The sequence below is a fragment of the Herbaspirillum sp. GW103 genome (assembly GCF_000261365.1).
Classification (GTDB): Bacteria; Pseudomonadota; Gammaproteobacteria; order Burkholderiales; family Burkholderiaceae_D; genus Herbaspirillum.
This window is the reverse complement of sequence record NZ_AJVC01000006.1, coordinates 1-57,671: the sequence shown is the minus strand read 5'-3', so window position 1 is coordinate 57,671 and position 57,671 is coordinate 1. Positions and strand designations below refer to the sequence as shown.

Below are 57,671 nucleotides of genomic sequence, written 5' to 3'. Positions count from 1 at the left end.
GCCTCGGGATATTTCATCGACTCCATGTTCCGCACCGATACCAACACGACCGCTACCCCCAACGCTGGCGCTGCACCTGCTGCACCGCTGGCCGCACCGACCCCCGCTGATGGCCGTGAACTGAGCTCGGCCCAGCGCATGGAAGTGGTCCGCGTGTTCGGCTATTCGCTGGCCAACCAGCAACTGGCGGACAACGACAAGCGCTACCTGGGCCAGCTGGTGGCACGCCATACCGGCCTGTCGCAAGCCGATGCCGACAAGCGCGTGGCCGATACCTTCGCCGCCTACCAGCGCAACCTGGAGCAGGCTGCCGCCAAGGGCAAGGAAGCCGCCGATGCCGCCCGCAAGGCGGCGGCCTATGCCTCGCTGTGGATGTTCCTGGCGCTCCTGTGCGGGGCCTTCGTCGCCAGCCTGCTGGCCACTTATGGCGGTCGCCTGCGTGACCGCAACGAACTCTACGGCGAACCGGTCCTGCATCACGAGCTCCATGCTCACCGCGTCGCCGAGCCCGAGCTGCGCTGAAGCGGCGCGACCGGAAACACATCCGCATCCCAACTTTCAAAGGAGACTGACATGGGCGCCATTCTGCTCTGGCTCTTGGGGATTCCCATCCCCATCATCCTGCTGCTGATCCTGTTGTTCTGAGGGTTTCGGCTCGCATGAAGGAAAATGACAAAGGGCGGCCTGCGGGCCGCCCTTTGTCGTAGGGTACTACGATTGCCGCTCAGGGCGGGTGAAGCTTTCCGTCAAATTCCCGACCCCGCCCCGACCCGCCTCACAGGCCGAAGATGCTGGCCGTATTGGCGCTGTTGTACATCACGTTCTGCAGCATCAGCGTATAGGTCACCGTACCCGGTCCGGCCCCGTCCAGATCGATCGTCAGGCGCGTGTCGTTGGCATTGGCACCGGCCGAGGCCGTCACGAATCTGGACAGGTTGGCCAGGGTAAGGGTCTGGTTGAAGACCTCGACCTTGTCCACGCCCAGCGTGAAATCGCCCACGGTCGCGGACAGGTTATCGTTGTGGCCGAAGGAGCCGACGATGATCTTGTCCTGACCGGCGCCGGTCTGCACGAAGGTCGCCGCACCGTAGCGGGTAGCGCCAAGGGCGATGTCGTCATTGCCGTTGACCAGCGTGAAACTGAGCCAGCTGCCCAGCACGCTGGTGCCCCCGCCCTGCTGCATGCCGGTCTGGCTGGAGATGCCGTCGGCGCTGCTGATGCCATCATCACCGCTGGCGTCCATGCGCAGTGGCACCTGGGCCGGTGCGGTCTTGTCCAGGGTGAACTTGAGTTCGCTGCCCAGTTCGCGGGTACTGCCCTGGGCAACCCCCGATTGGGCGGCGGTCCGCACGATGCGCGCCTTGAGCCAGACCTGGCCTTCGGTCAGGGGGAGCTTGCTCGAGACGTAGCCCACCTGGCCATTGCTGTCGGGTGCCGTGGCTTCATCAGCGAAGTTGTCGGCCACGCCCGGGGTGTTGTCGCGCACGGCCAGCAGGATCAGGCCCTTGTAGTCGGGTTGGTCCAGCACCAGCGAATAGCGGCCATTGATCACCGGCACCGGCTTGCCGATCACGTTGCCCTGGCTGTCGTAGGCGGTGATGGTGGCATTGTTGAGCGGACCCAGGACGGTGGCACCGGAGAGCGTGGTGCCCGCTTTGGGCACTGCGGCCGCACCCGACTGGCCGCCACCGCCGCCGCCACCACCACCACCGGCTGCCGCTGCCAGCAGGCCCAGGCCACCGGCGACCAACGGCCAGGAGAAGGACAGGCCGCCGCCGTTGTCGGCGGCTTGGGTGCTGCTGCCCTCGGTGAGGGAAGAGGATGGGATGGCCGATTTCTGCGCCACCTCGCTGGCCGCCAGCGGCTGCTTGAGCGCGCCATCACTGGCCAGGGTGGCCACGGGCTTGCCGTCGTCGACCTCCGCTCGGGCCTCGGCTTGTTCTTCGTCCTTGTCTTTGGCGGTGTCCTTGGCCTTGGCCTTGACCACGCGCTTGATGCCATAGCGCTTGACTTCACTGGCCGTGAGGGGAGCGGTGGCATCGTTGGGGACTTCGATGTGGTTCAGCTTCTCGAAGACATCGCCCAGGGCGACGTCGCCGTCGGCGAATTCCAGGACCAGCTGCGGTGAGTTCACGGCGGTCACGGCGCCACGGCTGATGATGATCTTGTGACCGTTCTCCATCACCAGGGCCAGGTCGTTGTCGATGGCGCGCACATCCTTGATATCGCGCTTGTTGATCGTGCGCAGCAGGGTGCTGGCTTCAGTCAGGTTCAATACGGTAACGCTCATGTTGTCTGCTCAGTCGTAGAAGGCGCACCGGATCGCATCATCCGGCACACATGTTGATCACGACTACGCCAACCGCAGGGCGCACGAGTCCAGGCCGCTCTCCGGGGAGGGCAGCGCGACGTTCATTGCGGTTGAGACAGGACTGTCCGGATCAAAGCTCTGCTCTCGGATCAGTGGGGCGAAGCCTGTCTCGGTGGTGGTAGGTGAAGGGGTTTCTGCAGGGGGCGGTCAGCCTTGTCTTGTTCTCTCGTGGCTCGACCGCATCCTCCTCGCATGACCTGTACTTCCGCCACGGCGTAGATTAACGGCGGAAACTATGCGGCTGCAGTTGGCAGAGAGCTATCGAAATAATTCGATATTTCCCGCCTAGAAGCAGTTGTTCTGGCAGCTTTCAAAAGCCTGACAAGGCCCGTGGAAATGCGGCAAAACAAAAGGGTAATCGTGCAGAAACGGGTAACCGGAAGGATGCCGATGATCGCTTCCGATGTCCTCGGCAAGAGTGACTGCGCAGCGGGAAAAATCCGTGCACTGCGAACGGGGATCTGCAGGATGAAAAGCCCTTCTCCTGTCCTGCGAAAAGGGGACGCCTGGCGTCCCCTTCGATGTCGGTTCGGGCCTGGGCCGTGGCGGGGATCAGTCTTCTTCGACCCAGTCCACCACCGCGCCCAGCGAGCGCAGGTTTTCCACGAACTTGGGATGAGCGCGCCGGATCGGCAGGGCGTTGCGGATTTCCGAGCGGCCCTCGATGCTGGCGGCCACCATGAACAGGGCAATGGCCACGCGGATGATGTAGGGGCTCTCCACCGAAGCCGGTGACAGCGGCAAGCCGCCGAAGGTGATCAGGCGATGCGGGTCGCCCAGGAACACGTGGGCACCGAACTTGGAGAGCTCGCTGCTCCAGCCCATGGCGCCATCGTAGATCTTGTTCCAGAACATGGTGTTGCCCTCGGCCTTGACCCCCAGTGCGATGAAGATGGGCAGCAGGTCCACCGGCAGATAGGGCCAGGGCGCGGCTTCCACCTTGGTCAGGATGTTGCTGGTGAAGGGTTTGACGACCTTCAGCGGCCCGTTCTGGCGCGTGTGCGACCAGCCGTTTTCATGCACCACTTCCACGCCGAACTTGGCGAAGGTACGGTCGATCAGCGGGAACTGTTGCGGGGCGCTGTTGCGCACGCGCACCTGGCCGCCGGTGATGGCGCCCATGGCCAGGAAGGTGGCGATCTCGTGGAAATCCTCATCGAAGCGGAACTCGCCACCGCCCAGCGGCTGGCCGCTGCCGCGCACGCTCACGCGCGAGGTGCCGATGCCATCGATCTGCACGCCCATCATCGCCATGAAACGGCAGAACTCCTGCACGTGCGGCTCGGAGGCGGCATTGGTGAGCACCGATTCCCCGTCGGCGGCAGCCGCGCAGAGCACGAAGTTCTCGGTGGTGGTGACCGAGGCATAGTCCAGCCAGTGATGATTGGCCTGCATGCGGCCGGCGCTGCGGATGATGAGCGAGTCGGGGCTGCTCTCCACCTGCGCCCCGAAGCGCTGGAACACCTCGACGTGCGGATCGATCTCGCGCACGCCCAGGGTGCAGCCCTTGACGTCGTTTTCCAGCCGCGCCACGCCGAAGCGCGCCAGCAAGGGCGGCACCAGCATGATGGAGGAGCGCATCTCCTCCGGCAGATGGTGCAGCTTGGGATCGAAACGGGTATCGCGGTGATGCAGCTCCAGCACGCCGCTGGCATAGTCCACCTGCACCTGGCTGCCGAGCACGCGGAAGATCTCCAGGATCTTCTTGACGTCGGTGATCTCGGGAATGCCGATCAGGCGCAGTGGCTGGTCGGTCAGGAGCGTGGCACAGAGAATGGGCAGGACGGCATTCTTGTTGGCGGAGGGGATGATGTCGCCGCGCAGCGGGCGGCCGCCGTGTACGATGAGATTGGACATGAGGAAATCGTTGATTCAGTCGGACGGAGAGCGCCGGGAGCAGCCTGCCCCGGCCAGCAATGGACAGATTATGCGCCGCCGGGTTGCAGCCGGGGAAGCAAATTGTGGCTGCGGGGGGACTTGTCAGTTTGTCATATTGTTCATTTGTCGTTATACACAGCTGAAGGGGGCTGCATCAAAAGCCAAGTTTCCGTATCATGACCGGTCTTGGATGAGCGCCCCGACTAAGGTTTTCGACGATGTTTTGCACGCAGCAGTCCCGTTCCGGTAATGATTTCCTCTTTTTTCAGCTGATTCTGCCTGGCCTGCGCCGCGCCGGCGTGCTGGTCCGTTTGCTCATGTGCAGCGTGCTGCTGCTGGCGCTGACGGCCTTGTCGGGCAAGATCAGCGAGGCCCAGGCCGCCGGTTCCACGGCCGGCAAGCATCGGCCTGCCAGTAGCGGCGCCAAGGGGCGCAAGCGCAGCGTACGCAAGAAGGCCGCCGCTCCCGCCAAGGCCCGCGTGCCGGCCCGCAGCCGCCGTCGCAGCCATGCAGCCGCTGCCGCTGTGGCGGGCACGGCGGCTGTTGCGGCCAAGGCTGCCACCCCGGCCATCACCACCAACACCAAGCCCGAGCTGTTGTCGCGCTGCGGCTTCACGGAAGCCTCGCGCCGCCACCTCTTCTCGCGCGGGGTGTATGTACTGGATGAACAGACCAATACGCCGCTCTTCGAGCGCAACGCCGATACGGTCGCGCCCATCGCCTCGGTAACCAAGCTGATGACGGCCATCGTCTGGCTGGACCAGAAGTCGCTGCCCATGGCCAATCGCCTGGAGGTGACCGAAGACGACCTGGACAACCTGAAGTTCACCCATTCGCGCCTGAACGTGGGGGCCAGCCTGTCGCGTGCGGACATGCTGCATATCGCGCTGATGTCCTCGGAGAACCGTGCGGCTGCGGCCATGAGCCGCGACTATCCCGGTGGCCGCCCGGCCTTCATCGCCGCCATGAACGCGCGCGCCCAGGCGATGGGCATGACCCATACCCATTTCGAGAATGCCACCGGCCTGTCACCGGAGAATGTCTCGACCCCGCGCGAGCTGGCTGAACTGGTCAAGGCGGCCAATCGCTACCAGCTCATTCGCAACGATTCACTGGACAAGCAGAAGATCATCAACATCGGTCGCGGGCAGTTGCAGTACATCAATTCCAACCGTCTGATCCGCTACGGCCAGGTCAATGCCACGGTACAGAAGACCGGCTTCATCAACGAGTCCGGCCACAACATGGTGCTGCGCCTGCTGGTGCACGACCGCCGCCCGGTGATTGTCACCATGCTGGGCAGCGGGACGGCCAATGGCTCGCGCCTGGATGGTGTGCGCATCGCCAAGTGGCTCAACTGTTCGCTGAACTGAGCTGCCACGCGGCCGGTACCACTTCGGTGGGCGCCTGGTACAGCACCACCCGGTTGCGGCCGTCCCGCTTGGCCTGGTAGAGCGCCTGGTCGGCCGCCTTGACCACTTCCTCGATGCTGCGATGGACGCCCCGCTCCAGGCAGGCCACGCCGATGCTGATGGTGAGCCGGCCGCAGGGGCTGCGCTCATGCGGGATCTTCTGCGCCTGCAGCGCGGCGATGATGGTCCTGGCCACGTGCAGGGCGCCCTCGGCATCGGCTTCATCGAGCAGCACCACGAATTCCTCCCCGCCATACCGTCCTGCCCGGTCGAAATGGCGCGAGACCGCGCTCCTGATGCAGCGGGCCACGGCCACCAGGGCATAGTCACCGGCCTTGTGGCCATAGGTATCGTTGTAGAGCTTGAAGAAATCCACATCCGCAAACAGCACCGCAAAGCGTGCGGCCTGGTTGCGCTGGCATTTGTGCCAGGCTTCCTGCAGGCCCTCGTCCAGGGCGCGGCGGTTCAACAGCGTCGTGAGCTTGTCGGTGCGGGCCTGTTCTTCCAGTTGCTGATCCAGCTTGCTGCGGCGAAAGAATTCCTCGCGCAGCAAGCTCATGAGATAGACGCTGGCGGTACTGAAGACGGCCAGCAGGAACAGCACCGCGTACAACATGCGCATCCACTCGCGGAACAGCGTCTGCTTGGTCTGGCCGATGAAGACTACCCAGCGCGTCTTCGGCACGCGCACGTAGGAGTACAGACGCTGTACGCCATCCTGCAGGGAACGCGTGAAATAGCTGCCTTCGGCGGGGGACGTCGAGGCCAGCAGTTTTTGCAGCTGCGGGGCATTCTCCAGCACGGAACCGATGAAGGCATCGTCATAGGGCACCCGCATGTAGGCCACACCGTCCACCGAGTAGAGCGACATGACCGCATGCTTTTCCAGCGACATGGCCTCGAACAGCTGCCGGAAGTAATCCAGGTAGAGCACCATGAAGACGATCCCGGCAAAACTGCCATCGGCATGCACCAGACGCTTGGACAGGACGATCACCTGGGCGCGCCGCTCCAGCCTGACGGACTGCGGTGGCGAGATATAGAGCGTAGTCGCCGCATCCTGGCGTGCCATGTCGAAGAAATCGCGTCCGGAAAAACTGCCGGGCATGATCTGTTCCAGTATCGGTGAACCGACCACCAGTGTCCCCTCGGCATTGACGATACCTTGGGCGACGATATAACCGGCTTCCACTTTTTCGCCCAGCAGGAATTCCAGCTGCTGCTGCACCGGCATGCTGTGCAGTTGGGCATGCCGGTAGCGCCAGGCCACGCTGTCCAGGTCCAGCGAGAGCAGTTCCATGTTGCGCGAGATCGAGCGCTGCGCGATACGTGCCACGTTGAGGGCATGGTTGATCGAGGTGCGCTCTACCTGCCTGTAACTCTGGTAGAGCACCACACTGGTGACGACCACTGCCATGAGCATCAGCGAGCCCACCAGCAGGGTCATGTTGCGTTTGAGGCGTTTGATTTTTTGTCTCCCCGTACCTTGTCATGACAAAGCGTTCCCTGGCGCAATATCGCACCGTGAAAATCGCTTGGCAATGAAAAGGAATCCGGGAAGAAGCTTATGACATCAGGCCATAAATCCGGGCCGAGGATTCGCCCCACAAGGCGTCCTGGTCAGCAGGCGAAAGGCGACGGGCGGCCCATTCCTGCACCACCGCCACCACCCGCGCATAGGAAGCGGCCAGCAGGCATACCGGCCAGTCCGAACCGAACATGAGGCGCTGCGGACCGAACAGCTCCAGCGCCGTATCGAGGCATTGCACGATGTGATCGAAGTCGCGTGTGCACAGGCCGCGCAGCCAGTCGGCTTCGGTCAGCAGGCCGGAGATCTTGCAGACCACGTGCGGCATGGCGGCCAGTTCGCGCAATTGCTGGCGCCAGCGTTCGTAGGCGGCGCGGCCCTTGCGGAATTCCTTCAGGGCCGGCTTGCCGAGATGATTCAGGACCACCCAGTGCTGGTCATGCAGCGCGCAGAGCTGGCGCAACTGCGGCAGGTGGCGCTCATGGGTGAGCACCTCCAGCACGTAGTCGCGCTCCTGCAACCAGCGCACGCCGTCATTGAATCGCGGGCAGGCCAGCAACTGTGCGGCGTCATCGTCCTCCTGCATGGGGTGACGCAGGCCCAGCATCTTCTGGCGACCCCACTGTTCCATGCGCTCGGCCAGTTGCGGCGCGGCGATGTCATCCCAGGCGATGACCCCGGCGATGCGCGCATCCCGCCGCGCCATCTCCAGCAGGAAGCCGGTTTCCTCGCGGCCCGGACGGGCCTGCACCGTGATGGACGCATGCAGGCCCTGCGCTTCCAGCAGGGGCTGGAACTGGTAGGGCAGGCGGTCTTGCGCCAGCAGGTCCATGCCGGTACCGATCCAGGGATAGTCCTCGGAACGGTAGCGCCAGAAGTGCTGGTGCGCGTCGATGCGCATCGGCCCCTTGATCCTTCTCACCGGGGCCGGTGGCATGCGCAACTCACGATGCAGGGTCAGCATGTCAGTGATTGTGTCGCGGCAGGGTTTGCGCCACGCCCTGGTACTTCAGGGCCAGTTCCATGCAGGCGCCGGTCTCGAGCTGGCCGACCGTGCTGCGATAGATTTCCTGCCAGGGTGTCTGGCTGGGCGGTACCGGCGGGATGCCTTCGCTCTTGCGGCGCGCCAGCTCTTGCTCGCTGATGAGCATGTTGCACTCTCCGGTATTGAGGTCGATGCGGACGCGGTCGCCATCGCGCAGGTAGGCCAGGCCACCGCCGACGGCGCTCTCGGGCGAGGCGTTGAGAATGGACGGACTGTCGGAGGTGCCCGACTGGCGGCCATCACCCAACGTGGGCAGGGTCGATACGCCACGCTTGATGAGCGCGTCCGGCGGCTGCATGTTGACCACCTCGGCCGAGCCGGGCCAGCCTACCGGACCGGCGCCACGGATGGCCAGCAGGGTGTTTTCGTCGATCTTTAACGCGGGATCGTTGATGCGGGCGTGATAGTCGTCCGAACCATCGAAGACCACGGCGCGGCATTCGAAGATGTTTTCCTGGCCGGGCGTGCTGAGATAGCGCTCGCGGAAGGCTTGCGAAATGACGCTGGTCTTCATGATGGCGAAGTCGAACAGGTTGCCCTTCAACACCAGGAAACCGGCGCGTTCGCGCAGCGGTGCGGAAAATGCGTAAATCATTTCCCTGTCCTGCGACTGACGGCCTTGCAGGTTTTCGGCCATGGTCTTGCCGGTGGCGGTGATACGATCGGCGCGCAGCTTGCCGGCCTGCTGCAGTTCCCACATGATGGCCGGCACCCCCCCGGCGCGGTGGAAGCGCTCACCCAGGTATTTGCCGGCCGGCTGCATGTTCAGCAGCAGCGGCACGTCGTAACCGTATTGCATCCAGTCCTCCGAATGCAGTTCCACGCCTGCATGGCGCGCCATGGCCATGATGTGCGGCTGGGCATTGGTGGAGCCGCCGATGGCGGCATTGACGACGATGGCATCGAGGAAGGCCTCGCGCGTGAGGATGGCCGATGGACGCAGGTCTTCGTAGGCCATGCCGACGATGCGGCGGCCGGTTTCATAGGCCATCTGGCCGCGCTCGCGATAGGGGGCGGGGATGGCCGAGCAGCCTGTCAGCGACATGCCCAGGGCTTCGGCCATGGCGTTCATGGTGGAGGCGGTGCCCATAGTGTTGCAGTGGCCGGAAGAGGGCGCGGAGGCAGCGGCGATCTCCAGGAATTTCTCGTTGTCGATGCTGCCGGCCGAGAGCAGCTTGCGGCCCTTCCAGATAGCCGAACCGGAACCGACCAGTTCGCCATCCATCCAGCCGTCCAGCATGGGGCCGCCGGAGAGCACGATGGCCGGGATATCGACGGTCGCTGCCGCCATGATCTGCGAGGGCGTGGTCTTGTCGCAGCCGGTGGTGAGCACCACGGCATCGATGGGATAGCCATGCAGGATTTCCACCAGGCCCAGGTAGGCCAGGTTGCGATCGATGGCGGCGGTGGGACGGCGGCAGTTCTCGAAGATGGGATGCAGCGGGAACTCCATGGGAATGCCCCCCGCATCGCGGATACCGTCGCGCACCCGCTTGGCCAGTTCCAGATGAATGCGGTTGCAGGGACTGATATCGCTGCCGCTCTGTGCGATACCGATGATGGGACGGCCCGAGCGCAGCTCCTCGGCGGTGATGCCGTAGTTCATGAAGCGCTCCAGGTAGAGCGCGGTCATGTCGATGTGGTCGGGATTGTCGAACCAGTCCTGGGAGCGGAAGCGACGGGGTGTGGCGTGTGGCTTGTTCATGGATTCCTCCGGGCCGAAAGGCGTGTGGATAAGTTACGCGCCCAGCCAGCCGGCATCGACGTAGTACTCGCGGCCGGTGCACTTGGCGCCGCTGTCGGAAGACAGGAACAGCGCGAGAGCAGCGACATCATGCGGATCGACACGGACAGGCAGGCATTGCGCAGCCAGGATTTTCGCCTCTTCTTCGGGGGTGTGCCACAGCAGGGTCTGACGCGGGGTGCGGATGGCGCCGGGGATGATGGCATTGACGCGTACGCCGTCACGGCCGAAGTCGCGTGCCATACCATGCGTCATGCCTTCGATGCCGGCCTTGGCGGTCATGTACAGGGTCAGGTCGGGCAGGCCCAGGTGCCAGGAGATGGAGCCGAAATTGAGGATCACGCCGCCCTTGCGTTCGCGCATGCCCGGCAGCACGGCCTGGGCGCAGAAGAACTGGTGGCGCAGGTTGACCGCCAGGCGTTCATCCCAGTAGCCGGGGGTGACGTCGACGGTCTTGTGGCGGTCATCGTTGGCGGCGTTGTTGATGAGGATATCGACCCCGCCCATGGCGGTCTCGATGTCGGTGAAGGTGGCGCGCAGCGCTTCCAGGTTCATCAGGTTGCAGGGGAAGAAGCGCGGTGCGACAGCGGCGTCCTTGAGCGAGGCCACCAGCGCTTGCGAGGGTTCGACGGCGATATCCAGGAAGCAGACCTGTGCACCCTGGCCGACGAAGGCTTCCACCAGTGCCGCCCCGATGCCGCTGCCGCCGCCGGTAATGACGACCCGCTTGCCGGCGAGGCTGCGATAGAGGGCGTGTTCGAAGACGGGGGGGATGGCTGCGGTCATGCTTGCTACTCCAGAGGATAGGATGGGCCGCAGAGACGGCCCGGAAACGATATAAATGATTTCGGTGTTGTGCCGGTCAGCGGCCAGAACGGGTACTCACATCGACCCACACTGCCAGCACCAGGATGCTGCCCTTGACGATCATCTGCCAGTAGGTGCCCACGTCCAGCATGGACATGCCGTTGTCGAGGCTGGCCATCACCAGCGCGCCGATCAGGGCACCATAGATGGTGCCGGAGCCGCCGCGCATGGAAGTTCCGCCGATGAAGCAGGCCGCAATCGCATCGAGTTCGCCCATGTTGCCCGCCGAGGGCGAACCGGCCGCCAGGCGCGCCGTATTGACCAGTCCGGCCAGTGCACACATCACGCCCATGATGCCGAATACCCACAGCTTGACCGCCTGCACGTTCACCCCGGAGAGACGGGTGGCTTCCATGTTGCTGCCCACCGAATAGATGCGGCGGCCAAAGACGGTCTGCGTGCTCACGTAGCTGAACAGTCCCAGCAGCCCCAGCAACAGCAGCACCGGTACGGGGATGCCATCGTAGCTGTTGAGCGTACGGATGAAAGCCAGCAGTACCGCGCCGATGACCAGCACCTTGAGGCCATCGCGCCAGAGCGCTGCCAGCGGCAGGCCGTGGCGGCTGCGGTTGACGCGGCTCATCCAGGTCAGGGCCAGCGCCAGCACGAACAGGGCGATGCCCAGCGCCATCCCGATCTGCGGCGGCAGGTAGCCCTGGCCCAGATAGACCATGTTGTCGGACACCGGGGCAATGGTCATGCCGCCGGTGACGCCCAGCAGGATGCCACGGAAGGCCAGCATGCCGCCCAGGCCGACGATGAAGGAGGGAATGCCCAGATAAGCGGTCATGTAGCCGTTCAACAGCCCCAGTCCCAGGCCGAAGCCCAGTGCCAGCACCAGGTTCAGCGCCAGCGGCAGGTGATGGCTCACGTCCAGCAGCGCGGCGATGCCGCCCAGCAGACCCAGGAGCGAACCCACAGACAGGTCGATTTCACCGGCGATGATGACCAGCACCATGCCGCAGGCCAGGATGCCGGTCACCGACATCTGGCGCAGCAGGTTGGAGAGATTGCGGGGCGTGAGGAAGCCGCCATCGGTCATGAAGCTGAAGAAGCCCCAGATGATGGTGATGGCGATCAACAGCGCAATGATCTTGTAGCGGCGAAATACCAGCTTGAGATTGGCCATGCCGCCGGCCCCGCCCATGGCGCCACCAGCGGCGCTGCTCAGATTGCTTGTAGTCATACCGAATTCACCTTGTGATTGTTTCAGACGGCCACCGCGCCTGGCGACGCCTGCGGGACAGCCTGGTTGATGGCGGCGGCCAGCACGGTTTCCTGGCTCAGCTTGTCGTTGACGAAGTCGCCGCGCAATTTGCCTTCGCCGATCACCAGCACGCGGTCCGACACGCCCAGCACCTCGGCCAGCTCGGAAGAAACCATGATGATGGCCAGTCCCAGCTTGGCCAGCTCGGAAATGAGCCGGTAGATCTCGGCCTTGGCGCCCACGTCCACCCCGCGTGTGGGTTCGTCCAGGATCAGCACCTTGGGCTGGGCCAGCAGCATCTTGGAGAGCACCGCCTTTTGCTGGTTGCCGCCCGAGAGGCCCGTGATGGGCAGGAAGGGGGTGGCGGTCTTGACGCGCAGACGGCTGATCTCGTCCTGGATGGTCTTGAGCTCGGCACTGCTGTCGATGCGGGTGCCGCGCGAGAAGCGGTTCAGGACCGTCAGGGTGATGTTCTGCCCCACATCCAGATCCGGCACGATGCCATGGTGCTTGCGATCTTCCGGCACCATGCACAGACCTTGACGGATCGACTTCAGGGGCGAGCCGGTATCGGCCGGCTTGCCTTCCAGCAGGACCTGCCCTTCGTAGCGTCCGCGATAGGCGCCAAAGATGGCCGATACCAGTTCGGTGCGACCGGCACCGACCAGCCCGGCAATGCCCAGGATCTCGCCCCGGCGCACCGAGAAGGAGACGTCATCGACGCGCTTGCGGCGCGGATTGTCGATGTCGTAGCAGGTGATGTTGCGCGCCTCCAGCACCACCTCACCGATGCTGTGATTGCGCTCGGGATACATGGCGGTGATTTCGCGGCCGACCATCTGCGTGATGATCTTGTCCACATCCATCTCCTGCATGGGCGTGGTGGCGATGTGCCTGCCATCGCGGATGACCGAGATGGTGTCGCAGATCTCGGCGACTTCGTCGAGCTTGTGGGAGATGTAGACGCAGGCCACGCCGCGCGCCTTCAGGTCCTTGATGATCTTCAACAGCACCGCGATTTCGGAGGCGGTCAGTGACGAAGAGGGTTCGTCCAGGATCAGCAGGCGCGCATCCTTGTTGAGCGCCTTGGCGATTTCCACCAGCTGCTGGTGACCACCGCCATATTGCGAGACCGGCAGGGTGACGTTGATGTCCGGCATGTTCAGTTCGCGCATCAGTTCTTCGGCGCGGCGATACATGGCGGGGTAGTTCATGCGGCCACCCGGCAGGGTGATCTCGTGGCCCATGAAGATGTTCTCGGCCACCGACAGTTCGGGCACCAGCATCAGTTCCTGGTGGATGATGACGATGCCGGCGGCTTCGGTGTCGCGCACCGAATGGGCCTTGAGCGGTTTGCCGTCCCACAGGATCTCGCCATCCCAGGTGCCATGGGGATAGACACCGGAGAGGATCTTCATCAGCGTCGACTTGCCCGCGCCGTTTTCACCGCACAGGCCCACGCATTCACCGGGCCGGATCTTGATATCGATGCCGTCCAGGGCACGCACACCGCCAAAGCTCTTGACGATGCCTTTCATTTCTAACAGATACTCGGACATGCCTGTTCTTTCCAGTAAGTCTCCGGGGTCTGCGCGCCGGGCGCGCAGACGGCGATGCCGGCTGCCTCGGGGGGAGCAGCCGGCATGCTTGACTCAGGGATCAGCGGCCGTCGATCTGGGCCTGGGTGTAGAAGCCGTCATCGACCAGGACCTTGACGTTTTCCTTGGTCAGCAGGATGGGTTTCAACAGCAGGCTGTCGACCTTCTTGAAGCCGTTGTCATACTGGGCGTTGTAGGTCGGTTTTTCGTTGCGGGCCAGTTGCACGGACAGCTTGGCTGCTTCGGTGGCGATCTGCTTCAGGGGCTTGTAGACGGTCATGGTCTGGGTGCCGGCCACCACGCGCTTGACCGCAGCCAGGTCGGCATCCTGACCCGAGACCGGTACCTTGCCGGCCAGCTTCTGTGCGGCCAGGGCCTGGATCGCACCACCGGCGGTGCCGTCGTTGGAGGCCACGATGGCGTCGATCTTGTTGTTGTTGGCCGTGAGCGCATTCTCGACGATGGACAGGGCTTCGGTCGGGCTCCATTCCTTGACCCATTGCTGGCCGACGATCTTGATGTCGCCCTTGTCGATGTAGGGCTTCAAGGCCTTCATCTGGCCTTCACGGAACATCTTGGCGTTGTTGTCGGTGGGCGAGCCGCCCAGGAGGAAGAAGTTGCCCTTGTTCTTGACCTTCAGGATGCCTTCGGCCTGCATTTCACCAACCTTCTCGTTGTCGAAGGAGATGTAGGCATCGACGTCGGCGTTGAGGATCAGGCGGTCATAGGAGAGCACCTTGATGCCGGCCTTCTTGGCTTCCTTGATGGTGTTGGTCAGCACCGTGGCGTTGAAGGGGACGATCACGATCACGTCCACGCCGCGCGAGATCAGGTTCTCGATCTGGGAGATCTGGCGTTGCTCGCTGGCATCGGCCGATTGCACGTAGACCTTGGCGCCCAGCTTCTCGGCGGCGGCGGTGAAGAAGTCGCGGTCGCGCGCCCAGCGCTCCACGCGCAGGTCATCGATGGAAAAACCGATCTTGGGGTTCTTGGCGTCGGCCATGGCGCTGCCGGCCACCATGGACAGGGTGGTTACGGTCATCAGCGCCAATACGGTCTTCTTCAGCATTGCCTTCATAGTCCAGTCTCCGATTTGAATTGAATTTGAATTGATTATGATTTTTGAAGCGACGTGTCCGGGTGGAACCGCTGGCCCGTTTTGGGGCAATCGCTTCCGGGGGCGCGTGGGGCCGAGCTTGTCAGGGTGGGGTCACGCCGCATGATGGTGCGAGGGGGATACTAGCCCCGGGCCAATCCCCTCTACAATTACGAAATTCACCAAACGGCTTAGTGATTCTTTTTGTTGCAGGAGCACATATCCGTCATTTCGACGATGGCTCGCTACAATTCGACGAACACAAGAACGGCGCGCCTGACGACGCCGACAAACAGGAGACACAGCGTGGCAAAAGCACCCACGGTGCACCGGATTGCGTTGCTCTTCAATGGCAACAAGATCTTTGATCGGGAAATCATTTCCGGCATCGGCGAATACATCAGCAGCACCCGCGCTTCCTGGGACTTGTACCTGGAGGAGGATTTCCGCTGCCGCCCACAGGGCATCGAACGCTGGGCCGGACACGGCATCATTGCCGACTTCGACGATCCGGTGACGACCGCAGCGCTGGAAGGCGTGCAGCTGCCGGTGGTGGCCATCGGCGGCTCCTACGCCGACCCTTCGCAATATCCCGCCAACCGGCCTTATGTGGCCACCGACAACTACAAGATGGTCAAGCTGGCCTACGACCATCTGATCGAAGCGGGGCTGCAGCATTTCGCCCTGTTCAGCCTGCCCGAGTCGCCCTGCAACCGCTGGGCGCAGGAGCGCGAGCGCATCTTCACCGACCTCACCGGGGCCGACGGCATCACCGGCCACATCTACCGCGGCGTGGGCACCAGTGCGCAATCCTGGGATACCGCCGTGGAGCAGCAGATCGCCTGGGTGCGCAGCCTGCCCAAGCCGGTGGGCATCATCGCGGTCACCGATGCACGGGCGCGCCAGTTGTTGCAGGCATGTCTGTTTGCCGGTATTGCCGTGCCGGAGCAGGTGGCCCTGATCGGCATCGACAATGATCCGCTGGCGCGGGTGTTGACGCGCATTCCCTTGAGTTCGGTGATCCAGGGCAGCGTGGAAATGGGCCGTACCGCGGCCCACCTGCTGCACCAGATGCTGCACGGGGCGCGCTTTCCGGACACGCGCATCATGGTGCCTCCGGTGGGCATCAACGTGCTGGCCTCCAGCCGCCACGAGGTGCGCAATCACCCGCACGTGATGCAGGCGCTGCACTTCATCCGCCAGTACGCCTGCCAGGGCATCAAGACCGACCAGGTGGCTGACTACGTGGGCATCTCGCGCTCTTCGCTGGAATGGTATTTCCGCCGTGAGCTGGGGCGCAGCGTGCATGACGAGATCCTGCGCTTCAAGCTGGAGGCCGCCAAGCGCATGCTGGAGCAGGCCGGCAGCCATGCGGCCGAGATCGCGGTCAGCTGCGGCTTCACCACCGTGCAGTATCTGCACGCCGTCTTCAAGCGCGAACTGGGCTGCACGCCCAGGGAATATCAGGAACAATTCGCCGCCGGACTGGAGCGCTCGGCTGCACCGTCGGCCTCCGCCGTCCGACCCAAGAAGAAAACCACGGGACCCTCCCTTCTTACCACCACAAAATGACGCACTTCACCCTCTCGCACACCACCTCCGCTGACGGCATCCGTCTCTACACCTTGCGCAACCACACCGGCATGCGCGTGACCATCAGCGACCTCGGCGCCACCATGGTCAACTGGTGGGCACCTGATCGCTATGGCCGTGAGGCCGATGTCCTGCTGGGCTACGAGCGGGTCGAGCAATACGCGCACAACCCGGCGTATTTCGGCGCCATCGTCGGGCGCTGGGGAAACCGCATCGCGGGCGGTCGTTTCGAACTCGACGGCGTGGCGCACCAGGTCGATTGCAATGAAGGCGAGAACCACCTGCATGGCGGCCGCGAAGGTTTCCATGCCCAGCGCTGGCAGGTGCAGCCGGATCCGGAAGGCTTGCGCCTGATGCTGGTCTCGCCGGCAGGGCAGGCGGGGTTTCCGGGCACGGTGATGGCGTCGGTGCTGTACCGCCTGGATGACGAGGGCCAGTTGCGCATCGATTACACTGCCACCAGCGATGCGGCCACGCCCGTCAATCTGACTTCGCATGCGTATTTCAACCTCAATGGCGGCACCTGCGACATCCGTGACCACATCATTGCCATCGAGGCCGATGGCTACCTGCAGGTCGATGCCAGGCTGATTCCGGAAGGCCGGGCGGACGTGGCCGGCAGCGCGTTTGATTTCCGCCAGCCTGCCCCCATCGGCCCGCGCCTGGACTGGCCCGATCCGCAACTGAAACTGGCCGGTGGCTTCGACCACTGCTATTGCCTGCGCAGCGAGCACGAACCGGCACCGGGCGAGAGCCGCGTGGCGCAGAGCTTGCGCGAAGTGGCCAGCGTCTACGAGCCGGGGTCGGGGCGTGAATTGCGCGTCTCCACCACCGAGACCGGGTTGCAGTTCTACAGCGGCAATTTCCTCTCCGGCGTGCAGGGGCGGGGTGAGCAGCCTTACGCGATCCATGATGGCTTCTGCCTGGAGGCGCAGTCCTATCCGGACCAGGTCAACACGCCGCTGCGCGAAGCGGTGATCCTGCGGCCGGGGCAGGTGTATCGGCAGACTACGGTGTATCGCCTGGGGGTGCGGGACTGACTGCGTTGCGTCGTGCGACTCGTCGGCATCGATGCCGTAGCGCATCTGTTGCGGCGATCCGGCATGGCCCCGGACTCCATGATGAAGCAGAATCGGCAGGCTCGCAGCAACGCGCCTGCTTTGCGTTGCGCCGGGTCGCGCGGTGGTGGCCGATGGCGCGGGAATGACTCGCCTGGTTCAGCATGGCGCCGGAATTTCAGGCAAGAATCGTCGCGGAATAGGTCTGTCTTTGCGCCTTGCCACACGCCAAAATAGTCCATTTTCGTGACAGGTTGCCCACCCCCTGACCTGTTCATTCTCAACGCCAGCTTATTGGCCCGCTTACTGAGGAGATCCCCATGCAAGTCCACGCTTATGGTGCCCACGCCGCCGACAAGCCGATTGAACATCTCGAAATCACCCGCCGCGCCACCGGAGCGCACGACGTGCAGATCGACATCGCCTATTGCGGCATCTGCCATTCCGACCTGCACCAGGTCCGTTCCGAATGGGCCGGCACCCAATATCCGTGCGTGCCCGGCCACGAGATCGTGGGCCGCGTCGCCGCCGTCGGCAATCACGTCAGCAAGTTCAAGGTCGGTGATCTGGTCGGCGTAGGTTGTATCGTCGACAGCTGCCAGACCTGCCCGGACTGCGAAGAAGGCCTGGAAAACTATTGCGACGGCATGGTCGGCACCTACAACGGCCAGACCGATGACGCCCCTGGCTGGACCATGGGCGGCTATTCGCAGCAGATCGTGGTGCATGAGCGCTACGTGCTGACCATCCGCCATCCGGAAGCCGACCTGGCTGCCGTCGCACCGCTGCTGTGTGCCGGCATCACCACCTATTCGCCGCTGCGTCACTGGGGCGCCGGTCCCGGCAAGAAGGTCGGCGTGGTCGGCATCGGCGGTCTCGGCCACATGGGCATCAAGATTGCGCATGCCATGGGCGCCCACGTGGTGGCCTTCACCACCTCGGAATCCAAGCGTGCCGATGCCAAGGCCCTGGGTGCCGATGAAGTCGTGATCTCGCGCAACGCTGAAGAGATGGCCGCACATGCCAACAGCTTCGACTTCATCCTCAACACCGTGGCCGCACCGCATGACCTGGATGCCTTGCTGGGTCTGTTGAAGCGCGACGGCACCATGACCCTGGTCGGTGCGCCGGCCACGCCGCACCCGTCGCCGAATGTCTTCAATCTCATCATGAAGCGTCGTTCGCTGGCCGGTTCGTTGATCGGTGGCATCCCCGAAACCCAGGAGATGCTGGACTTCTGCGCCAGGCACAACATCGTGGCCGACATCGAGCTGATCCGCGCCGAGGAAATCAACACCGCCTACGAGCGCATGCTCAAGGGTGACATCAAATATCGCTTCGTGATCGACAATGCCAGCATGGCGGCCTGATGAACTGATGAACTGCTGCTGACGCCATACCGCGTCGAACGCAAACGGGCGGGCACCCACGAGGTGCCCGCCCGTTTTTTGAAGGCAGAGTGAAGTGACCGATGACGGCTCACGCCTTGACGACTTCCCCGCCCGGGATAATGCGCTTCGGAGACCGGCTCTATCCCAGGGCTATACGACACGCAGCGGAGACATTACCTTTTACGCACCCTGAGGCAACATTGCCTTGTTCCACCGCGACTTCGCTTACGGCAGATATCATTTTTACCGATATCGATCATCGGTTTTCAGGATTGGCGTAATAACTGGACGAACCGCATCATGCAGGCCTGTCCAACAATCCGCCAAGCAACATCATGTCTGCCACCGCTACCCAGGCCGCCCGCAACGCCTGGCTGTTCGAAGACCTGGCGGGCGCGCGCGTGACGTTGCGTTCGTCGAGCAGGGCGGCCAATGCCTTGAGCAGGTTCAGGTCGAGCGTGCGGAGGTCCGGTTTTTTCATGCGCGCAGAATCAGCAGGGAGAAATGACGCATGGTAGCAAGCCCCTGCGACAAATTGCCACATTCAACAAGTGGTCATACCAGCTTATCCTTGCCGCTCCTGATTTCCCATGCGGCATCCAGGGGACGGCGGCGTGGCTGCCGGGGGAGGCCGCATGTTCTGCCTACAAGACCAATGACGCTCCACTCTGCCCGCCGGCCCAGGCCGCTGCATCGCGCCCGACCCATTTTCAAACTCACGGCCTTGTCCGGCCTGCTGGCCCTGGGGGCTGCGCCCCTGGCCACGGCGCAGTCAGCCGGCGCCGACGAGGATTCCTCGCTGACGCTGGGCACCGTGGAAGTAAGCGCGCGCCGCAGCGGTCCGCTGCAGCTCAACAACGTGCTGACTTCGGTCGACCTGATCGGCGCGGATCGTATCCAGCAACAGCAGGTGCAATACAACTGGGAACTGTTCGCGCAGTCGCCGGGTGTGATGCTGACTCAGTTCCGCCAGGGCAACGAGTCCGGCAAACTGTCCTTTCGCGGCTTCAACGGCGAGGGCGAGGTCAATGCGGTCAAGCTCCTCATCGACGGCATCCCCAGCAACGACAATGCTGGCGGCATGCCCTTCCTGGGGACGCTGTTCCCGCTCGATATCGCCCGCATCGAGGTCGTGCGTGGCACCAACGATGCGCGCTATGGCCTGCACAATATCGCCGGCAACGTCAACATCGTCACCCGGCAAGGCGGCAACTACGATGAAGCGCGTCTGACCTATGGCAGCTTCAATACGCGCCAGGTGCAGGTGGTCAAGGGCGTGGAGAACGGCAACTGGTCGCAGAACTATTTCCTCGGTTACGAAAAGTCGGGCGGTTATCGTGATCATGCCCGGGCCGAGAACATCGCCTTCTCCGGCAAGTGGTTCTATACCAGTGATGATGGCCGCTACCGCACCGGCCTGAGCATCCGCCACGCCAACGCCCATGCGCAGGAACCGGGCTACCTGACGGCTCAGGATGCGCGCAGCAATCCGACCTCCTCGTATGCCTATGCTCAGTCCGATGGCGGCAACCGCCAGATGGACCAGGTCAGCCTGCACTTCGATGGCGACATCGATGACCAGCTCTCGGTCGCTGCCAAGCTTTATCTCAATCGCGTGCGTGACCAGCGCTGGCTGCGTTACTCGTCCACCACGTCGCAGCAGGAGCGCCTCATCGACGAGACCCACTACGGGCTGTTGACCAATGCTACCTACCGCCCGCGCTGGAAGGCGTTCGAAGGCATGAGCGACCTGGCGCTGGAAGGCGGCTTCAGCATGGAGCGCCAGGAGGACCAGAGCCCGCGCTACAACACGGTCAACCAGGTACGTGTGTCGCAGACGCGCGATCATCATTTCGTCTTCGATACGGTGGGGGCCTATGTGCAGGCCGTGATCAAGCCCGTGGAGGCGCTGCGCATCATTCCCGGTTATCGGGTGGACCATGTGGGTGGACGTTTCAACGACCCTTCGCGCGGGGTGAGCTATGGCATCCAGGATTACGGCTATATCCGCCAGCCCAAGCTCAGCGTGGTGTATGCACCGATCCGCCAGGCCAGCATCTATGCCAACTGGGGGCGTACCTTCCAGGTCGGTGCCGGCGCGGCAGCCTACAAGTCCAACAACAACGACTTGCGTCCTTCCATCAATGAGGGCTGGGAAACCGGCGTCAAGTTCACGCCCGTGGACTGGCTTGATGGCCGCGTGGCGGTGTGGGAGCAGCGGGCCTCGGACGAGGTCAAGCGTCGTCTGAACGATCCTACTGGCGACTCGGAAAACGTGGGACGGACCAAGCGCAATGGTGTCGACCTGCAGATCAACCTGCGCGCCGGCAAGCGCACCACGCTGTGGCTGGCCTATTCGCGCCAGCGATCGGAAATCATCACGCCGGACCCGACCGCACCCAACACCCTCGGCAAGGAAATCGACCACGTGCCGCGCCAGGTGTATTCCGGTGGCATCGACTACCAGGCCACGGCGGACCTGAAGCTGTCGGCCTCGGTCAACGGCCAGGGCAGCTATTACCTGACCACCGCCAATACCGGTGGCAAGTTCGGCGGCTACACGCTCTTCAACGCCAGTGCCACCTATCAGGTCACGCCCAGGCTGAGCCTGGAACTGCAGCTCAAGAACCTGGCCAATCGCTACTATGAATATGTCTGGATCAATGACCAGACCCGGCATGCCCCCGGGGACGGACGGGCGATGTATGTCTCGGCCAATATGAAGTATTGAGCAAAAATGCGGGACAGGCCTGCCACCGCCGTGGCGGCCCGCCTTCCTTGTGGCAGGCCTACTTACTGAGCAGCGACCACCGTCATTTCCACCAGCAGACTGGAGGCGCCCAGCCTGGCCTCGAGCGTGGTCCGGGCCGGGGCGGTGCCGGCGGGCACCCAGGCGTCCCAGACGGCATTCATGGCGGCAAAGTCGCTGATGTCGCGCAGGTAGATGGTGGTCGAGAGGATACGCTCGCGGTGCGATCCCGCTTCGCTGAGCAGGGCATCGATGCGGGCCAGCACTTCCGTGGTCTGGGTGGCGATGTCGGCCTGCGCATGGGGGCCGCCGCTTGCGGTCTGTCCGCACAGGTACACCAGGCCGCCATACTTGACGATCTTGCTCATGCGCGCATTGGTGTGCTTTCTTTCGATGCTGTGGTCGGTGGTGCTCAAGCGATTCTCCTGTCAACGATGGATCATGTCACTGCCATGGCCTTGCGCCGGATCATTCCGAGGCAAGGGGTTCGGTATCGGCCAGCGCGGCCAGCGAGGCCAGCGCGATCGGTTTGAGGGGCGTGCGGATGTGATAGGCACCGACTTCCTCGGGTGGCTTGCCCAGCTCCTGCGCCAGGATCTGCGTCACGCTCAGGCCGCACATGCGTCCCTGGCAGGGGCCCATGCCGCAACGACTGAAGAACTTGGTCTGGTTGGGCCCCTGGCAGCCCAGGCGCGCCATCTCGCGGATCTGTCCGGCGCTGACCTCTTCGCAACGGCATACGATGGCCTCATCGGGTGGGCTGGCAAGCCACTGCGGCGGGCGATAGAGCGTATCCAGAAAGGGACGGATCTTCAGATGCCGGGCGCGTTCTGCCCCTGCCTGCGCGATCAGGGCGGCGCATGCCGCGGCGTCGGACTTGCCGATGGCCAGGGCGGCATGGGCCGCAGCGATGATCCCTGCCGATTCCGCCGCCCGCGCACCCGCAATGCCGGCACCGTCGCCAGCGATGCGCAAGCCTTCCAGCGAGGTCTGGCCGCCTTCGTCCACGACGGGTGTCCAGCACAGATTGAGGGCATCCCAGCGGTGATCCAGGCGCAGCTGGCGACTCAGCTGCGTATTGGGGACCACGCCATGGTGCAGCAGCACCACCTTGGCCGCCAGAGTGTGGTCGCGGGCACCGACGCTGAACCGTACCCGTTCGGCCTGACCCTTGCCCTCGATGCGCAGCGCGCTGGCGCCCTGGTACAGCGGTACGCCGGCCCGGCGCAAACGCCACAGCATCTTCAGACCTTTCATCAGGTACTGCGCTGCCCCCAGTGCGGCCGCCAGATGAGGCAGGGCGCGCCTGAGGTTCTCGGGCGGCGAGGTCTGCACCACCGCCGTCACCTCGGCACCGGCCTCCAGCAGTTGGCAGGCCACCAGCAACAGCAAGGGGCCGGCACCGGCCAGTACCACGGGGCCCTGCGGTACCGAGGCTGAGGTCTTCATCGCGATCTGCGCGGCGCCCGCATTGAGCACGCCGGGCAAGGTCCAGCCAGGCAGTGGCGAAGGGCGTTCCATGGCACCAGTGGCGGCGATGATCTGGCGTGCGCGCAAGCGATAGGAACGTTCGTCCTGTTGTACCGTGAGCACCAGATCCTGGGTGATTTCCCATACCAGGGCGCCGCTGCGATAGTCCACACCGCACTGCTGCAGGCGCTCGGCCAGGCCGCGTCCATGCAGGTAATCCGGACCCAGCACGGCGGCCACCCTGGGTGGCACCTGCGTGACATGGCGATAGATCTGCCCGCCCGGATGTGGCTGCTCGTCCAGCAGCAAGGTCTTCAGTCCCAATGCTGCGGCACTGATGGCCGCCGACATGCCGGCCGGGCCGGCGCCGATGATGATGAGATCGTGGGTCGGTGCCATCATGCGGGGTCTCCCACGCGACGCGCGCCGTGCGGCAGCCGCACCTGCATGCCGGCATGCACCGGGAGCATGCAGGACTGCACGTTCTGGCGGCCATCGACTTCGACCAGGCAATCGAAACACACGCCCATCAGACAGAAGGGCGCACGCGGGCTTGCTGATACCGGGGTATGCCGCAAGGGGCTGATTCCCGCATTGAGCAGGGCAGTGGCCAGGCTTTCGCCTTCCCTGGCGCTGATGGACTGGCCGTCCACCAGAATGGCAACCTCGGGGCGACGGTCTTCATCGGCCGTCAGCATCGACTTGAACATGGAATCGCTCCGCTTTGAAGGTGGAAATGGCGGCTGGCTCGGCAGCACCCCGGATCCAGTCCGAGAGGGGACCGGCGTGCATGGCCGCCAGCGTGATGCCGCTGTGGCAGGTCACCAGGAAAGCCCCGGGACATTGACGCGACTGCTCGTAGATGGGGAAGCCATCCGGTGTCATCACCCGCAATGCCCCCCAGGTGCGAACGACATTGGCGCCATCGAGCAGCGGAAAATATTTACGTGCGCGGTTGGCGATATGGGCCAACTGGTCGATCGAGGTGCGGTCATCAAAACCGACGTCCTCCTTGGAGTCACCGATCTGGACCACGCCTTCGCCTGTCTGCCGCACATGGCCCGAGGGGTGGCGCAGAAACGGCTGCATGCGTTCGGTCACCAGCACCTGGCCGCGATTGGGGGCGACCGGCGCGTCCAGTCCGACCAGCGGAGCCAGCGTGCGGTTGCCCAGCCCGGCGGCCAGCACCAGCTTGCCGGCCACGTATTGCTGGCCACCGGCGTGGACCTCGAACTGCCCGGCACGATGGACGATCTGCTCACAGTGCACGCCGTTGCGCAGGACCCCGCCGCGTGCATGAAAGGACTGCACCAGCGAGCGCAGCAGGCGTAACGGACTGACGTGACCATCACGCGGACCATAGACGGCACCGACCACTTCCGGTCCGATGTACGGTGAGAGTTCTTTCAGGGCCACCGGATCGAGTACCTCGAAGGGATAGTCACCGACGGCCTCGCGCAGGCGTTCCAGTTTCTGCACGTAGGCGCGCAGCTCGTCGTCGTTGAGGAAGAATTGCAGTCCGCCGATCTGTTGCAGTTCCAGGTCGATGCCGTTGCCGGCCGTCAGCTCCTGTGCGAAGGACGACCAGCGCAACACCGAGGCCATGCTCCAGCGCGCATAGTCGGGACGTTCCTCTCCCTTGCCCTGTACCCATACCAGACCGAAGTTGCCGCGTGCGGCGCGGAAGGCATCATCGCCTTCGTCCAGTACCAGCACCCTTTCACCGGCCTTGCTCAAGCCGTAGGCGATGGACATGCCTACCACGCCGCCGCCGATGATGAGGGTATCGATATCCGTTGAAATCATGATGTCTTTCCAGAGAGAATCCGGTCCAGTCCGTAGAAGCGTTCCAGCAGTGCCATGAGCACCAGCGTGAGTACGATGAGCACGGTGGAGACCGAGGCCAGCAGCGGATCAATGGTGTTGGCGATGTGGTTGTACATCTTCACCGGCAGCGTCTCGGTGCCGGCCGAGGCGACGAAGATGGACATGGTGAGTTCATCGAAGCTGTTGATGAAGGCGATGATCCAGCCCCCGGCCACACCGGGAATGAGCAGTGGCAGCTCCACCCGCCGGAACACGGTCCAGGCCGAGGCCCCCAGCGACTGGGCGGCCTGCGCAATGGTGCGGTCAAAGCCGGTAGCAGCAGCCACCACCAGGCGCAGCACGTAGGGCAGCACGATGACCGTGTGTGCGACTGTCAGGCCCCAGGCCGTACCGGGCGAACCCAGCAAGGTGAGCAAGCGCAGCAGCGCAATGCCCAGCACGATGTTGGGCACCATCAGGGGCGACAACAGCAGCCCCAGCAGTGCCTCCCGACCGGGGAAGCGATACCAGGCGATGGCCATGCCGGCCGGTACCGCCAGCAGAGTCGCCAGGGTCGCCGCCGTCACACCCAGCCACAGGCTGCGATAGAAGGCCGTCATGAAGCTGTCGTCGCTCAGGATGGCGCCATACCAGCGCAGCGAGGCGCCGTCGAAGGGCAGCGAGATATATCCCTTGTCGGTGAAGGAGACGCACACCACCATCACCAGCGGCGCCAGCATGAAGGTCGCAAAGGCGAGATGGAACAGCATCAGGGGCAGGGGCACGCGCGTCTTCATTGGAACACCTGCTTGTAACGTCGCTCCACCAGGCGGTTGACGCCCAGCGAGACGGCCAGCACGATCACCAGCAACACCACCGACAGGGCCGCGCCCAGAGGCCAGTTGAGATTGCCCAGGAATTCATCGTAGATCGTCGTGGGCACCACCTTGAGCCGGCGTCCGCCGATGATGGCCGGGGTGGCGAAGGCGCTGGCGGCCAGCGAGAACACGATCAGACCACCCGAGAGCACCCCCGGGATGACCTGCGGGAAAACGATGCGCAGCATGATCGTACCCAGCCCCGCGCCCAGCGATTCGGCGGCCTGTTCGGTGGCGGGATCGAGCTTTTGCAGGGATGCCCACACCGCCAATACCATCATCGGCACCAGCACGTGTACCAGCGCGATCACCACACCGGTAAAGGTGAACATGATCTTGACCGGCGTATCGATGAGGCCAACCGCCATGAGCGCCTTGTTGATCACGCCTTCATTGCCCAGCAGGATGGCCCAGCCCAGGGTGCGCACGACCACCGAGATCAGCAGCGGTCCCAGCACGATGACCAGGGAGACGGCGCGCCATCGTTCCGACAGGCGCGAGAGCACGTAGGCTTCCGGTACGCCGATGACGATGCAGATCAGGGTGACCACCAGGGCCAGCCCGAAGGTGCGCAGGAAGATGGTCTGGAAGTAGTCGTCGGTGGCGATATCGAGATAGTGCGACAGCGTGAGATGGTCGCCCGTGCCGCCACCGGCCACGAAGGGGAAGAAACTCAACGACAAGGTAATCACCAGGGGCAACACCACGAAGGCCAGCGTGAGCAGGGCTGCGGGCGTGCCCATCCAGTAAGGCAGTGCGCCGGGACGGGAGCTCATTGTGCCGCTCCGCTACGGGGGACCACGCGCGCATGCTCCGGTGCCCAGCGCAGGCTGACCGGATCGCCTTCGTCCCAGTCGGGAGCGCCCTTGTTGGCCTGGCTGATCTGGACCAGGCCCAGCGGTGTCTGCACCTGGTAAAGCCAATGATTGCCCAGGAATACGCGGGCCTGCACGCGACCGGCCAGCAGCGCCGTCTCGGGCGTGGTGAATTCGAGTTTCTCGGGACGGACGATGTATTCGACCTCGCCGCAGGTGGCCAGGTCTGCTGCCGGCAGACGATAGCCCTCCAGTTCCACGCAATGGTGGCCCTGCACGCGGGTAGCGGCGAACACGTTGGCCTTGCCGAGGAAGGTTGAGGAAAAACGTCCGTTCGGTTGTTCGTACATGTCGTAAGGACGGCCGATCTGTTCGATGCCACCCTTGTTCATCAAGACCACGCGGTCGGAGAGGGTCATGGCTTCTGCCTGGTCATGCGTGACCATGATGGTGGTCACGCCCACCCGATGCTGCAGGGCGCGCAGTTCGATCTGCATTTCCTCGCGCAGCTTGGCGTCCAGTGCTCCCATCGGTTCATCCAGCAGCAGTACCGGTGGCTGGACGGCCAGGGCGCGTGCCAGTGCAACACGCTGGCGCTGGCCGCCGGAGAGCTCCTTGGGATAGCGTTGCGCCATCGCGCCCAGATGAACCAGTTCCAGCGTTTCCGAAACCCGTCGGTTGCGCTCGCCGCCGGGCAGTCCCTGCATTTCCATCCCGAAGGAGACGTTCTGCGCCACCGTCATGTGCGGGAACAAGGCGTAGTTCTGAAACACGATGCCCAGTCCGCGCCGACTCGGCTTGACCTCGGTGATGTCGCGGCCATCCAGCAGGATGCGTCCGCTGCTGGGTTGCACGAAGCCGGCGATCATCTGCAGCGTGGTGGTCTTGCCGCAACCTGACGGTCCCAGCAGGCTGATGAATTCGCCCTTGTCCACCGACAGATCGCACTGTCGGACCGCTACCACGTCGCCATAGTGCCTGGACAGGCCATTCAATTGAAGAAAGCTCATGGAGGGGTCCCCTGGTCTGATCTGGTAAGGGTGCGCGGGCGTTTAGCGCTCGACGGCACGATTCCAGCGGTTGGTCCACTCGGCACGCTGGGCATTGATGACGCCGTAGTTGGGCGCAATCATCTGCCCCACCTTCTCGGGACCATAGACCACGCGCTTGATGACCTCCGGAGAAAGCTTGGTGGTCTTGTTGACCGGCCCCCAGCCCTGGGCATTGGCGAGGATGGCCTGCACGTCGGCCGACAGCACGTATTGCAGGAACTGCTGCGCCAGCTTGGCTTGCGGTGCGCCTTCCACGACGCAGGCGGCCGACATGAGCGCTACTGCACCTTCCTTGGGGTAGACGAATTCCACCGGGGCGCCCTGGTCGATCACGGCCTGCACGCGGCCATTGCCCCACACCGCCAGCGCGGCTTCACCGGTTTGCAGCATCTCGGCCATCTTGCCCGGCGAGGGTTCCCAGGCCAGTACGTTGGGCGCCACCTTCTTGATCATGGCGTCGAAGCCCGGCGCGATCTTCTCTTCGCTACCGCCGTTGAGGCGAGCCATCATCACCAGCGTGAGCAGGCCGTAGCCGTTGGTGATGGGGGGAATCACCACTTTCTGCTTGTACTTGGGATTGGTCAGGTCCTGCCAGGAGTCGGGCGCTTTCCAACCGTTCCTGGCAAAGACCTCCTTGTTGTAGGCCAGGCCGGTGGCGATGAAGCCGATGCCGATGGACTTGTCCCCGATCATGCGGGCATTGGGATAGACCTCGCGCGAGCTGCTGCCTTCTTCCATCTTGGCGCACAGGCCCTGTCCGACCGCCTGGTACATCGGGCCGTCATCGATCATGGCCAGCGACATTTCCTGGCGGCCCTTCTGGGCTTGCAGCTTGGCCAGGATGTCGGTGGAGTTGCCCGAGACGTAGACGACCTTGCTGCCGGTGCTGGCCTCGAAGGGCGGAATGATCTTTTCCTTGAAAGCCTGTTCGGTGGAACCGCCATAGCCGCCGACGTACATCGTTTCGGCTGCATGGGAAGTCGCCGTGGCCAGCAAGGCGGCCGTCATCGTTACGCCAAGAATGTTTCGCATCAGGTATTCCTCCAAGTAGGGAGTGCAGTTGAATGGCCAGCAGGAGAATGTGAACAGGCCCTAGTGTAGGCACTAGGAGGCACCGCAAATATTAAATTTTCTGAGGTTGCTTATGCCTATTTGTTATGTGTATTGTTGCAGTGCAAATAGGGGTTTTTACGAGGTAAAAGGCACTGGAAAGATGCGATACTGCACCTCATTGAGGCATATTTTCCGAGTGATGATAGCGAGTTGGTTATATGAGAAATAGCGTGAATTTGCGCCAGATCGAAGCCTTCTATTCGGTCATGCGCACGGGCACCGTGGTCGGTGCCGCGCAGATGATGAGCGTGACCCAGCCGGCGGTCAGCCGCGCCATTGCCCATCTGGAGATCCGTATCGGTTACGACCTGTTCGAGCGGCGCGGCCGCAAGCTGGTCGCCACCCCCGAGGCGCAAGCCTTGTATGCCGAGCTTGAACCGATCTACGGCAACCTGGATCGCATCGCCCAGGTGGCCCACGATATCGGTCACCAGCGTGCCGGCGCATTGCGCATTGCGACATTGCCGGCGCTCTCGCAAAGCCTGGTGCCGCGCACGGTGGCGCGCTTCGCAGCGGCGCGTCCGCAGGTGTCGGTGTTCGTGCAGACCTTGCCGTCGCGCCAGATTGCCGAGATGGTCGCGACCAAGCAATTCGATATTGGGATTGTCGAGCTGCCCTTGTCGCAGCCTTCGATTTCGATCGAACCGCTGGAACCGCTGGAGCGCGCGCTGGTGCTGCCAGCCGGGCACCGGCTGGCGCGCCGCAAGAGGGTGTCGCTCAAGGAGCTGGATGGGGAGCGCATGATTCTGTTGTCGCAGCACAGCTACATGCGCTACCAGATCGATGATGCGCTCTCCAAGCTGCGGGTATCGGTGCAGGTGGCCATGGAAACGCCCAATTCGCTGGTGGCCTGTGCGCTGGTGGCCGAAGGGGCGGGGATCACGCTGGTCTCGCGCATCACGGCCGAGCCGTTCATCAGTGCCGGTGTGGTGATCCGGCCGGTGGTGGAGGAACTCGATACGCGCTGCGCCATCATCTTTCCTTATCCCGGGAAGCGGCTGGCGCTGGCTGAAACCTTTGCTGCCGATTTGCGCGATGAACTGAGGCGTTGCCAGTCGGCCTGAGTGTGCCTGCGATCAGGGCACCCGCTCCTCCACCGGCCTGGCCGTCTTGCGAATCTTGGCCACATCAGCCGCGCTGACCGTCGCACCACGATTGCCCCAGGCGGTCTGGATGTAGGAAGTCACTTCGGCGACCTGCCGGTCGTTGAGCAATTGCGCATACGGTGCCATCACCAGCCCGGCCGTGGCCGAGTCGGTGGAAGGCTGGCGTCCCCCTTGCAGGATGATCCGGATGGCCGAGGTCGCATCCTGGGTCTGCAGTACCGGGTTGCCCGCCAGTGCCGGGAAGGCCTTGCCGTAGCCGGTGCCATTGCTGCGATGGCAGGCGGCGCAGCGGTCCAGATAGAGGGCCGCGCCCGGCGTTTGCGGACGTCCTTCGTAGGCAGCGGTGGCCGTCACTTCGTCATAGCGGTAAGGCTCGGCCCCATTGCGCGGTGCCAGGCTCAACAGGTAGCGCGACATGGCGTTGAGATCAGCTTCGGTCATGTACTGCATGGAATGCTCGATGACATCGTTCATGGCGCCGAAGGAGGCCGTGTATTGGTTGCGACCGGTGCGCAGGAATTCGACCAGATCGGCCTGACTCCAGCCGGCAATGCCGCCACCATGTTCGTTGCGCAAGGACGGTACGCTCCAGCCATCGACTACCTGGCCGCCGGAGAGATACAGACGGCTGCTGTCATCCCGCAGCGATTTCTCCTGCAGGGTGGTCGAGCGCGGCGTGTGGCAGCTGCCGCAGTGACCCAGTCCTTCGACCAGATAGGCCCCGCGCGCCAGCTGCGCATCGGTACCTGCCGGTGCCGCATAGGGCGCCGGGGTAGGCGCGAACAGCTTGCGCCAGATCGCCAGCGGCCAGCGCATCGACAAGGGCCAGGGGATGTCATTGGCGCGATTGGCCTGTGCCGAGGGCGGCACGGCCTTGGTGAAGTACGCATACAGCGCCTGCATGTCCTGGTCGGTCAGGCGCGAGTAGGAGGGATAGGGCATGGCCGGATAGACCGTATAGCCGGCCTTGGTGACGCCGGTACGCATGAGGCGCGCGAAGTCCTCATAGCTCCAGTCACCGATGCCGTGTTCCCTGTCGGGCGTGATGTTGGTGGAGTAGATCGCACCGATCGGCGAGGCCAGCGCCAGTCCCCCGGCGAAGGGCGTACCGCCCCTGCTGGTGTGGCAGGCCACGCAATCGCCGGCCCGCGCCAGGTAGGCACCGCGCAGCAGTTGCCGGTCATCGGCACCGGCGCCGCCTTGCTTGGCGATACGTGCCGCCAGTGCCGCATCGGCTGGCGGGATGCTCATGGGACGTTGCGCCGTGATTTCCCGGTTGAGCAGGCGCGCGCCCACGGGTGGTTTGGGCGGGGCCGGTACCGTCAGCGAATCATCGGCATGCGCCAGGTTGCAGGCGGCAGTGGCCGCCAGCGCGGCGGCACCCAGGGCCAGGGTGGCGATCAGGATCATTCGTTTCATCATCGCTCCCGTCTTCACGCGCTGACCAGCGGGCGCGGATCCTTCAGGTACTGCTCACGGATGGCGCGCGCCGACCAGTAAGCCAGCGCCACGGCCGTACCAGTCGGGTTGTAGCCGATACCCTGGGCAAACACGCCCGATCCGACCGCGAAGACGTTGTGCACATCCCAGCTCTGCAGATAGCGGTTCACCACGCTGGTGGACGGGTCCGTGCCCATGGCCACGCCACCGGCCCAGTGCGTGGTCTGGTAGGTACGCAAGTCCGGCGCTGCACCGAAGTCCTTGACGGTCACCTTGATCTCGCGCGCCTTCAGCTCATGCGCGATCTTGACGGCCTGGTCGGTGACATAGCGGCTCATGCGGATGTCGTTGTCCTTCCAGTCGAAGGTAAAGCGCAGCAGCGGCTGGCCGAAGGCATCCTTGTAATTGGGATCGAGATCCACATACACGTCGCGATAGACCATGTTGGCACCATGCACGTCGAAGGACATGGTGTTGAGATAGCTGGCCTTGACTGCACGCTTCCAGTCGCGTCCCCACTTGGGCGTGCCACTGGGCAGGGGGATGCCCGAGATCGGCTTGGCCCCGGCCGGATTGCACCAGATCGGCGAACCACCGACGAAGCCCAGCGGGCCGTGGTCCATATGATCGCCATTGAAGTCATCCACGGCCACGCCATTGCCACCGGCACCGATGAAGCCGTTGATGTTCTTGCCCGGATCGAAGAAGGCATTGATGGAGGCCATCATCTGGAAGGCGATATTGCGTCCGACCGCTCCGGTGTTGCTGACCGGGTCATAGGGCTTGCCGATGCCCGAGAGCAGGAACAGCCGCGCATTGTTGTAGGCAAAGGTACTGGCGATGACGATGTTGGCGGGCTGGAAGACGGTATCGCCATTGACATCCACGTAGGTGACACCAGTGGCTTTCTTGCGCGTGCTGTCCAGTTCGATGCGCAGCACGTTGCAGCTGCTGCGCAATTCGAACAGCGCGCTCTTGCGCAGGGCCGGCATGATGTTGACGTTGGGCGAGGCCTTGGAATAGTTGTAGCAGGCATAGCCGGAGCAATAGCCGCAGAAGGTACAGGGGCCCATCTGGCAACCGTACTGGTTCACGTAGGGCGCCGAGGCATTGGCCGAGGGCAAGGTGAAGGGGTGGAAGCCCGCTTGCTGCGCGGCCCTGCGAAACAGCGCCGCCTGGTATTGCTCCTTCTGCGCCGGCAACGGAAAGTTGTCCGAGCGGTTGGCCTCGAAGGGATTGCCGCTGTCGTCGACTACCTTGCCCTGCACCCGGTAAGCAGTGCCGGATGTGCCCATCATCTTTTCGGCGAAATCGAAATACGGTTCCAGTTCTTCGTAGGTCACGCCCCAGTCCTGCAGAGTCATGTCCTTGGGGATGAAGCCCTTGCCGTAACGTTCCTCGTAATGGCTGCGCATGCGCAGCTCCTCCGGCAGCACGCGCCAGTGGCAGCCCGACCAGTGCAGCCCGGCCCCGCCCACGCCTTCGCCGGGCTTGAACATGGCGATCTGGCGATAGGGGATGGCGCTGTCGCCGCTCTTGCGGCGGAAGGTGAACGAGGATTTGTTCAGATTCTGGAATAACTTGAAACGCTGCTGGTATTCCAGTTCATCGATGGTCTTGGGATAGGCGCCGTCGGGATAGGTGTCGCGATAGACGCCACGTTCCAGCGCCACCACGCTTTGTCCGGCCTCGGTCATTTCCTTGGCCATGATGGCGCCGGTCCAGCCGAAGCCGACGATGACGACGTCGACTGCTTTCATGTTCTTGTTGGCCATGTGCTTGGGCTTTCGGGGTCAGACGATGCGAAGTGGGGCGGCCATCAGCCGCGCGAGATCGGGGGCAGGGGATAGGTGCGACCGTACTGGTCGACCCAGTCGTAGTAGTCGGCGCGGGCACCGGGGAAGCCGATCATCTTCCACGCGCCCATGCCCTTGTTGCCGCCGTCGGCCGGATCGCAGAAATAGCCTTCGTGGACGTTTTGCAGCAACAGGTTGAACAGCGCGGCGGGCGGGATGGTGGCCATCTTCAGGCTGCCCTGCCGGCCCTTCTCCAGCTCGCCCATCATCTTTTCGCGTTGCTGGGCATTGAGCTCCACATAGCCGTGCCTGTATTGCTCACGGATGGCCGCATCGAATTCGGCCAGGCCCTTCTTGTACAGTTCGCGCGGCGGATAGGGCAGCTGGTAGCCGAATTCGGGTGGTGCGTCCGGGGTGAAGGGTCCCTGCATGTACCACAGCTGGCCCTGGCCGTAGGGGGTGTTCATCTGCGCATCGATGAAGGCCGGGACCCCGGCTTCCAAGGCACCGGGACCACTCTCGTCGGCGGGAATGAGGGTATCGGCCAGCGCGCTGAGCAGCGCGAATTCCTCCTGGTTGAAGAAGACCGGTTTGTACGGAGAGTCGGCCGCTTGCCCCTGGGCGCTGACGGCCAGGCTGCCGGTCGTCACGGCCAGTGCGGCAGCAGGTGCGGCGGTGAGAGCGCCGCGCAGGAAACGGCGGCGATCGGGAGAGATGCTTATTTTTTTCATGGCGCGTTTCCTTGAGGGAAATCCGGAGCGTGAGCAAGGTCTTGCCTTGCTCACGGCCCAGCCATGATGCGCGCGATGATGCCGCAGGGGGATCAGCCATCCTGCGGTTTTGGTGTGGGAAATGTCTGACGCATACGCTGCAGGCCCTAGCGCCCTGCACGGGTTCAAGCCCTGTGATGCGTCAGCGCGACTTCAGAAGCCCCAGCTCAACATGCCGACCAGCTGGTTGCCCTGCTTGATGTCAAAGCGGTTGTAGCCACCGAGGATGGCCTGCAGCGACCAGGTGATGGGCGAATTGGGGAAGGGGGCCGACAGGCCCAGCGTCAGGTGACGCAGGCCGCCGCTGCTGGGGCCGTTGCCGGCGTAGCAGCCATTGACGACGAAGGCCTGACCGGCGCCGCAGGCGGTGCCGGTGGCGGTGTCGCGGGTGCCGAGGTACTTGCCTTCACGCTTGTAGGTGTAGGCGCCCAGCGTACTGGTGAAGGTGATGTCGTAGGGCAGGGGCCTGGTGTAGACCAGGGTCCAGTAGGTGTCGCCCTTGTTGCCCCATATGACATCGTTGAGCAGCGTCTGCGCATTGAAGGACAGCGCGCCCCAGGTCAGGCCGGCCTTGGTTTCCAGTGCATTGGCGTGGCTGCCGTTGGCGTAGTAGTAGCCGGTCATGCCCAGGGTGTAGCCGAGGTCGCCGCTGATGTTGCCGGCGTAGGCGAAGTAGAGATCGTTTTCCACCGAGCGCGGTTTCTGGAACTCGGTGATGCTGCGATCACTGTAGGACTTGCCCAGTTGCTTGTATGAATAGTTGATGGTGGATGCCCAGTAACCGAAGCTCCAGCCGCTGCTGTGCACGAAATCGATGCCCCATTGCAGCGCTGCCTGGTCCGATTCGGGCGCATCCGCACCGGCATTGCCCAGCGCCTGGCCGTTGCCATAGGTGGTGGTAGCACCGCGCAGCACGTAGCGCGAGGCCAGGTCGATATGCTTGGTGATGGTCCAGGGACCGGCCGGTTCGGCGGTGGCAGCCGCAGCGGCATCGTCGGCCAGCGCCGGTGCGCAGACCAGCAGGGAGGCGAGGGCAGCGGTGCAGGTGCCCAGCGCATAGCGGGCGTGCAGGCGCGACAGGGAAGCGGTGGTGGTAGTCAAGGTTCTCTCCGTTGGGTTGAACTGTATCGTTGTGGAAGCAAGGGACGAGCAGACCCTGGCGGGTCCGTTGCCGGACCCGCGCAAGTCGTTGGTGATGCCGGTACTGTTGGAACTACAGGCGCATGCGCGCGAAAAACTTAGAGTTTTCCGTCAGCCGCCATCTTCATGTAGGTCGGATCGAAACGCAGCTTGACGTTCTTCTTGTCGCCGATGATCACGTTGCCGTCGAAGGCGATGCCGATGCCATCGGCACTCTTGACGTTGGGGCCAAGGATGCCGTGATCAAAGCTGAACTTGGCGATGCGCCCCATGATGGTCGGCAGTTCCTTCTTGGTCGCGAACTCCAGCGCCGCCTTGGGCTGGTAGAACATGGCCGTGGCCGCCAGTTGCGACCGGAAGCCTGCCAGGTCGGTGCCGGAAGCCTTGCCCATGGCGGTCAGCGCACGGGTGGCGCGGTCGTCCTTGGCGGTCATGATGGACATCATCTCGTACCAGGCACCGGTGAGCGCCTTGCCGAAGGCCGGGTTCTCCTGCAGGGTCTTGGTGTTGACCACCATCAGATCCATGATTTCGCCGGGCAGCTGCCTGGAGGTGTAGACCAGCGAAACATCGGGCGATGCCGCCAGCGAGGACAGCATCGGGTTCCAGGTCACCGTGCTGGTCACGGCCGGGGTGGCGAAGGCGGCGGTGATGTCGGCATCGCTGGTGTTGACCACCTTGACGTCACGTTCGCGCAGGCCCACCGATTCCAGCGCGCGCGCCAGCAGGTAGTGCGAGACCGAGAATTCCACCAGTTGCACCGACTGGCCCTTGATGTCGGCCAGCTTCTTGTTCTTTCCCTTCAACACGATGCCATCGTTGCCGTTGGAATAGTCGCCCACGATCAGGGCCGTGGAGTCCACGCCACCGGCTGCGGGAATGGTGAGCGCATCCATGTTGGTCATGGTGCAGCCGTCGAACTTGCCGGCGGTGTACTGGTTGATCGACTCCACGTAGTCGTTCAACTGCACGGCGCTGATGGTGATGCCGTACTTCTTGCCCCACTTGGCCAGGATGCCTTGTGCCTGGGCTTCGCCCCAGGGCATCCAGCCGGCGTAGATGGAGGTGCAGACCTTGAAATCGGTGCGGGGTGCAGCGTGGGCTGATGAGCGCGCGCCTGCGAAGGCGGCCAGGGCGATGGCAGCGCCACCAAGGATTCGGGAAATGTTGTACACGGCGTAGGGTCCTCGAAGGGTTTATTGGAAAAAAGCCCGGGAGCGGCGCGCTCTTGCGATCGCGTCATCTCCCGGGCTTTTCTCCCGCCGTGTAACCCCTTGCGAGGTCGACTGCTCTCGGACCAGACATCCGCACCAGCGAACCGGAACCCTAGCTGTCCATTGCAAATTGTGCTGACTCAAGACCGGACTCGCCGGCTCCCGCTCGCTTTTCAGCAAGGTTCATGCCAATCCCGTGAGATTGCGTCGAGGCTGCATGAGGCTGTTTTTCGCTATTAATAGCGGCCGCTGAAAAGCCAGCTGCGACGCGCCAGACATGATCGATGCTGGCGCATTCTCCACGCGCCAAATCGGTGCCGATGTGCACCATGCTTGCGCTCTGACTGTTTGCGAAGAAACCCGCGATGGGCTGCAATCCTTTGCAGGAGCGGGTTTGCGACAGCTGTCTCTGTGCGGAAGGGGGTGGTCTGGATCTTGCATGCAAGATTGTCGTTCTCGCAGTGGGCGAGCCAAGACGACTTGGATCGAAGCAGACTAGGCGCATAGCGCAGACGTTGGCCTCGATAACCATCCTGGACGGCCAGGCCATGTTCGCAGGAGTAGACCATGCCCATGACCCGATCAAGTGACACCCCCGTTTTTCCCATCGCCTTTTCTGATGACGCCGCACAGGCACTGCCGCTGTGTGGTCGCATGCGCAGCTCGCTCGTCCTCATCGAAGCGCTCACGCATGCCGTGCGCTGGCTGCGACGGGCGCGCTAATGGTATGGAATTTGCTGAAATCAACGTACATGCAGAGCAGCCCGCATCGATGAGCTGATCATCCAACGGCTGTAGAAGATGTTCCAATAGCTGGCTAGGGTTCCGGTCTGCCGCAGGCAGATGACTGGTCCGAGAGCCGGCGACCTCGGTCGAGGTTACACGGCGGGACAAAAGCCCGGGAGAGAGTTGCACCACAGGTGCCGCGCTGCTCCTGCTTTTGTTCAACCCCGACCGGAGTTTCTCGTGATCGCTGTCCGTCTTCCCAGGTCCCACCCCGCAGCTGCCGTACTGCTTGCGTCCCAGTCGCGGGGAGGTGCGCCATGCGTTTCCTGAACCGCCACCCCGGTCGCTCCGGGCAGTGGTTGCTCACGCTTCTGCCCTTCCTCATCCTGGTGCTGTTGTATGCCTTCGGCTCGGCTACCCGTCTGGCCGACAATCCCAACGACAAGCTCCTGCCCAGTCTCACGCAGATGGTCGATGCGATCCGCCACATGGCCTTCATGGAAGATCCGCGCACCGGCGACTACCTGTTCTGGACCGATACCCTGGCCAGCCTGCAGCGGGTGCTGCTGGGTCTGGGCATCGCCGCCGCGGCCGGGCTGGTGCTGGGCATTGCCAATGGCCTCTTTCCTGTTCTGCGTGCCGGCTTCTCGCCGCTGCTGACGGTGATGTCGATGGTGCCGCCGCTGGCGATCCTGCCGATTCTCTTCATCGTCATGGGGCTGGATGAATTGTCCAAGGTGATGCTCATCGTCATCGGTGTCACCCCTCTGCTGGCGCGCGATCTGGAACACACGGGGCGCGCCCTCCCGGCCGAACTGTTGATCAAGGCGCAGACGCTGGGCGCCAACAGCTGGACGCTGGTGCTGCGGGTAGCCCTGCCGCAGATGCTGGCGCGCCTGCTGGTGTCGCTGCGCTTGTCGCTGGGGGCAGCGTGGCTGTTCCTCATTTCCGCAGAAGCGATTTCGGCCACGGCCGGTCTCGGCTATCGCATCTTCCTCGTGCGCCGCTACCTGGCCATGGACATCATCCTGCCCTACGTGGTCTGGATCACGCTGTTGGCGTGGATGATGGACTGGCTGCTGCGCGCCATCCATCGTCGCTTCTTCCCCTGGGCTGAAGGAGGCCGCGCATGAGCTATATCGAGATTGGCAACGTGTGGCAGCAATACGGCCAGAACGTGGTGCTGGAGCGCCTGAACCTGCGCGTGGACGAAGGCCAGTTCTGCACCCTGGTCGGCGCTTCCGGCTGTGGCAAGTCGACCTTCCTGCGCCTGCTGCTGGGGCAGGAGCGACCGAGCAAGGGGCAGCTCCTGCTGCAGGGTCAGCCTTTCCCGGCCGAGCCCGATGCCACGCGTGGCGTGGTGTTCCAGCGTTATTCCGTGTTCCCGCACCTGAACGTGCTGGACAACGTGGCCATCGGTCTCGAGCTGCCGCAATCCCCGCTCCTGGGACGCCTGTTCGGTGGCGCCAAACGGCGCGCACGCGAGGAGGCGGCGCAGCTGCTGCACCGCGTGGGGCTGGGACACGCGCTGGATCTGTATCCCGGCAGTCTCTCGGGCGGCATGCAGCAGCGGCTGGCCATCGCCCAGGCGCTCATCGTGCGCCCGCGCGTGCTGTTGCTGGATGAACCTTTCGGTGCGCTCGATCCGGGCATCCGCAAGGAGATGCACACCCTGCTGCTGGATCTGTGGAAGGACAGCGGCCTGACCGTCTTCATGGTGACCCACGATCTCTCCGAAGGCTTCACCCTGGGCACCCGCTTGCTGGTCTTCGACAAGGTGCGCGTCGATCCGCAATACCCGCAGGCCTATGGCGCCCACATCACTTACGACATTGCCCTCAACGAGGCGCGTGCCCGCGAACAGGCCGGCAAGCTGGCCTCCCTCCTCACTGCAAAGGAAAGCTGACATGAGCAAGGATCCCCTGGCCCTGCAGGCCAGACTCTATGAAGAACTGCTGCCCGGCGGCGGCCATACCTCCTTCATCCTCAAGCGCGGCCAGTCGCTGCGCATCACCGACATCGAAGGCGGCGCCAACGTCAGCATGATGATGTTGAATGCCCGGCAACCCAGCGAGCGGCTGAACCTGCCCGATACCCTGAAGGGCCAGCACACCGCGCGCCTGCAGGCCGGCCATTGCCTGTACTCCGACATGGGCCGCGTACTGGCCGCCATCACCGAAGACACCTGTGGCTGGCATGACAGCTTCGGCGGCGTCCTCAATGCCGAGGAAGTGCGCGAGAAATACGGCCAGGGCCGCTATCAGGAATTGCGCAACGGTTTCCATCGCAACGGTGTGGACAACCTGCTGGTGGAAATGGGCAAGTGGAACCTCGACCTGCAGGACCTGCTGATGGTGGTGAACCTGTTCTCGCGCGTGAACGTGGATGCCGAAGGGGTGTTCCACTTCGTGCCCGGCAATTCCAGGGCCGGTGACTACATCGAGCTGGCCGCACCGATGGACACGCTCATCATCCTGACCGCCCTGCAGCATCCCATGGACCCGCATCCACAGTACGCGCCGCTGCCGGTCCGGCTGGAATGGCTGCATACGCACAGCGATGACACCACGCACGCCTGCCGCCATTCGCGCCCCGAGAATGAGCGCGCCTTCCACAACACCGAACGCTTCCATCTCTGAAGAGGGAGAATCTCATGCACATCATCGAAAGCCAGCGCACCCCCGAACAAGCCGTGTTCCGTCATGTGATTCCGGCGGGCGAACCGTATCTCTTCAACCTCAGTGCCGGACAGACCGTGCGCTTGCTGGACCTGGAAGGCAATCAGGCCATCGATACGCTGTTCTACAGCGCCGCCAATCCGCGTGAACGTTACGATCCGCAGCGCACGCTGCGTCGCCAGAACCGGGCCTACCTGGGTGCGGGCAGCGTGCTGTACTCCAACCTGGGGCGCGCCCTGGCCACCATCGTGGCCGACACCTGCGGTCGTCATGACACGCTGGGTGGCGCGTGCGCGCAGGAGAGCAATACCGTGCGCTATGCGCTGGAGAAACGCTACATGCACAGCTGCCGCGACAATTTTCTGTGCGCCTGCCTGCATGATGGACGGCTCAACAAGCGCGACATCGGTGCCAACATCAATTTCTTCATGAACGTGCCGGTCACCCCGGAAGGCGGTCTCACCTTCGAGGATGGTATTTCCGCTGCCGGCAAGTACGTGGAGCTGCGCGCCGAGCAGGACCTGATCGTGCTTATTTCCAACTGTCCGCAGCTGAACAATCCCTGCAACGGCTGGAACCCGACCGCCGCCGAAGTACTGGTGTGGGACTGATCCCGAGACCTTGAACGTACGCAGCCCTGCGCCCCTCGCGGACGACCGCGAGCCGGTTTTTCGAATCACGGGACGACCCGGATTTCCAGGCCCATTCCATGTTTGACCATCTGCTCATCGCCAATCGCGGCGCCATTGCCTGCCGCATCCTGCGCACCCTGCGCACGCTGGACGTGACCGGCGTGTGCGTCTATTCCGAAGCCGACCTCGGCAGCCTGCACGTCCTGCAGGCCGACCGCGCCATCTCGTTGGGAGAAGGTGCGGCGGCCCAGACCTATCTGGCTGTGGACAAGATATTGGCCGCCGCCCGCGACAGTGGCGCGCAGGCCATCCATCCCGGTTATGGTTTTCTCTCCGAGAATGCCGCCTTTGCCGAAGCCTGCGAAGCCGCCGGCATCGCCTTCGTCGGCCCCACGCCCGCGCAGCTGCGCATCTTCGGACTCAAGCACACCGCGCGCGCACTGGCGCGTGAGCAGGGCGTGCCGATGCTGGAAGGCACCGACCTGCTGGAGAGCCTCGACGATGCGCTCTCGGCTGCGTCGCGCGTGGGTTATCCGGTGATGCTCAAAAGCACGGCGGGCGGTGGCGGCATCGGCATGCGCGTCTGCCGCAGCGATGCGGAATTGACGGACGCCTTTGATTCGGTGCGTCGACTGGGCCAGAACAATTTCAGCGACGCCGGCGTCTTCATCGAGAAATACATCGAACGTGCCCGCCATCTGGAAGTGCAGGTCTTCGGTGACGGGCAGGGCGAGGTGATCGCCCTGGGCGTACGGGACTGCTCGGTGCAACGACGCAACCAGAAAGTGCTGGAAGAAACGCCCGCGCCCCATCTTCCCGAGGGCATGGCCGAGGCCCTGTGCGCGGCAGCCATCCAGCTGGCGCGCGCGGTGAACTATCGCAGTGCAGGTACGGTGGAGTTCGTCTATGACAGTCTGGCCGGGCAGTTCTACTTCCTCGAAGTCAACACGCGCCTGCAGGTGGAACACGGCGTGACCGAACAGGTCTGGGGCGTGGATCTGGTGCGCTGGATGATCGAACTGGCAGCCGGCGACCTGCCACCGCTGTCGCAACTGGCGTCCCGTTTGCAGCCGCGTGGCCATGCAATCCAGGCGCGTCTGTATGCGGAAGATCCGGGGCGCCAGTTCCAGCCCTGCCCGGGCTTGCTGACCGCCGTCGATTTCCCGCCGGCCGATGGACAGACCTTGCGCATCGATACCTGGGTCGAGGCCGGTTGTGAGATCCCGCCGTATTTCGATCCCATGATCGCCAAGCTGATCAGCTGGCAGCCCACCCGTGAAGCTGCCCGTGTGGCGCTGGATGCGGCGCTGCGCGAGACCCTGCTGTATGGCGTGGAAACCAATCAGCATTACCTGCGCCAGATCCTGGCCGATGCCCCCTTTGCCGACGGCAAGCCATGGACGCGTTGTCTGGAACAACTGGTCTATCACGCCGATACGGTGGAGGTCCTGTCACCCGGTACCCAGACCACGGTGCAGGATCATCCTGGCCGCATCGGTTATTGGGCCGTCGGCGTGCCGCCCTCAGGTCCCATGGATGAGCGCGCCCTGCGGCTGGGCAATCGCCTGCTGGGCAATGCCGAGAATGCGGCGGGACTGGAAGTGACCATGATGGGGCCGGTACTGCGTTTCAATACCGCCGCCAGCGTGGTGGTCACCGGTGCCGTGATCCCGGTCTTGCTCGATGGCGTAGCCCAGCCCATGGCCACCGTGTTGCACATCGCCGCCGGCAGCACCCTGAAGCTTGGCACCATCAGCGGCGCCGGTGCGCGCAGCTATCTGGCCGTGCGCGGTGGCGTGCAGGTGCCGGCCTATCTGGGCAGCCGCAGCACCTTCACGCTGGGCCAGTTTGGTGGTCATGCGGGTCGTGCGCTGGCCAGTGGCGACATCCTGCATCTGCTGCCATTGTCCGAGGATGACATGCCCGAGGTCGGCCAGGTCTTGCCGGCCGACCTGTATCCCGCCCTCGATGCGGTACGTCAGGTCCGCGTGATCTATGGTCCGCATGGCGCGCCGGAATATTTCACGCCGGCCTACATGGCGACCTTCTTCGCCACCGACTGGGAAGTCCATTTCAATTCCAGCCGCACCGGCGTGCGCCTGATCGGTCCCAAGCCGGAATGGGTGCGCGACAGCGGTGGCGAAGCCGGCCTGCATCCCTCCAACATTCATGACAATCCCTATGCCGTCGGTGCCGTCGATTTCACGGGCGACATGCCGGTCATCCTCGGACCGGATGGCCCCAGCCTGGGCGGCTTCGTCTGCCCGGTCACGGTGATCGAGGCCGATCTCTGGCAGATTGGCCAGCTCAAGGCCGGTGACAAGCTGCGCTTCGTTCCGGTGGAGGTGAGCACTGCACGCCGCATCGCCCTGGCCGCACAAGCCGCTATCACCAGCCTGCAGCCGCAGCCGGTGGACTGGTCGCCGGCAGCGCTGGCCTCGCCCGTCGTGCTGGACCTGGGACAGGATGAACACCGTCTGGTGGCGCGTCTGTCGGGCGATGCCAATCTGCTGCTGGAAGTGGGCAGCCCGCAACTGGACCTGGTGCTGCGCTTCCGCGTGCATGCCCTGATCGCGGCCTTGGAAGAACAGCATCTTCCCGGGGTGATCGATCTCACGCCCGGCATCCGCTCGCTGCAGGTGCACTACCAGCCGGAAGCCTTGCCCTTGTCGACCTTGCTGGAGACCATCGCCGGATTGTGGGATGCCGTCTGCGCCCGCCAGAACCTGACGGTGGCCTCGCGTATCGTGCACCTGCCTTTGTCCTGGGACGACCCGGCCTGTCAGCTCGCCATCGAGAAATACATGACCACCGTGCGCAAGGATGCACCGTGGTGCCCCAGCAATCTTGAATTCATCCGCCGCATCAACGACCTCAAGGATATCGGCGCAGTGCGCCAGACCGTGTTCGATGCCAGCTATCTGGTCATGGGACTGGGCGATGTCTATCTGGGCGCGCCGGTGGCTACGCCGCTGGACCCGCGTCATCGCCTGGTCACGACCAAGTACAACCCGGCGCGCACCTGGACTGCCGAGAACTCGGTAGGTATCGGCGGTGCCTATATGTGCATCTATGGCATGGAAGGACCGGGCGGTTACCAGTTCGTGGGCCGCACCCTGCAGATGTGGAACCGCTATCGCGAAGTCGCGGCCTTCCGGGGCAAGCCCTGGCTGCTGCGCTTCTTCGACCAGATCCGTTTCTATCCGGTCACGGCCGAAGAATTGCAGACCATCCGCCGCGACTTCCCGCTGGGCCGCTTCGAGGTCGGCATCGAGGAGACGCGACTGGATCTGGCGCACTACCAGGATTTTCTGCAACGCGAAGCCGAGGGTATCGCTGCCTTCCGCCAGCATCAGCAAGCAGCCTTCGATGCCGAGCGCCAGCGCTGGATCGCCAACGGCCAGGCCGACTACGAGAGCGAGGAAGGCAGTGCCCTCATGCAGGAAGACCAACCCCTGCAGGCGGGACAACTGGCCGTGGATGCGCCCATTGCCGGCAACCTGTGGCAGGTCAAGGTCAGTCCCGGCCAGCGGGTGGCGCAAGGTGAACTGCTGATGATTCTGGAATCGATGAAGATGGAAATCAACATCGCCGCCCCCGAAGCCGGCATCGTCGCCGAAGTACGGGTGCAGCCGGGCAGTCCGGTACGTGCGGGACAGTGCGTGCTGGTCATGGAAGAGATTGAACAGGAGGCCGCATGATCCATCCTTTCGACTTGCGCATCGATGCGCTCACGGCGGCCTATCGTGATGGCAGCCTGTCCCCGCGCACCGTGATCGGCCGCCTGCGTGAGCGTGCCATCGCACTCAATGCGCAATACCGGCTCTACCTCCACCTGTTGAGCGAGGAAGAGATCGAGCCCTACCTGCAGGCGCTGGAACGGCAGTCCCCGCACAGCCTGCCGCTGTATGGTGTGCCCTTCTCGATCAAGGACAACATCGACCTGGCGGGTATTGCGACCACGGCGGCCTGTCCGGCCTTCAGCTACGTACCACGCGAGAGTGCCACCCTGGTAGCGCAACTGATCGCGCTCGGTGCGGTGCCGATGGGCAAATGCAATCTGGATCAGTTCGCCACCGGTCTCAACGGCACCCGTTCGCCCTATGGCGCCTGCCGCAACAGCGTGCATCCGGATTATCCTTCCGGCGGTTCGTCCTCCGGTTCATCGCTGGCGGTGGCATTGGGTTTGAGCAGCTTTGCATTGGGCACTGACACGGCCGGCAGTGGCCGCGTCCCTGCCGCCCTGAACAATCTGGTCGGACTGAAGGCGACCAAGGGACTGCTCTCCACCGCCGGGGTAGTGCCCGCCTGCCGTACGCTGGATTGCGTGACCTTCTTCACCGCCACGGCAGCCGAAGCCAGTCAACTGCTGGCGCTGTGCACGCAATCAGGAGAGCCCGACGAGCGCGACGAATACAGCCGGGCCAACCTGCCGCACAATGATGCAGCGGCCTTCCAGGCGCCACGCGAGGGCTTGCGCGTGGGAGTACCGCGCCAGCTGGAATTCCTCGGCTGCAGCGAGAGTCCGGTCCTGTTCGTGGAAGCGCTGGGACAACTGGAGGCCATCGGCGGCGTACCCGTGTCCATCGATTTCAGCCCCTTTCTGGAGGCAGCGCGCCTGCTCTACGAAGGTCCGTGGGTGGCCGAGCGCTACAGCACCATCGAAGCGCTGTTGCAGGAACGGCCTGAGGAGATCCTGCCGGTGATTCGCGACGTGCTGCGCAAGGCACCGCAGTACAGCGCCGTCGATACCTTCCGCGCACAATATCGCCTGCAGCAACTGAAGGTGCAATGCGACCGCATCCTCAGCACTGTCGATTGCGTGGTCACGCCTGCCTATCCGCGTCCGGTGACCCTGGAGGAATTGCACGAGCAGCCGGTGCAGCGCAATTCGGATCTGGGCTGGTACACCAATTTCATGAACATGCTGGACTACGCGGCCGTCGCCACCCCGATGAACTTCATGAAGAACGGCCTGCCCTGGGGCATCACGGTATTCGGCCCGGCCTTCACCGACCAGGCACTGCTGGGCGTGGCCGATGCCTTGCAGCGCGCACATGGAAGGCCACTGGTCGGACAGCGGCAGATCGAAAACCGCCTGCTGGCGGCGTGAGTGACCGAGGAGGGCGGACGCCTGGTCAGGCGTCCGGCAGGATTTCGGTCAGCGAGAGAATGGCCTGCGCCACTTCGGCGATGCGCCGGTTCTGGTTCATGGCGTGTTTGCGCAGCAGGCGATAGGCGGCTTCTTCGTTGAGGCCCTGCTTCATCATCAGCACACCCTTGGCCCGCTCGATGAGCTTGCGTTCTTCCAGGCTCTCGCGCACGGTGGCCAGTTCCTGGGTCAGGTTCTGCAGGCGCTCGGACTGGGTGCGCAGGATGTCGACGATGGAGTGGGTCAGGTGCGGCCCCACCCCGGTACGCAGCGATTGCTCCGGCAGCGCCTGGTCTTCCAGGCTGGAGGGGAAGGCGACCAACGGGGCCAATGGATCGAGTGCATCATCCTGGCTGAAGAGCTGGCCCTGGTGGTCCAGTTCCTTCTGCAATTCGGCGATCTTGTCCCTGCATTGCGACTGCAGGTAGTTGGCCAGATGGATCTCGACCCGGTGCAGGCCATCCATGCGGGTGGAGCAGCACTGGTACCAGGCATCGGCCAGTTCGGGATCGAGCGGACGGCCATGCGCGGTGAGCAGCTTGCGACGCAGCCTTTCCAGATCGGCCAGCGGCAGGGTGGCCTGCATGGCGCTCCACTCGTTGCGGAAACCTTCGGCGAAGGATTCGAAACGACGCAGGGCCTGTTCCTGCATCTCGATCTGGGTTTCGATGGTCTGTTCCTGTTCGCGCGTGATCTTGCCCATGGCAAACGCGGCAGCACCGGCGGCCCGTTCGCGTCCGGCAAATTCCTTGCCCTGCATCAGGTTGAACAGCGCCACCAGCAGACGCGATATCTCGGGGTCCACGGCCACGTCGGCCGCTTCAAACACCAGCGCCAGCAGGGCGCCCACCACCGTCTTGAAACGCTCGTAGCTGGCGCTCGGGGTACAGGTGAGGGCCACCACATCGGCGCGCAGCTTGGGCAGCCCGTCCAGTGCATGCAGGGCGAAGGCGATGCGGGTGTAGAGACGCGCGCCATTGGAGAGAGCGTTGTCGTGCTCGGTGGATTCCAGCCAGGTATCGAATTCACACCGTGCCGCCTGGCTCGCCGCTACGCGCTCCTGGCACTCCTGCGCATCCCGCTCGCCGCGCGAGCCGAGATAGATGTTGGAGACCCCGCGTTCCTGCTGCAGGCAATGAATCAGCTTGCCCACGGTGAGTACCAGCTGGCAGGTGCGAGCCAGGCGTTGCAGTTCCTCCACTTCGCAGCGGCGGGCGGTGATCAGGTAGTTCAGGACTTGGCTCATGGACGGCAGGACGAAGAATCAGGGAGACCCTCAGCGCCAGCAAGTTTCATGCAATGGCGCTGCATCCCCGGATTGTAATGGAATCGACTTGCCCGGCATCCGCTCCCTAGCGGGCGATATACCATTCGTAGCGATGATTCCACGCCACGAACAGGTTCATCGTGATGGCGCCGATGAGCGAATAGAACACGCGATCCATCGGCAGGAACAGGGCCGCCGTCGCAAACAGCGCCAGGTCAAAGCCCATCAGAAGCCAGCCGGCCTTGAAGCCGGTGCGTTCCTGCACGTAGGTGGCCAGGATGCTCATGCCGCCGCAGCTGGCCTGGTGGCGGAACAGCCCGATCAGGCCGATGCCCACGCACAGTCCGGCCAGCACTGCCCCGACGGCGGGATCGAGGTGGCTGTAGCTGATGTAGTTGCCGGCTACGTTGGTCAGTACCGAGACTGCCGTGACGGCGGCCAGGGTGCGCCAGGTGAAGGCGGCGCCCATGCGCAGGGCGGCCAGCAGGTAGAAGGGCAGGTTGATGAGGGTAAAGGCCATGCCGAAGCTGATGCCGGTGGCATAGGTCACCAGGAAGGCCACACCGGCGATCTGACCGATGATCAGGCCCAGGCTGTGCAGCATGGACATGCCGAAGGCGATCATCACCACACCGAAGAGCTGGCCTTGGAGGTTGTCGATCCAGCTGTGGCGCACGGCAGGTAGGGCCGCGGTACTGGCACGTGCGGCGGGCGCAGCGGCAATGGGCGAGGAGGGCGAGGAATCCGCAGTGGAAGTCGTCATGGCAATACCAATCATCAATCGTGGATAACGAACGCGTCACGTCGCTGGCCAGGTCGGCGGGTAAGCCGGTGCAGCCAACGGTGTGCAGCTGCCTTCAATCGTCGACAGCCGCCGCTGGGGCGCATGGTAATGGATTTGTTGCAGTGCGGCGAGAGCCGGATGAGACGGCGCGGCGCCGCTGCAACACTTCTCGGCAAGCAGGAAATGTGCCAGAGCCTGAATTTTCGGATGGGCTGGAAATGTCAGTCCAGCGAAGTGCCGCGAATGATCTTGATGAGCCTCAGTGCCGCCGGCGAGAGATAGGTATCGCGCCGGTAGGTCAGTCCCATCCGGCGCAGCATGGTGGTCTCCTTCAGCGCCACTTCGCGCAGGTGGCCGCGCCCGGCCAGCAGGTTCAGCTTGGAGGCAAAGCCCAGCAGGTTGCTGCGCTCGATGAGCGGCATGATCATGTTCAGCACGGTCGGGGTGATCTGGACCGTGGGACGGGGGAGGTGATGGCGGTCGAACACGTTGTCCAGCCACTGGCGGCTCAGGACCGATTGCGCGGGCAGCACCCATTGATAGTCCAGCAGGTGGCGCAGCTTGATCTTCCTGTCGAAGACCGGATGATTCGGACTGGCCATAACAACCATCTCGTCGCGCATGATCTCTTCGGTATGGAAGACTTCGTCATCCTGGATCATCGGCCCCAGCACCACATCCAGTTCTCCCGCCTTCAATCCCTCCAGCAGGGCATCGTTCATGGAGACCTTCAGATCGATCGTGACCTTCTCCGCCTCTGCCAGCAACTGCTGGCAGATGCCCGGCAGGATGTGCTCGGCCAGGGTGGGGATACAGCCCAGGCGGATGTTGCCCTCGCGCCCGTGGGCATAGTCGCCGATCTCGCGGGCGGTCTCGTCCATCATCAGGCTGATGCGCCGCGCGCGGTTGAGCAGGGCCTCACCCACCGCGGTCAGGCGGATGCCGCGCCCCACGCGTTCGAACAGCGGTGCACCCAGTTGTTCTTCCAGGCGATCAATACATTTGGTCAGTGCCGGCTGTGTCTTGTAGAGCCGTTCGGCAGCCCGTCCCACATGCCCTTCCTCGGCGATGACGGCAAAATACTTGAGATCACGGAAGTCCATGATTCATTCCTGAAAGTTATGAATTCAAAAATAAAAGCAAATATACATTAAATATTCCCGCACGTAGACTGCCCTCCAAACAAGAACACTCGCCCTCGGCGGTGACGACAACATGGAGACCAGTACGATGCAAGACTTTCCTTCCCGGCGCCATTTCCTGCGGCGCAGCGCGCACCTCGCGCTTGGCCTCGGGGCCGCGACATACCTGCCGCTGACGCTGGCGCAATCCGAAACCTATGCCCATTCCTCCGGCAGCGAACACGCCGCCAGCCGTCTGCCGGCCGATGCCTGCGACTGTCACATGCACATCTACGACCCGCGCTTCGCATGGGCGCCCGGCGCCAAGCTGCTGCATGCGCCGGCCACCGTGGCCATGTATCGTCATCTGCAACAGCGACTGGGTACGACGCGCAACGTCGTGGTGACCCCTTCGGCTTATGGCGTGGACAACAGCTGCATGCTCGATGCGCTGGCACAACTGGGCAATGTCGCCCGTGGCGTGGCCGTGGTCAATGACCAGGTCAGCGACGCCGAACTGCAGCGCCTGCATCACGCCGGAGTGCGCGGACTGCGCTTCAACCTGGCGCTGGGGTCGGTCACCAGCGTTGCGATGATGGAGCCGCTGGCACGCCGTGTGGCGCCGCTGGGCTGGCATCTTCAGGTCAACATGCCCAATGAGGTCCTGCTGAACAACCGTGCGCTGCTATCGAAGCTCCCGGTGCCTCTGGTGTTCGACCACTTCGCCCGCATTCCCCTGCAGGCCGGCCCGACCCATCCGGTATTCGATTTCGTCACCGGCTTGATGCGCGAGCAGCGCGCCAGCGTCAAGCTCTCCGGCGCCTATCTCCACAGCAAGCGTGGCGCCCCCGATTACGAGGACGTCGCACCATTGGCGCGCGCCCTGCTGCAAGTGGCGCCGTCCCAGCTGGTGTGGGGCAGCGACTGGCCGCATCCGACCGAGCAACACAAGCCCGACGATGCACGCCTGCTCGATGTCATGACGGCCTGGCTGGGTTCGGACGCGATGGTGCGTACCGTGCTGGTCGACAACCCCACTCGCCTTTACCAATTCTGACGGAGTCGCCCATGTCGCAGGTTTCCATCTCTCCCGCAGCAGCGGCTGTGGCTACACCCGTCGTCAGTGAAGAGGCCATCATGAAGAAGGTGTTGCGCCGTCTCATTCCCTTCATTCTGTTGTGCTACGTGGTCAGCTACCTCGATCGCATCAACGTCGGTTTCGCCGCGCTGACCATGAACAAGGATCTGGGCCTGACACCGTCGCAGTTCGGTCTGGGGGCGGGGCTGTTCTTCATCGGCTATTTTCTCTTCGAGATCCCCAGCAACCTGGCGCTGCATCGCTTCGGCGCCCGCATGTGGATCTCGCGCATCATGATTTCCTGGGGCCTGATCTCGATGGCCACCGCCTTCGTGGTCGGTCCCAAGAGCTTTGCTCTGGCGCGCTTCCTGCTGGGCATGGCCGAGGCCGGATTCACGCCGGGCATCTACCTGTACTTCACCCAGTGGTTCCCCGGTGCCTGGCGCGGCAAGGCCACGGCCTTTTTCCTGATCGGCATTCCGATCGCCAACATCATCGGCTCGCCGCTGTCGGGCGCTCTGATGGAATTGCACGGCATGTGGGGCTATCAGGGCTGGCAGGTGCTGCTCTTGCTGGAAGCCTTGCCGGCTGTGCTGCTGGGCGTGCTGTGCCTGTTCCTGTTGCCGGATCGCCCGTCCAAGGCTGCCTGGCTCACCCCTGACGAAAAGCAGTGGCTGGACAATGCCCTGTCCACCGAACAGAACGTCCTGGCCGCCCGTCATGGCAACAAGCTCAAGGATGCCTTTACGAACTGGCGTGTGTTCGCGCTGGCCGCTGCCAACTTCTGCGGCATCATCGGTTCCCTCGGCATCGGCTTGTGGCTGCCGCAGATCATCCGCGAGTTCGGCCTGCCATCGCATCAGGTTGGCCTGGTCGCGGCCGTTCCTTACCTGGTCGGTGCGGTGGCGATGATCCTCTGGGCGCGTCTGGCCAATCGCAGCGAGCGACGCCTGTTCTTCGTGGCCGGGGCCATCGTGCTGGCGGCCGTGTCGCTGGCGATCTCGGCCTTCCTGCATACGCCGCCGCTGAAGATGCTGGCCATTACCATCGCGGTGGCGTCCATCCTCTCCTTCCAGGCGACCTTCTGGGCCATCCCCTCGGGCTTCCTGACCGGACGTGCGGCGGCTGGCGGCCTGGCGCTGATCGTTTCCATCGGCAACCTGGGCGGCTTCGTCGGGCCGTCCGTGATCGGCTTCATCCGCCAGGCCACGCAGGGCTTTACGTATCCGTTGATCTTCGTGGCCGGTGCCTTGCTGCTGGGTGCCGTCATCACCCTGGCACTGGGTGATCCGTCCCGCGTTCCTCCCGCTTCCAAGGAAACAGCATGAGCTTCTTTGCCCCGCCTCCCGTGATCGAGGCCGGTGTCTTCACGCGCCTGCCCGAGCATTTTCGCAAGCCCCGCAAGAACGCCTGGGGTGATGCCAACCGGGGCGGCCTGCCCATCGATTCCTTCCTCGAAGGTCCTTCCTTCGACCGCCAGGGCCGGCTGTACGTCACCGACATTCCCTATGGCCGGATCTTCCGCATCTCCATGGATGGTCAGTGGGAACTGGTCACCGAATACGACGGCTGGCCCAATGGCCTGAAGATCGACAAGACCGGTCGTATCGTCATCACCGACTACAAGCGCGGACTGGTACAGCTCGATCCCGACAGCGGCAGCGTCACGCCACTGCTGGAGACGGTCGGTTCGGAAGGCTTCAAGGGTGTCAATGATCTGGTGTTCGGACCCGGTGGCGAGATCTATTTCACTGACCAGGGTCAGACCGGATTGCAGGACGCCACCGGTCGCGTCTACCGTCTCGCGCCCGATGGTCAGCTGAGCTGTCTCATCAACACCATTCCCAGTCCCAATGGCATCGTCCATGACCCGGTCCTCAATCACCTGCTGGTGGCGGTGACGCGGGCGCAGCAGATCTGGCGCATCCCGCTGCATCACAACGGTGTGGTCGGCAAGGTCGGCGTGTTCGCCAACCTGCACGGCGGTATGGCCGGGCCCGATGGTCTGGCGCTGGATGCGCAGAGTTGTCTCTATATCGCCCATACCGGCTTCGGCTCCATCTGGCGCCTGTCGAAGTTTGCCGAACCGCTGCTGCGCATCCGTTCCACAGCCGGTATTTCGACCACCAACCTGGCCTTTGGCGGACCGGATGGCAAGAGCCTCTTCATCACCGAATCCCAGACCGGATCCATCCTGCGCGCCGACGTGCCGGTAGCCGGCCTGCCCATGTACTCCCACGCTTGAGCGTGGGCTTCCTCTTCGTCTTCGTTTTCATTTTCATCAAAGGATCACCATGAGCTCCCAACCTGATTTCATCCGCGACTTCGAACGCGTCGATGCCGCCGTCGTGGCCCAGGCTTCGGAATTTGCTGCTTCCATCCTGGCCGATGTGGCCGGTCGTCGCGGCACCCTGTGCAGCCGAGTGGCGCCGCTGTCGCCCACCATGCGCGTGGCCGGACCGGCACTGACCGTGGAAGTCCGTCCGGGTGACAACCTCATGATCCACGCCGCCATGGCCATCGCCAAGCCGGGCGACGTGCTGGTCATCGATGGCAAGGGCGATGAGACCTGTGCGCTGATGGGCGAGATCATGGTCTCGCAGTGCAAGGCCAGCGGCCTGGCCGGCATCATCATCTATGGCTCGGTGCGTGACACTGAAGCCCTGCGCGAGATCGGCTTTCCGGTCTATGCCGTGGGCGCCAATCCGAATGGCCCGACCAAGAACATTGCAGGCCGCGTGAACTGGCCGATCTCGGTGGGTGGCACGGCGGTGCAACCGGGAGACCTGATCGTGGGCGATGCCGATGGCGTGGTAGTGGTCGAGCGCGAGAAAGCGGCATCTCTGCTGGCTGCTGCGGCCAAGAAGGTGGCCGATGAAACCAAGCGCCTCTCCGAGATCCGTGGCGGTGGTCCGTTGCGTCCGACCTGGCTGGAGGGCGCACTGCGCAAGGGTGGCGTATTGGCAGAAGGAGAAACGCTGTGAGCGCGGCAAACAAGGAGGTGGTGATCGTCACCGGTGTCGACCTGGCAGCGGAGGCGGTCGAGCTGCTGCGGGACTATCAACTGGTCTATGCCGGTGCCAAGCCGACCGAGGATGATCTGATCGCGCTGGCCCGACAACACCAGCCGGTGGCCATCATCGTGCGTTATGGCGGCGTGAGCGCCCGCGTGATGGATGCGGCTCCAGGCTTGCGCGTCATTTCCAAGCATGGCACGGGCATCGATTCCATCGACAGCCAGGCGGCGCAGCAGCGCGGCATTGCCGTCAAGGCAGCGGCGGGCGCCAATGCCCCGGCCGTGGCCGAGCACACCTGGGCACTCATCATGGCCTGCGCCAAGAGCGTGGTGGGGCTGGACCAGCGCATGCGGGAAGGGCACTGGGACAAATCCACCCACAAGAGTGTGGAGCTGCGCGGGCGCACCCTTGGACTGGTGGGCCTGGGCGCGATCGGTCGTCGCGTGGCAGCCGTTGCAGCTGCGCTGGAAATGCCGGTGCTGGCCCATGATCCGTATGCCACTCAGGCCCCGCAAGGCGTACAGCTGGTCGATCTCGATACGCTCCTTGCGCAGTCTGACGTGGTCTCGCTGCATTGCCCGCTCACGCCCGAGAACAAGCACATGATCAACGCGCAGTCGCTGGCCTGCATGAAGGATGGCAGCATCCTCGTCAATACGGCCCGTGGCGGGCTGATCGATGAACAGGCGCTCATTGCCGCACTGGCTTCGGGCAGGCTGCGCGCGGCCGGACTGGATAGTTTCGAAAAAGAACCATTCACTGCACCGCATCCCCTGCAAAACGTCGGCAATACCATCCTCAGCCCGCACATCGGCGGCGTGACCGCAGATGCCTATATCGCCATGGGCACCGGTGCGGCCAGTAACGTGCTGGCCATCCTGAACGCTCAGGCGGTTGCCGCCTGATCCATAATGACCCTGGGCCAGCCGCCGACACAGGCGGCACCCGACTTCCGAGAGAGAGACATGGAGACAATCCAAGACGAAAAGCGGCTCGAGAGCGAGACCGTACGCAAGGTGACCTGGCGCCTGTTGCCCTTCCTGATGCTGTGTTACCTGTTTGCCTTCATCGACCGTGGCAACATCGGTATGGCGGCCTTGCAGATGAACCAGGATATCGGTCTGTCACCCAAGATGTTCGGCTTTGCCAGCAGCCTTTTCTTCATCGCCTACTTCATCTTTGAAGTGCCCAGCAACCTGGCACTGCAGAAGTTCGGCGCACGCAAGTGGCTGGCCCGCATCATGATCAGCTGGGGCCTGATCTCGGCCAGTACGGCGCTGGTGCAGGGGCCGACGTCGTTGTATTTCGTGCGCTTCATCCTGGGGGCAGCGGAGGCCGGATTCTTCCCCGGTGTGGTGCTGTACCTGACTTACTGGGTGCCTTCGGCCTATCGTGCCCGTATCGTGGCGCTGTTCATGGTGGCCATTCCGGCGGCCAGCTTCGTGGCCTCGCCGGTCTCGGCGCTGCTGCTACAGATGGATGGTATCGGCGGATTGCGGGGCTGGCACTGGCTGTTCGTGCTGGAGGGCCTGCCGACGGTGTTGCTGGGACTGGTGTGTCTGTCCTTCCTGACGGATCGTCCCGACCAGGCTCGCTGGCTCAATGAGCAACAGCGCCAGTGGCTGGTCGCGACCATGAACCGTGAGGCCGCCAGCCGTGCCGCCAAGCAGCATATCCCCTTGTGGAAGCTGTTCAGCCAGCCGCATGTATGGGGCATGGCGCTGGTGTGCGCCTGCGCCTCGGCGGCCGGTTCGGTCTTGAACGTATGGCAGCCTCAGTTGCTCAGGTCCTTCGGCCTGACAGTGATGCAGACCGGGCTGGTCAATTCGATTCCCTACCTGATCGCTTCGGTGCTGATGGTGTGGTGGGGTCGTCATTCCGACCGTACTGGCGAACGTCGCTGGCATACCGCCGTTCCGCTGATCCTGATCGGCAGTGGTCTGGCACTGGCTACGCTGGCCCATACGTTGGTGCCAGTGGTGCTGTTGCTGACCATGGTGCTCATTGGCGCCTACTCGTTCAAGGGACCGTTCTGGGCCATGGCGTCCAGCTGGTTGGCCACGGGCTCGGCCGCAGCCGGCCTGGCGGGTATCAATGCGGTGTCCAATCTGATCGGCGGCGGCGTGATGGTCAACGTCTACGGCTGGGTCAAATCTGCCACCGGCAGTTATGCCATGGCCTTGCTGCCGATGGTAGGTCTGTCGGTGGTGAGCGTGGCCATCCTGCTGGTGTTGTCGCGCAAGTCGCGCGCGGCAGGTACGGGTGCCCTGAAGGAAGCGGTGCGCTGAGCCTGACGCAAGCGTGATGGAGTACATGAGAGCCGCCCGCATTTGCAGGCGGCTCTTTTCGTTCGGGCTGTCTGCAACAGCAGAACGCGGGCGTCGCAGATGTGATGATGGCTGTCACCTGTCGGTGCCCGAAGCCTGCGGCGAGGAGCGCATTCATCTTTGTCTTCGGGCAAGGTTGCGTTGGGGCGTCTGGATCGGGCAATATCACGCACGGTCTTCACATGCCCGCCTCTGACTCTGACAAGGAATCCCATGCAGCAACACGAGAGCAAGCCGCGCCTGCCGGTGGTCGACATCGCCACCGCCACCCCCGCACAAAAGGAAGTCCTGGACGATATCCTGAAGGGCCCGCGTGGCAACCTGGCCGGTCCCTTCCTGTCCTGGATCCACAGTCCCGAACTGGCGCAGCCTGCCCAGAAGCTGGGCGCATTCTGCCGTTATCACACGCAGCTGCCGTTGCGACTGTCGGAGCTGGCCATTCTCTGCACGGCCGCGAAATGGCAAGCTCAGGCGGAGTGGCAGATTCACTATCCCATTGCCATCGAGGCCGGGCTGGACGCGGACAATGTCGAGCGGGTTCGACTGGGCAGGCCCCCTGCCTTTGAGGCGCGCGACGAACAGATGATCTGGGAATTCGTGGAAGAACTTTACGAGAACAGACGTATTTCCGAGCCCTTGTATCGGGAGGCGCAAGAACGCTTCGGTATCGAGGTGCTGGTCAATCTTGTGGGACTGCTGGGCTACTATTCTCTGGTGGCCATGACGCTGAACGTCTTCCATGTGCGCCATGGACAAGCACCGCTGCCCTTTGATGAACCCGCCGGCAGCGCAGCGGAGTGAATGTCGGGTGTGTGTCTGGCAGTGGCATGCCGCCGGCCAGGCTTACGCGATATCGAGCACGATCCTTCCGCGCGGCGCCTTGCCGGACTCCAGCAGCGCGTGCGCGAAGGCAGCCTCTGCGAGGGGGAAGCACTGACCGACCGCGGGTACCAGCACTTGTTGTTGCGCCAGCAGCGCGACCTGTCGCAGGCACTCCGGATCGTCATCGATGATCGAGCGGATCACACGTACCTTGAATTCGTCCCCGCGTTCCCGGATCGGGGCAGCGACCAGCCAGACCAGCTGGCCCCCGGGTTTGAGGACGGGATAGGAACGGTCGTGGGTGTCTGCGCCCACCAGGTCGAAGACGACATCGAACCCGCGCAATGTCGAGAAATCCTCCTTGTCATGGGCGACGACCCCGGTCGCACCCAATGCCAGCACGGCATCCCGGTTGGCACTGCTGCAGGTTGCCCAGACCTCGGCGCCCAGGTGCACCGCCAGCCGGATCATCAGGCTGCCTACTGCGCCGGAACCGGCGTGTACCAGTATCTTCATGCCGCTGGATACCTGTGCTGTTCTGACCATGGGAATCCAGGCGCTTGCGCCGGGCTGCAACAGCGCCGCTGCCTGTCGGTTTGACAGCGAGGCGGGCTGCGCGACCACGCGCGCTGCCGGCAGGACGATGCTGTCGGCGTAGGTGCCCTGGCCGAACATGTCGGCGATTACGCAGACGGCGTCGCCGACTTGGAGACCCTCGGCGCTGGATTCGACGATCACGCCCGCACCGTCGCGGCCGGGGACCTTGGGTAGTCTGAGTGGTACGTGGCGTTCAAGCAGACCAGCTCTGAGTTTGGTATCCAGAGGAGCGACTCCCGCCGCGCACAGGCGGACACGGACCTGGCCTGAGGTCAGGGCGGGCGCCTCGATGGTTTCCAGAACCATGACTTCCGGGGGGCCGTATTGGTGATAGCGGATTGCCTTCGTATTCATCGTGCCTCTTTCGTGGATGCTTGGTCCTTGTGGAAAACTCTGCTGGCAGACGGTGTGCGGCGTTGGTTTGAAGAGCAGCCGGTCCGCCGTGAGCTACTTCAGGATCGGATCCTAGAGAGAAGCGTCAAGGCAATGCAAATAGACTATCCATATTCCAGTAATAAGCTGGGCTGATGACTCGATAAGTTTGACTGCTGATGCTATAAGTCAGTGTCATCCGGAAGTTCTGCCTGCCCTTGCGCGAGTGCGTGACGCTGTTTCTGTGGTGTTATCGTACGTCAGGATTTTGCGGCACTTTTTCTGTGTGCGCGGTGTCGCTGGCGAGCAGGAAAGGCCTGTGCAAATGATTTTCAAGAGGAATTGAATGAACAGAGTTTTGCAATCCATCCACGATAATTTGCCGCAATGGGTGGCTGACTGGTTCGACGTGCTGGTGCCGGTGACGGAGGTGGTGCTGATTTTTCTGCTGGCGCTGGCGATCATGCGGGTGGCCAGGCGCCTCATCGCGAGGGTCGAACGCGATTACGGTTTGCCGGCTACGGCAATCATGCTCACGCAGCGGGTGCTGGGATTTTTCATCTATGGCGGTGCCGTACTGTGGGCGCTGGAGCGGATGGGAGTCTCCGGTACGGTGCTATGGTCTGCGTTTACCGGATTCGCCGCCGTGGGTGCGGTGGCGTTCTTTGCGGTGTGGAGTGTGTTGTCCAATCTGTTTTGCGCCATCCTGATCTTTACTACAGGGCCGTTCCGCGTGGGGGACATGATCGAGGTGCTGGAAGGCGGTGACAAGCCTGGCGTAAAGGGGCGGGTGCTGGATATCAACCTGGTCTATACCACCTTGCTGGAGGAGGGGCAGGAAGAGAAGACGATCCTGCAGTTGCCGAACAGTCTGTTCTTTCAGCGGATGGTGCGCAGGTGGAGTGATGAGCGTGGGACGGGATTTTAGAACCCATTTCATAAATAGGCGTGAGATGCGTTC

General features: G+C 63.5%; 49 protein-coding genes, 1 pseudogene and 2 riboswitches (1 of these 52 running past the window's edge). Of the genes and pseudogenes, 22 read left to right on the top strand and 28 right to left on the bottom strand.

The genetic code is table 11. The features are described from left to right. Positions 1–522: the final stretch of a hypothetical protein gene (locus tag GWL_RS18790; RefSeq protein WP_008333255.1), read on the top strand. The gene continues 528 nt to the left of window position 1, outside the view; 522 of the gene's 1,050 nt are visible here — the last part of the coding sequence; its start codon lies beyond the left edge, outside the window; it ends in the stop codon at positions 520–522. Between the two features lie 253 nt (positions 523–775). Here the strand turns inward: GWL_RS18790 and GWL_RS18785 are convergent, their stop codons facing one another. Then, the gene (locus tag GWL_RS18785; protein WP_008333253.1) at positions 776–2,290 is read right to left on the bottom strand and encodes a hypothetical protein; all 1,515 of its coding nucleotides are present in this window, start codon (positions 2,288–2,290) and stop codon (positions 776–778) included. Positions 2,291–2,923: 633 nt separating this feature from the next. Next, complete coding sequence (locus tag GWL_RS18780) at positions 2,924–4,228, bottom strand: UDP-N-acetylglucosamine 1-carboxyvinyltransferase (RefSeq protein ID WP_008333249.1); 1,305 nt, start codon at positions 4,226–4,228, stop codon at positions 2,924–2,926. A gap of 239 nt (positions 4,229–4,467) precedes the next feature. Here GWL_RS18780 and GWL_RS18775 point away from each other — a divergent pair, with 239 nt between their 5' ends. Next, on the top strand, positions 4,468–5,622 hold the full coding sequence (locus GWL_RS18775; protein WP_008333247.1) for a serine hydrolase: 1,155 nt from the start codon (positions 4,468–4,470) through the stop codon (positions 5,620–5,622). Here GWL_RS18775 and GWL_RS18770 read toward each other — a convergent pair. From GWL_RS18770 to xylF, 7 genes are all read right to left on the bottom strand, one after another. Continuing rightward, positions 5,603–7,108 carry a diguanylate cyclase gene (locus tag GWL_RS18770; protein WP_008333245.1) on the bottom strand — a complete coding sequence of 502 codons (1,506 nt, stop codon included), beginning with the start codon at positions 7,106–7,108 and terminating at the stop codon, positions 5,603–5,605. The genes GWL_RS18775 and GWL_RS18770 overlap by 20 nt on opposite strands. A gap of 118 nt (positions 7,109–7,226) precedes the next feature. After that, positions 7,227–8,153 carry an amidohydrolase gene (locus GWL_RS18765; RefSeq protein WP_008333243.1) on the bottom strand — a complete coding sequence of 309 codons (927 nt, stop codon included), beginning with the start codon at positions 8,151–8,153 and terminating at the stop codon, positions 7,227–7,229. Between the two features lies 1 nt (position 8,154). After that, positions 8,155–9,939 (bottom strand): IlvD/Edd family dehydratase, encoded by a 1,785-nt coding sequence (locus GWL_RS18760; protein ID WP_008333241.1) that lies wholly within the window; start codon positions 9,937–9,939, stop codon positions 8,155–8,157. Positions 9,940–9,972: 33 nt separating this feature from the next. Beyond that, entirely contained in the window at positions 9,973–10,764 is a 792-nt protein-coding gene (locus tag GWL_RS18755; protein WP_008333240.1) for an SDR family NAD(P)-dependent oxidoreductase, read from the bottom strand. 76 nt (positions 10,765–10,840) lie between these two features. Beyond that, positions 10,841–12,031, bottom strand: coding sequence for a sugar ABC transporter permease (locus tag GWL_RS18750; RefSeq protein ID WP_008333239.1), 1,191 nt, complete (start codon positions 12,029–12,031; stop codon positions 10,841–10,843). Positions 12,032–12,054: 23 nt separating this feature from the next. Then, complete coding sequence (gene xylG, locus GWL_RS18745) at positions 12,055–13,611, bottom strand: D-xylose ABC transporter ATP-binding protein (protein ID WP_008333238.1); 1,557 nt, start codon at positions 13,609–13,611, stop codon at positions 12,055–12,057. A 100-nt stretch (positions 13,612–13,711) separates the two neighbouring features. Next, the gene (xylF, locus tag GWL_RS18740; protein ID WP_008333237.1) at positions 13,712–14,728 is read right to left on the bottom strand and encodes a D-xylose ABC transporter substrate-binding protein; all 1,017 of its coding nucleotides are present in this window, start codon (positions 14,726–14,728) and stop codon (positions 13,712–13,714) included. A gap of 324 nt (positions 14,729–15,052) precedes the next feature. Between xylF and GWL_RS18735 the strand changes: the two genes are divergently transcribed. The 3 genes from GWL_RS18735 (at position 15,053) to GWL_RS18725 (ending at position 18,767) form a co-directional block, all read left to right on the top strand. Then, a complete protein-coding gene (locus tag GWL_RS18735; protein ID WP_008333231.1) occupies positions 15,053–16,318 on the top strand; it encodes a DNA-binding transcriptional regulator in 1,266 nt (421 codons plus the stop codon). Next, positions 16,315–17,379, top strand: coding sequence for an aldose epimerase family protein (locus GWL_RS18730; protein ID WP_008333227.1), 1,065 nt, complete (start codon positions 16,315–16,317; stop codon positions 17,377–17,379). The genes GWL_RS18735 and GWL_RS18730 overlap by 4 nt, the downstream gene beginning before the upstream one ends. A 338-nt stretch (positions 17,380–17,717) precedes the next feature. After that, complete coding sequence (locus tag GWL_RS18725) at positions 17,718–18,767, top strand: NAD(P)-dependent alcohol dehydrogenase (protein WP_008333226.1); 1,050 nt, start codon at positions 17,718–17,720, stop codon at positions 18,765–18,767. Positions 18,768–19,158: 391 nt separating this feature from the next. Here the strand turns inward: GWL_RS18725 and GWL_RS24135 are convergent. Then, positions 19,159–19,269, bottom strand: a pseudogene (locus GWL_RS24135) (LysR family transcriptional regulator); the annotation flags it as partial. 174 nt (positions 19,270–19,443) lie between these two features. Here GWL_RS24135 and GWL_RS18715 point away from each other — a divergent pair. Beyond that, on the top strand, positions 19,444–21,519 hold the full coding sequence (locus GWL_RS18715) for a TonB-dependent receptor (RefSeq protein WP_008333224.1): 2,076 nt from the start codon (positions 19,444–19,446) through the stop codon (positions 21,517–21,519). A gap of 62 nt (positions 21,520–21,581) precedes the next feature. Here the strand turns inward: GWL_RS18715 and GWL_RS18710 are convergent, their stop codons facing one another. Genes GWL_RS18710 through GWL_RS18675 form a run of 8 tightly spaced genes read right to left on the bottom strand, consistent with a single transcriptional unit; the run spans position 21,582 to position 28,590 of the window. Continuing rightward, entirely contained in the window at positions 21,582–21,953 is a 372-nt protein-coding gene (locus GWL_RS18710; RefSeq protein ID WP_008333223.1) for a RidA family protein, read from the bottom strand. 52 nt (positions 21,954–22,005) lie between these two features. Continuing rightward, positions 22,006–23,409, bottom strand: a complete 1,404-nt coding sequence (locus GWL_RS18705; RefSeq protein ID WP_008333221.1) for an NAD(P)/FAD-dependent oxidoreductase — start codon at positions 23,407–23,409, stop codon at positions 22,006–22,008. Continuing rightward, positions 23,406–23,717: a (2Fe-2S)-binding protein gene (locus tag GWL_RS18700; protein ID WP_008333219.1), complete on the bottom strand. Its 312-nt coding sequence runs from the start codon at positions 23,715–23,717 to the stop codon at positions 23,406–23,408. Before GWL_RS18700 ends, GWL_RS18705 begins: the two co-directional genes overlap by 4 nt. Beyond that, positions 23,689–24,813, bottom strand: a complete 1,125-nt coding sequence (locus GWL_RS18695) for an FAD-binding oxidoreductase (protein WP_008333218.1) — start codon at positions 24,811–24,813, stop codon at positions 23,689–23,691. The genes GWL_RS18700 and GWL_RS18695 overlap by 29 nt, the downstream gene beginning before the upstream one ends. Then, a complete protein-coding gene (locus GWL_RS18690; protein ID WP_008333216.1) occupies positions 24,810–25,610 on the bottom strand; it encodes an ABC transporter permease in 801 nt (266 codons plus the stop codon). The genes GWL_RS18695 and GWL_RS18690 overlap by 4 nt, the downstream gene beginning before the upstream one ends. Beyond that, on the bottom strand, positions 25,607–26,467 hold the full coding sequence (locus tag GWL_RS18685; RefSeq protein ID WP_008333214.1) for an ABC transporter permease: 861 nt from the start codon (positions 26,465–26,467) through the stop codon (positions 25,607–25,609). The genes GWL_RS18690 and GWL_RS18685 overlap by 4 nt, the downstream gene beginning before the upstream one ends. Next, the gene (locus GWL_RS18680) at positions 26,464–27,516 is read right to left on the bottom strand and encodes an ABC transporter ATP-binding protein (protein WP_008333208.1); all 1,053 of its coding nucleotides are present in this window, start codon (positions 27,514–27,516) and stop codon (positions 26,464–26,466) included. The genes GWL_RS18685 and GWL_RS18680 overlap by 4 nt, the downstream gene beginning before the upstream one ends. A gap of 42 nt (positions 27,517–27,558) precedes the next feature. After that, complete coding sequence (locus GWL_RS18675) at positions 27,559–28,590, bottom strand: ABC transporter substrate-binding protein (protein WP_008333207.1); 1,032 nt, start codon at positions 28,588–28,590, stop codon at positions 27,559–27,561. A gap of 251 nt (positions 28,591–28,841) precedes the next feature. Here GWL_RS18675 and GWL_RS18670 point away from each other — a divergent pair, with 251 nt between their 5' ends. Further along, a complete protein-coding gene (locus GWL_RS18670) occupies positions 28,842–29,735 on the top strand; it encodes a LysR family transcriptional regulator (RefSeq protein WP_008333205.1) in 894 nt (297 codons plus the stop codon). A gap of 12 nt (positions 29,736–29,747) precedes the next feature. Here the strand turns inward: GWL_RS18670 and GWL_RS18665 are convergent, their stop codons facing one another. The 6 genes from GWL_RS18665 to GWL_RS23720 form a co-directional block, all read right to left on the bottom strand. Further along, positions 29,748–31,199, bottom strand: a complete 1,452-nt coding sequence (locus GWL_RS18665) for a cytochrome c (RefSeq protein ID WP_034351459.1) — start codon at positions 31,197–31,199, stop codon at positions 29,748–29,750. An 11-nt stretch (positions 31,200–31,210) separates the two neighbouring features. Then, on the bottom strand, positions 31,211–32,992 hold the full coding sequence (locus GWL_RS18660) for a GMC family oxidoreductase (RefSeq protein ID WP_008333203.1): 1,782 nt from the start codon (positions 32,990–32,992) through the stop codon (positions 31,211–31,213). A 44-nt stretch (positions 32,993–33,036) separates the two neighbouring features. Further along, a complete protein-coding gene (locus GWL_RS18655) occupies positions 33,037–33,744 on the bottom strand; it encodes a gluconate 2-dehydrogenase subunit 3 family protein (protein WP_008333202.1) in 708 nt (235 codons plus the stop codon). A gap of 192 nt (positions 33,745–33,936) precedes the next feature. Beyond that, a complete protein-coding gene (locus GWL_RS18650) occupies positions 33,937–34,884 on the bottom strand; it encodes a TorF family putative porin (protein ID WP_008333201.1) in 948 nt (315 codons plus the stop codon). 137 nt (positions 34,885–35,021) lie between these two features. Next, the gene (locus GWL_RS18645) at positions 35,022–36,098 is read right to left on the bottom strand and encodes a putative urea ABC transporter substrate-binding protein (RefSeq protein ID WP_008333200.1); all 1,077 of its coding nucleotides are present in this window, start codon (positions 36,096–36,098) and stop codon (positions 35,022–35,024) included. Between the two features lie 66 nt (positions 36,099–36,164). Then, a riboswitch (guanidine-I (ykkC/yxkD leader) is annotated at positions 36,165–36,264 on the bottom strand. Further along, positions 36,250–36,468: a hypothetical protein gene (locus GWL_RS23720; protein ID WP_175343911.1), complete on the bottom strand. Its 219-nt coding sequence runs from the start codon at positions 36,466–36,468 to the stop codon at positions 36,250–36,252. (Overlaps the previous riboswitch by 15 nt.) A 236-nt stretch (positions 36,469–36,704) precedes the next feature. Here GWL_RS23720 and GWL_RS23715 point away from each other — a divergent pair, with 236 nt between their 5' ends. From GWL_RS23715 to atzF, 7 genes are all read left to right on the top strand, one after another. Further along, a complete protein-coding gene (locus tag GWL_RS23715) occupies positions 36,705–36,860 on the top strand; it encodes a hypothetical protein (protein WP_008333191.1) in 156 nt (51 codons plus the stop codon). A gap of 83 nt (positions 36,861–36,943) precedes the next feature. After that, positions 36,944–37,044: riboswitch (guanidine-I (ykkC/yxkD leader) on the top strand. A gap of 136 nt (positions 37,045–37,180) precedes the next feature. Continuing rightward, positions 37,181–37,996: an ABC transporter permease gene (locus GWL_RS18640; RefSeq protein WP_008333188.1), complete on the top strand. Its 816-nt coding sequence runs from the start codon at positions 37,181–37,183 to the stop codon at positions 37,994–37,996. Continuing rightward, positions 37,993–38,769, top strand: coding sequence for an ABC transporter ATP-binding protein (locus tag GWL_RS18635; protein WP_008333185.1), 777 nt, complete (start codon positions 37,993–37,995; stop codon positions 38,767–38,769). The genes GWL_RS18640 and GWL_RS18635 overlap by 4 nt, the downstream gene beginning before the upstream one ends. A gap of 1 nt (position 38,770) precedes the next feature. Beyond that, positions 38,771–39,502 carry an urea amidolyase associated protein UAAP1 gene (locus GWL_RS18630; RefSeq protein ID WP_008333184.1) on the top strand — a complete coding sequence of 244 codons (732 nt, stop codon included), beginning with the start codon at positions 38,771–38,773 and terminating at the stop codon, positions 39,500–39,502. Between the two features lie 14 nt (positions 39,503–39,516). Next, the gene (locus GWL_RS18625) at positions 39,517–40,152 is read left to right on the top strand and encodes an urea amidolyase associated protein UAAP2 (protein ID WP_008333183.1); all 636 of its coding nucleotides are present in this window, start codon (positions 39,517–39,519) and stop codon (positions 40,150–40,152) included. 98 nt (positions 40,153–40,250) lie between these two features. After that, a complete protein-coding gene (gene uca, locus GWL_RS18620; protein WP_008333182.1) occupies positions 40,251–43,874 on the top strand; it encodes an urea carboxylase in 3,624 nt (1,207 codons plus the stop codon). Beyond that, entirely contained in the window at positions 43,871–45,286 is a 1,416-nt protein-coding gene (atzF, locus tag GWL_RS18615; RefSeq protein WP_008333181.1) for an allophanate hydrolase, read from the top strand. The genes uca and atzF overlap by 4 nt, the downstream gene beginning before the upstream one ends. Before the next feature lie 25 nt (positions 45,287–45,311). Here the strand turns inward: atzF and GWL_RS18610 are convergent, their stop codons facing one another. From GWL_RS18610 to GWL_RS18600, 3 genes are all read right to left on the bottom strand, one after another. Further along, positions 45,312–46,571: a nitrate regulatory protein gene (locus tag GWL_RS18610; protein WP_008333179.1), complete on the bottom strand. Its 1,260-nt coding sequence runs from the start codon at positions 46,569–46,571 to the stop codon at positions 45,312–45,314. Between the two features lie 106 nt (positions 46,572–46,677). Continuing rightward, positions 46,678–47,355, bottom strand: a complete 678-nt coding sequence (locus GWL_RS18605) for a YitT family protein (RefSeq protein ID WP_237713604.1) — start codon at positions 47,353–47,355, stop codon at positions 46,678–46,680. A 242-nt stretch (positions 47,356–47,597) separates the two neighbouring features. Further along, entirely contained in the window at positions 47,598–48,479 is an 882-nt protein-coding gene (locus GWL_RS18600) for a LysR family transcriptional regulator (protein ID WP_008333171.1), read from the bottom strand. Between the two features lie 127 nt (positions 48,480–48,606). On the opposite strand from GWL_RS18600, the gene GWL_RS18595 reads away from it, so the two are divergent. The 7 genes from GWL_RS18595 to GWL_RS18565 all read left to right on the top strand — a co-directional run bounded on the left by GWL_RS18595 (position 48,607) and on the right by GWL_RS18565 (position 55,720). Next, positions 48,607–49,554: an amidohydrolase gene (locus GWL_RS18595; protein WP_008333158.1), complete on the top strand. Its 948-nt coding sequence runs from the start codon at positions 48,607–48,609 to the stop codon at positions 49,552–49,554. 11 nt (positions 49,555–49,565) lie between these two features. After that, positions 49,566–50,903, top strand: coding sequence for an MFS transporter (locus GWL_RS18590; RefSeq protein ID WP_008333150.1), 1,338 nt, complete (start codon positions 49,566–49,568; stop codon positions 50,901–50,903). After that, entirely contained in the window at positions 50,900–51,820 is a 921-nt protein-coding gene (locus GWL_RS18585; RefSeq protein WP_008333148.1) for an SMP-30/gluconolactonase/LRE family protein, read from the top strand. The genes GWL_RS18590 and GWL_RS18585 overlap by 4 nt, the downstream gene beginning before the upstream one ends. 49 nt (positions 51,821–51,869) lie before the next feature. Beyond that, positions 51,870–52,559, top strand: coding sequence for an RraA family protein (locus tag GWL_RS18580; RefSeq protein WP_008333147.1), 690 nt, complete (start codon positions 51,870–51,872; stop codon positions 52,557–52,559). Beyond that, positions 52,556–53,497, top strand: coding sequence for a hydroxyacid dehydrogenase (locus GWL_RS18575; protein ID WP_008333145.1), 942 nt, complete (start codon positions 52,556–52,558; stop codon positions 53,495–53,497). The genes GWL_RS18580 and GWL_RS18575 overlap by 4 nt, the downstream gene beginning before the upstream one ends. 60 nt (positions 53,498–53,557) lie before the next feature. After that, positions 53,558–54,880, top strand: a complete 1,323-nt coding sequence (locus GWL_RS18570; protein WP_034351456.1) for an MFS transporter — start codon at positions 53,558–53,560, stop codon at positions 54,878–54,880. 252 nt (positions 54,881–55,132) lie between these two features. Further along, positions 55,133–55,720 carry a carboxymuconolactone decarboxylase family protein gene (locus GWL_RS18565; protein WP_008333134.1) on the top strand — a complete coding sequence of 196 codons (588 nt, stop codon included), beginning with the start codon at positions 55,133–55,135 and terminating at the stop codon, positions 55,718–55,720. Between the two features lie 42 nt (positions 55,721–55,762). On the opposite strand, the gene GWL_RS18560 is transcribed toward GWL_RS18565, so the two are convergent. After that, complete coding sequence (locus GWL_RS18560; RefSeq protein WP_008333132.1) at positions 55,763–56,692, bottom strand: NADP-dependent oxidoreductase; 930 nt, start codon at positions 56,690–56,692, stop codon at positions 55,763–55,765. A gap of 364 nt (positions 56,693–57,056) precedes the next feature. On the opposite strand from GWL_RS18560, the gene GWL_RS18555 reads away from it, so the two are divergent. Beyond that, the gene (locus GWL_RS18555) at positions 57,057–57,638 is read left to right on the top strand and encodes a mechanosensitive ion channel family protein (protein ID WP_192811594.1); all 582 of its coding nucleotides are present in this window, start codon (positions 57,057–57,059) and stop codon (positions 57,636–57,638) included. Positions 57,639–57,671 lie beyond the last annotated feature (33 nt).

Bases quoted from the DNA above. Each gene is read 5' to 3' on its own strand.
- GWL_RS18785 (WP_008333253.1), bottom strand. From the start codon at position 2,290: ATGAGCGTTACCGTATTGAACCTGACTGAAGCCAGCACCCTGCTGCGC.
- GWL_RS18780 (WP_008333249.1), bottom strand. From the start codon at position 4,228: ATGTCCAATCTCATCGTACACGGCGGCCGCCCGCTGCGCGGCGACATC.
- GWL_RS18775 (WP_008333247.1), top strand. From the start codon at position 4,468: ATGTTTTGCACGCAGCAGTCCCGTTCCGGTAATGATTTCCTCTTTTTT.
- GWL_RS18770 (WP_008333245.1), bottom strand. From the start codon at position 7,108: ATGACCCTGCTGGTGGGCTCGCTGATGCTCATGGCAGTGGTCGTCACC.
- GWL_RS18765 (WP_008333243.1), bottom strand. From the start codon at position 8,153: ATGCTGACCCTGCATCGTGAGTTGCGCATGCCACCGGCCCCGGTGAGA.
- GWL_RS18760 (WP_008333241.1), bottom strand. From the start codon at position 9,939: ATGAACAAGCCACACGCCACACCCCGTCGCTTCCGCTCCCAGGACTGG.
- GWL_RS18755 (WP_008333240.1), bottom strand. From the start codon at position 10,764: ATGACCGCAGCCATCCCCCCCGTCTTCGAACACGCCCTCTATCGCAGC.
- GWL_RS18750 (WP_008333239.1), bottom strand. From the start codon at position 12,031: ATGACTACAAGCAATCTGAGCAGCGCCGCTGGTGGCGCCATGGGCGGG.
- xylG (WP_008333238.1), bottom strand. From the start codon at position 13,611: ATGTCCGAGTATCTGTTAGAAATGAAAGGCATCGTCAAGAGCTTTGGC.
- xylF (WP_008333237.1), bottom strand. From the start codon at position 14,728: ATGAAGGCAATGCTGAAGAAGACCGTATTGGCGCTGATGACCGTAACC.
- GWL_RS18730 (WP_008333227.1), top strand. From the start codon at position 16,315: ATGACGCACTTCACCCTCTCGCACACCACCTCCGCTGACGGCATCCGT.
- GWL_RS18725 (WP_008333226.1), top strand. From the start codon at position 17,718: ATGCAAGTCCACGCTTATGGTGCCCACGCCGCCGACAAGCCGATTGAA.
- GWL_RS18715 (WP_008333224.1), top strand. From the start codon at position 19,444: ATGACGCTCCACTCTGCCCGCCGGCCCAGGCCGCTGCATCGCGCCCGA.
- GWL_RS18705 (WP_008333221.1), bottom strand. From the start codon at position 23,409: ATGATGGCACCGACCCACGATCTCATCATCATCGGCGCCGGCCCGGCC.
- GWL_RS18700 (WP_008333219.1), bottom strand. From the start codon at position 23,717: ATGTTCAAGTCGATGCTGACGGCCGATGAAGACCGTCGCCCCGAGGTT.
- GWL_RS18695 (WP_008333218.1), bottom strand. From the start codon at position 24,813: ATGATTTCAACGGATATCGATACCCTCATCATCGGCGGCGGCGTGGTA.
- GWL_RS18690 (WP_008333216.1), bottom strand. From the start codon at position 25,610: ATGAAGACGCGCGTGCCCCTGCCCCTGATGCTGTTCCATCTCGCCTTT.
- GWL_RS18685 (WP_008333214.1), bottom strand. From the start codon at position 26,467: ATGAGCTCCCGTCCCGGCGCACTGCCTTACTGGATGGGCACGCCCGCA.
- GWL_RS18680 (WP_008333208.1), bottom strand. From the start codon at position 27,516: ATGAGCTTTCTTCAATTGAATGGCCTGTCCAGGCACTATGGCGACGTG.
- GWL_RS18675 (WP_008333207.1), bottom strand. From the start codon at position 28,590: ATGCGAAACATTCTTGGCGTAACGATGACGGCCGCCTTGCTGGCCACG.
- GWL_RS18665 (WP_034351459.1), bottom strand. From the start codon at position 31,199: ATGATGAAACGAATGATCCTGATCGCCACCCTGGCCCTGGGTGCCGCC.
- GWL_RS18660 (WP_008333203.1), bottom strand. From the start codon at position 32,992: ATGGCCAACAAGAACATGAAAGCAGTCGACGTCGTCATCGTCGGCTTC.
- GWL_RS18655 (WP_008333202.1), bottom strand. From the start codon at position 33,744: ATGAAAAAAATAAGCATCTCTCCCGATCGCCGCCGTTTCCTGCGCGGC.
- GWL_RS23720 (WP_175343911.1), bottom strand. From the start codon at position 36,468: ATGGTGCACATCGGCACCGATTTGGCGCGTGGAGAATGCGCCAGCATC.
- GWL_RS23715 (WP_008333191.1), top strand. From the start codon at position 36,705: ATGCCCATGACCCGATCAAGTGACACCCCCGTTTTTCCCATCGCCTTT.
- GWL_RS18640 (WP_008333188.1), top strand. From the start codon at position 37,181: ATGCGTTTCCTGAACCGCCACCCCGGTCGCTCCGGGCAGTGGTTGCTC.
- GWL_RS18635 (WP_008333185.1), top strand. From the start codon at position 37,993: ATGAGCTATATCGAGATTGGCAACGTGTGGCAGCAATACGGCCAGAAC.
- GWL_RS18630 (WP_008333184.1), top strand. From the start codon at position 38,771: ATGAGCAAGGATCCCCTGGCCCTGCAGGCCAGACTCTATGAAGAACTG.
- GWL_RS18625 (WP_008333183.1), top strand. From the start codon at position 39,517: ATGCACATCATCGAAAGCCAGCGCACCCCCGAACAAGCCGTGTTCCGT.
- uca (WP_008333182.1), top strand. From the start codon at position 40,251: ATGTTTGACCATCTGCTCATCGCCAATCGCGGCGCCATTGCCTGCCGC.
- atzF (WP_008333181.1), top strand. From the start codon at position 43,871: ATGATCCATCCTTTCGACTTGCGCATCGATGCGCTCACGGCGGCCTAT.
- GWL_RS18610 (WP_008333179.1), bottom strand. From the start codon at position 46,571: ATGAGCCAAGTCCTGAACTACCTGATCACCGCCCGCCGCTGCGAAGTG.
- GWL_RS18605 (WP_237713604.1), bottom strand. From the start codon at position 47,355: ATGACGACTTCCACTGCGGATTCCTCGCCCTCCTCGCCCATTGCCGCT.
- GWL_RS18600 (WP_008333171.1), bottom strand. From the start codon at position 48,479: ATGGACTTCCGTGATCTCAAGTATTTTGCCGTCATCGCCGAGGAAGGG.
- GWL_RS18595 (WP_008333158.1), top strand. From the start codon at position 48,607: ATGCAAGACTTTCCTTCCCGGCGCCATTTCCTGCGGCGCAGCGCGCAC.
- GWL_RS18590 (WP_008333150.1), top strand. From the start codon at position 49,566: ATGTCGCAGGTTTCCATCTCTCCCGCAGCAGCGGCTGTGGCTACACCC.
- GWL_RS18585 (WP_008333148.1), top strand. From the start codon at position 50,900: ATGAGCTTCTTTGCCCCGCCTCCCGTGATCGAGGCCGGTGTCTTCACG.
- GWL_RS18580 (WP_008333147.1), top strand. From the start codon at position 51,870: ATGAGCTCCCAACCTGATTTCATCCGCGACTTCGAACGCGTCGATGCC.
- GWL_RS18570 (WP_034351456.1), top strand. From the start codon at position 53,558: ATGGAGACAATCCAAGACGAAAAGCGGCTCGAGAGCGAGACCGTACGC.
- GWL_RS18565 (WP_008333134.1), top strand. From the start codon at position 55,133: ATGCAGCAACACGAGAGCAAGCCGCGCCTGCCGGTGGTCGACATCGCC.
- GWL_RS18560 (WP_008333132.1), bottom strand. From the start codon at position 56,692: ATGAATACGAAGGCAATCCGCTATCACCAATACGGCCCCCCGGAAGTC.
- GWL_RS18555 (WP_192811594.1), top strand. From the start codon at position 57,057: ATGAACAGAGTTTTGCAATCCATCCACGATAATTTGCCGCAATGGGTG.